Consider the following 57,671-nt stretch of genomic DNA (forward strand, 5'->3'; position numbering starts at 1 on the left):
CGCTTTTATAGGCTTTTCTAGTCATAGCCGCAGTTTTAGGCAACATCCACTTATGGTATTGGCGGCATTGCTATCCACTCCCTGTCTTCAGATTTACTTTATAAATCAGCTCTAAGTCCAGAAGCTGCTAGAACGAAAAAGAAAACTAAAAGTGTGCCTAGAGTGGTGCCCATATTTGGCAAAAGGAAATCGTTACTAAGCCCATTCTAGACTCGCTGACAGAGTTATAGCAGGATACCGATTACCAGCCGGATCTGGCAAACCAAAGCAGCAGTATGGATGCCACGCACAAAGTAATAAATTGCAAAACAATTATTTGAACTAACCACCGAATTGTTAAGATAATTTTCATAGCCTTCTCCTCACTTATATCTGACTGAAAAATTGCAGATGTCTCCAATATTAGCGATTGGTTAATCCGGTCTTGTGATGAAAGAGGTGCCTAAATGTGACAATCGCTGTCCAGGTTTGTGATAATCGTCACTTCCACCTCATCTTAGGCACTAAATTTGGCTGTATCGACAACTGGAATAACCAAAAACAGAATCATTGTGGCTTTCCCCTTCAGGCGAACAGCCCTTTTCGTACACTATTGGTGAATCATAACAATACTCTTTTTTAACACGATGCTGGAGGTTTCCCCTAACCCCCCAATCATCTCGGATTTATGAGGAATTCTAAGTATAATAAAGCCCGATGAACCGGATTCGTCTTGCCTGGTTGCAGCTAAAGTATTACCAATTCGTCAACTTTCCTAGTATAGATTGCGAGTTTTTCCAGAGAATTCCATACTTTTTTAAGAAATAGACTCATTTTACAGATCTATGCAATTAACATTCGCAATGAGAAAGCCTCCAGTCCGCCGCCACCGCTGGTTTGAAAGATTGATGGCAATCATTGCCACGATCAACTTTGTTTTAGTGTTGTTTGACCTCAGTTATATACCCTGGCGTGATTTCTACCTTCGGGAAATTCCCAGTCTGATTCAGGTGTACGATCCAATTAAAGGAATTGAACCGCATCGAGAAACACAGGCTTATCTCAATCGGGTGAACGAACTGGAACAGCAAGTGATGCAGACTGGGCTAGAGTCAGCAGAGGTAGAAAGCTTGGTACAGGACTTGCGTAGCCGCAGTAATGAAATGATTGAGGATAATCCATTTGCGCTGGCGAAGAAAAGCGGTGCTTTAGAAAAAATTAAGAATCAAGTGCGCGATCGCGTGGGTAAGGAATCTGCACATCAAGCCTTTAATGAATTTTGGAGTCAAGCTTATCTTTCCCAAGCCGGTTGGCAGCAAGAACTCAACTTCTTTAATACAGAAACTCGCCCCCTGATTCAGACTAACTACTATCGCAGTTTGGGAATCAATGGGAAATTTTTTGATGAATTTTGGTTGCTTGACTTACCGTTTACAATTTTATTCGCTCTCGAATTTTTGGTTCGCACTTTCTATATCAGACGCCAATATCCTAACTTTAGCTGGCTACAGGGAATGCTGCGGCGATGGTATGACCTGTTTTTGCTGCTACCCTTGTGGCGGTGGCTGCGAGTCATTCCGGTAATGGTTCGCCTCTATCAATCTGAATTACTAAATTTTGAGCCTGTACGGCAGCAAATTAACCATGATTTTGTAGCTAACTTCGCTGAAGAATTGACTGAAATTATGGGGATACAGGTAATTAACCAAATGCAAGGAGCGATTCAACGCGGCGATCTCGCACGCAGGCTGTTTCATCCGGGGAATAGCCGCCCCTATATTAATATCAATAACACTAATGAGGTGCAAGCGATCGCAACCCGCCTGATTAACCTCAGTGTCCATAATGTTCTCCCCAAAATTCAGCCTGATTTAGAAGCTTTAGTACATCACAGTCTAGAAAGTAGTCTCAATCAATTTCCGGTTTTTCAGCAATTCCAAAATATTCCGGGTTTGAGCCGTTTACCTAGCCAGATTAGTGAAAATCTCGCTAAAAATTTATCTCAAACTGCTTACAGCAACGCCCTGAAAGCAGTTGAAGATCCAGTCGGGACAGAATTAACGACTCGGTTAATTGATAACTTTGGAAAAGCTTTAGAGGTGGAATTACAGAAAAAAGACAACTTTAAGGAAATCGAATCTTTACTGGTAGATATGTTAGAAGAAATCAAAATTAACTACGTTAAAGGCATTGCCGAAGCCGGAATGGATAAAATCTTAGATGAAGTGGAACAATTGCACCAAATTGTTCGGCGATAGATTAAGAATTTACCAGTTTTTTTTCAAACTTAGCCTGGAATGAGCTAGGGATACGGTATTGCCGTGTCCCGGAGAGTGGCATCTACGCAACTCAGATGTTGCTATATTTCTTATCTTCTCTCCGGAAAACGAGGGAATAGAGAGATAAGGGAAGGGAGAAATCCTATTTGCGATGCTTAAAGAGAGGATAGAACCCCTTCTATGTAAATTTTTACAATTGAAATGCTCCCAAATAGTAGAACTTTGGCTGTCTTTGCTGTTACTCGAAAAAATATGCGCTAACACTATCTATATCCACTCGTGAAGTGCATCGCTTAAGCTTAATCTTCCAGTCATCTCAAAATTAGCGAGGCCGCTATGAAATCAATCGTGAGTAGTGTTAGCTTGTTGCTAGCAGTACTACACCTGGTGGGAATCAGCACAGAACGGGTACAGGCACAAGCAATCATTCCAGCACCCAATACTACTGCCACCGTATCTGGTGCGGAAGGGAAGATTCTTCTGGCACAAGCTGCTACCCCCACCAAATTAGACAATGCTTTCGACCGAGAAAATTTAACGGATATAGTGCCGCAAATTGAGCAAACGTGGGAAAAACAATATGAAGATTACTTTCGGCTCAATTTCTCCGACGAGTCAATTACAGCAAAGGATGTCGCCGATACTCTAGGCAAAATCGCGGTTCAAACGGGTCAAAAGCCTGCTCTAATTTATGTAGTGCCTAGAGCAAAACAACTAGAACTGGTGTTGATTACTCCGGGGAATCAACCGATTCACAAGCGCATCTCGGAAGCGAAGAGTGAAGTCCTGCTCAAAGAAGCGGCAAAGTTTAGAGAAAATATCGTAGATCCCAGACATCGGAATAGTACCCGCTACCTGCCAGCAGCGCAGCAGTTATATCAGTGGATCGTTGCGCCACTGGAGGCAGATTTAAAAACAAATAAGATAGACACGCTAATCTTTTGTGTGGGTGCTGGTTTGCGGACTATACCGCTGGCAGCATTCCATGATGGGCAAAAGTTTCTGGTGGAAAAGTATAGTATTGGGCGCATTCCTGCCTTCAAACTGACAGATACTCTCTATGTCTCTCTGAAGAATTCGCAAGTTCTAGCAATGGGTGCGTCAAAATTTAAGGAGCAAACTCCCTTGCCTGCGGTGCCAGTGGAGTTATCTGCGATCGCGCAAAAGCTATGGCAGGGTAAATTCTTCTTAAACCAACAATTCACCCTGGCGAATCTGCAATCGCAACGCGCCTCAGAACCTTATAAAATTATTCACTTGGCGACTCATGCTTTCTTCGAGCCGGGAGACCCGAGCAACTCCTACGTTCAGTTATGGGACGCGAAACTAACACTGGATAAGATGCGGCAATTACGGTGGAACTCTCCACCCGTGGAACTGTTAGTCCTGAGTGCTTGTAGAACTGCTCTCGGCGATAAACAAGCAGAATTAGGCTTTGCGGGGTTAGCCGTTAACTCTGGAGCGAAGTCTGCTGTCGCCAGTTTGTGGTCTGTTAGCGATGAAGGAACCTTAGCGCTGATGACAGAGTTTTATCGGCAACTGAAAGCTGCGCCGATTAAAGCAGAGGCGCTCAGGCAAGCTCAGATAGGGATGTTGCAAGGGAAAGTACGCTGGCAAGATGGTCAGTTGCACAGTTCTAGAGGGGAGATATCCCTGCCGCCAGAACTGGCAGGAATTCAGAACGTGAATCTATCGCATCCCTACTATTGGGCTGCCTTCACCTTAGTCGGCAGCCCCTGGTAATTTTTAATTGAATTAAAGAGGTCGATAGACGCGATAGTTGATTTCGGGGAAGATGTTGTCAATTTCCTCCACTTTTTCTAGCCAACCGCTGTCGATTTTGCCATCTTTGATTTCGTCGTAGAGTTTGTGGAAACGCATCAAGTGCGATCGCGTTCTTCTCACCGCATAAGGCACCATCGTTCCGGTTCGCATAATAAACGCCCAGTCAGAAGATTGTGCTAGCAGCACTTCCCGCGCCGCTTGATTAAGCGCTTTCCACTCCAGCTCATCCGCTGGTTCCCGCCGCGCCAGCTCGATCATCCGCTCTGCTGCCTTATGCAAGTGCGGGTAAATCCATGCGTTCGTTTCATTCAGCCAATACTCGTGGAAGCCTTTATAACCCCAACTCGACTGAGAAGGACGGCAGACTTGCTGCGTAGGATTCTCTTGTAAATAATCAGCCAAATGCGTCATCCGATACGTGCCTTGGTCATACCAAGACTTGCGGAACAGATAATCGATAAACCAAGGACCTTCGTACCACCAGTGACCAAACAATTCCGCATCGTAAGGCGAAACAATGATTGGCGGACGCTGCATAATGTGGTGCAAATGCTCAACTTGCCGCTCTCGGTTATAGGTAAAGTTAGCAGCGTGTTCAGCAGCCTTTTCCCGCGCCCAATAAGGGTCATAAAGTTGCTTATCGCCCAACCCTAAACCGCGCCCAGTAATCTTGTGATATTTGATGCCCGTATTCTTCCGCTGACCGTTGGGCATGATGTAGGGCTTAATGTATTCGTATTCCGCTTCCCAGCCCAAATCTTTGTAAAATTCCCGATATTCCGCCGCACCGGGATAGCCTACTTCCGAAGACCACACCTGTTGGGAAGACTCGTGATCTCGACCAAAGGCAGCAACTCCGGTTTCTGTAAAGATGGGTGCATAAGAGCCAAAGCGGGGACGGGGACGGGCGTAGAGAATACCATGTCCATCCGTCAGGAAGTAGCGCAATCCCGCATCAGCGAGCATCCGCTCTAACCCTTCATAATAGGCGCATTCCGGCAACCAAATCCCTTTAGGAGGACGCCCAAAGTTTTGCTCGTAGTGTTCTACTGCGACCTGAATTTGTGCCCAGACTGCCTGAGGATACATCTTCATCAGCGGCAGGTAGCCGTGCGTTGCGCCGCAGGTGATGATCTCCAGGTTATTACTATCTAAAAATTGCTTAAACGCCGTTACCAAGTCGCCGTCATAGCGTTCCCAGGTTTGACGAATCTCGCTAAATTCATGAACGTAATGTTCGGCAAGATAGCGAATATGACCGTTATTCGCATTATGCTCAACTTCTAGTTCAACGAGTTCTTCCAGTTTCGCTAAGTGGTCATCGTAGCGCTCTTGCAGTAGCGGATCGCGCAGCATCGACACCAAAGGCGGTGTCATGCTCATGGTGATCTTGAAGTCAATGCCGTCCCGCTTTAAGCCTTCAAATACGTGCAGCAGAGGAATGTAGGTTTCGGTGATGGCTTCAAACAGCCACTCTTCTTCCAGAACGTAGTCACTTTCAGGATGCCGCACGAAGGGCAGGTGGGCATGGAGAACAAGAGCAAGATAGCCGATGGGCATAGTAATTCTGGGGTCTTAGATGGACATGAAATTGAAGCAGGCTGGGCAAAATTGAATTTATTTTAAGATTTTACGGCGAAAGCGAGTCAGCATTCGGCGGGGATTCCCAATAAGTTCCGGTGGTGGTTCGCCTATCCTGGTAATTGACGATCGATTTGCCTGCTCTGTTTTGAAATCAGCGTAAAGTTCAACCTGTGCTAAAAAAAGTAACTTTGACACTTAGCCTGTTAACCGGCGCTCTTTGCGTTGGTGGCTCTTTTCAATCTACGTTCGCCACTCCCCTTATTGTTGCCCAAGAAGCACCTGTCCAAACACCCGCCCCAGAACCAAAAGTCGCTCCATCCGCACCAGCTTCAGAAGCCTCCCCGGCAGCCTCCCCAGCACCGACCACTCAACCAGCGTCGTCTGAGGTAAAGCTGACTTTAGAAGATTTGCCTGCTGGGTTTCAGGAACTCCCACCGGATGTAGCCGTTGAGATTGCCTCCAAATTGGATGTTCTCAGACAACAACTAACGCAAGCGAACATGAAGCCGGAGAACTTCTTTGCTTTCGTTAATCCGGAGAACTACCAAATCGTTTTGGGCTTCACTGGAAATATGCCAAATCAGCCCGAACAAGCTAATTTTGATGCGGGTCTGCAAGAAATGCAGAACCCTCAGAAGCAACAACAGATGTTGAGCCTACTGCGGGAGAGACTCAAAGCATACCAGGGACTAGAAGTTGTAGAATACAAACCCCTGCCGGAACTGAATAACTTGGGGAATGCTTCTAGTGGGATGACGCTGGCTCTGAAGATACAACAGCAACCTGTGCGGATGGATATCGCTGCTTTTCGCCGAAATTCGACAGGAGCGCTAACAGCGGTGATGTACGTCAATGGGAAAAAGCCTGCGGTGCAGGTAGGAGATGTGGTTCGCAAGCTAGATAGCCGGATTTTGCAGGTGTCTCCTGCTGCCAATCTGCCTCGCGCCCGCTAAAGATCGATAGAAAGCGCTAGCAATCTCTCTTATGCGATAGAAGGCGATAGAAGGCAATCGCGTTTCCCAACCAGATTTAAATCCCTTTCGGGGACTTAAATCTGGTTGAAAGTTCGCGGTTTTTCTTTCCCCCGATACAGGCGGAATCGAATTTGAGTGAGATATGCTCGCAGATAAACCCACCGGGCAATAGGAATTAAACGATGGATGACAAGCCGGGAATCGTGTCTGAAGAGACAGAAGCAAACTCCTCAACTTCTGTCTCAAAAACAGACCATGCGGAATCTTTAACGCAATCCACGGATGTCAAGAAGCCATCGTTCTTCGATTCAGTTGCGACTGCTGGGCAAGCAGTGGCGAAAACAGTAGCCGGAGTCGGCATGGCAGTTGGTAACACTGCCTTCCAGACAGGGAAAGCTGTGGCGACAACGACGACTGGGGTAGCCCAAGCGGCGGGAAAACAAGCGCAAAAATTGCTCGAACAAACCACACAAGGCGCAGGGCGTGCAGTGACTTTTGTGGGCGACAACTCATTTTTGCGGCACGTCACGAAGGCGTTACCCACGAATTGGTTGCTGGGAATTATCAATCAAGTTGATGTCGTAAAAGCTGAAGCGGATGTTCAAAAGCTACAGCAAAAGTATCCCGACGAAAAACCGAATCAGATTGCCCATCGTCTGATGATGGAGAAAGCGGTTTATGGAGGCGGGATGGGACTGGCGACTAGCTTGTTGCCGGGAGCAGCATTGGCGTTGCTGACGGTTGATTTGGCAGCAACGACGCTATTGCAGTCGGAGATGGTTTATCAGATTGCGGCGGCTTATGGATTAGATTTGAAAGATCCCGCGCGTAAGGGTGAAGTGCTGGGAATCTTTGGTTTGTCTTTGGGCGGTTCTCGTGCAATTAAGGCGGGTTTGGGTTTGTTAAAAGCGACGCCAGTAGCAGGTGCGGCAATCGGTGCTAGCGCGAATGCGACGATGATCTATGCGCTGGGGTATGCGGCTTGTCGCTTTTATGAGGCACAGATGCATTCTGAGGCATCGACGGAAAAGCTGGTAGAGTCTCAGGCAGCAAGTGAGAAGTATTTAGAAACTGCGATCGCGCAACAAGCGATTATGGATCGGATTCTGGTTCATATCATCGTGGCGAGTCATCCGGGCAAATCTTGGGAAGATATCTTACCGTCGTTACAAGCTGCCAAACTTAGCCCTGCTTCTCTAGAAGCGATCGCCAATAACATCAATCAACAACAGCCTTTAGATACGCTTCTAGATCAACTCAATCGGGACTATGCGTTGCCGCTGTTAGCTCAGTGCCATACAATCTCCCAACTAGATAGCGCAGTAACGCCAGCAGAATCCCAAGTCATTGAAAAAATTACCCAAAAATTTGATGTTGACGTAGAAGCAATTAAAAAAATTGCCAGTTCGATACAAGGCTGACAGACTCTACTAACGCTTGTGCGCGATCGCTCTAATCACTCCAGTCTGCTTCAAAAAGCGAAGATTGGGGAACGAATCTAGTGCGTTTTTGTCTTTTGAGTGTTAGTCAAGCTTTTGATCTGGGAATCCTAGGAGGGAGACGAACTAAATTTCTCTCCTGCGATCGCTGCTAGCCATGACGAAACAGTGGAATTTTCGACAACGAACCAGCGCCGGGGAAGAAGCACGCACTAGCGTTGCAGCTTTGATGAACAACAAAGTGTGCAACCAGGGGTACGACTTCTCTGCCCGGACTATATTCTGTAGCGCTACGTCAGCATCAATAAGTTTAAGTTTGATTGCCTCATCGCTTGCCTCTGAAAAACTCACCCCTCAGCTTCTTTCTCTTGTAATCAAAGCGGAGAATTACTTCTCTTTCCTAGCAGGATAAACGTTGCAGGAAACGTTTCCTGGTACAAGAGACGAGATTCATAAAAATTAGGAACTCCAAGTAACTAAATAGGCAGGTAAAAATAAATTTAAAAAATTAATTTTTAACTCAACTTAAGAATTGTTCGGTTGTTTGAATTTCTTGATGATTAGGTTTGTATACTTACTGATAACTCTTTCTGGTTATGACTGAACAAATCTCTCAAATAGCGGCGATGTTTGAACTTGGAGAATCAGAAAGTATTCTTGATAAACTCCCGCCCGAAGCCAAAAAATGGGCCGAAAGCTTGCCTTGGAGCCAGCGCCGTTATGTGCTGTCATTGTGTCATCTAATGTGTGCGGCTACTCCAGAAATGCAAGCCGAATTTCTGGATGATTATACGGCTACTGGCTTAGTTGCCAAAAGACTTCAAGACAAAAATACTCAGCAACGGGTCCAAGACTATTTAACACAATTTCACCTTAAGTTAGACTTAAATGAATCAGTTTTAAGAAGTTATATTAGACAGTTTTATATTCATTCAGCTCAAGATGTAAGTAGGCAGCCCGAATTGTACTTAGAATCAGCTCTGCGGCTAGTTCTAAGTTCAGAAGAACGCAACAACGTATTTAACTACATCTTGGGGTTTGAACTGATTAAAATGATGTTTAAAATGAGCTGGTTGCAGCATGAAAGACTATACCAGCTACAAATTAATCAAGAAGAGTTTTTAAATACTTATATAAAACCCATTCAACATGCTCATCGAATTAATGCAATCGTTGTTCCTAGTCCTAAAAGTCGATTTTTTGACAAACGTAATTATTTCGTACAAAAACCTGTAATTAGTGAGAAAAAGTTAATACAGCTAGTCATCGCTACTTTTAATACGGATTTAGTTACTCATTTTGGTTTTACAATTATTCGACATCTCAACTCTTTAGTTTTTGACTATGAATATATCTTTGAGGATGAACAAGAAGGTGTATTTAAATAATCCTAATTTGCTTTGGGCTTAAAACTTTATTAGGTTGATCGCGTTAGCCAAGCACAGGGTATGCAGTGCTATAGCCTGGGATGACTGAAACCTCCCTACTCCATAAAGTTGCAAAGGTAGAGGAGGCTTGCAAGTACGTTATTTTTGAGCGCAAAAAAAGACAGGCAAAATGCCTGTCTCATAATGATTCAGTACAACGCCAAACTTAGAAATTCATCTCAGCAGCTTGCACTCTTTCAACTTGCTTCTTCTTCAAGACTAGCAAGACTTGACACAACATGATTGCAGCAATAAATGCCATCAACCACTTGATCCGGGTGGGGCTTTGCAAAACGATTTCGGCGTCCATTTGACCAAATCCACCGACGTTCGGATTGGAGGTCAGCGCTTCGCCAGCTTTAACTTCCTGTCCTTCGGAGACAACTAGCTCTGGACCTGCGGGAATTGTATCAACAACTGCATTGCCTTCTGCTGGTTGAATGGTGACTTCAGAGCCACCTTCTTCAGCTTGGGTAATGGAAGTGATGCGACCCGCTACGGAAGCGCTATAGACGGAATTGTTGCTCTTTTCACCTGTGGGGTAAACCTGACCGCGACCCCGGTTGCCACCCACGTGAATCGCGTATTTACCGAAGAAAACTTTCTTATCGGTCTGTGGATTGGGAGACAGAACGGGGAAGATAATTTCCTGATATTGATCGCCTGGAATGGGACCAACGATGACAATATTTTCTTTGTCTTCGCTGTAGGGTTGGTAGTAGAGTTCCCCAATTTTTTCCTTCATTTCTTCAGGAATTCTATCTTCGGGGGCAATTTTGAAGCCTTCTGGCAACATTAACACGGCACCCACGTTCAAGGGACCTTTGCTACCATCCGCTTGCACTTGCTGCGTGTTGGTGTCGTAAGGAACTTTTACGACGGCTTCAAAGACGGTGTCTGGGAGAACCGATTGGGGAACTTCTATTTGTGTGGGTTTGGCACCGAGGTGACAGTTAGCACACACAATCCGCCCCGTTGCTTCGCGAGGGGTTTCAGGATAGGTTTGCTGCGCCCAGAAGGGATAGGCACTCGCTGAGTGGGGAAGGGCTAGATCGCTGGCGAGGAGTAGTGACACGGTGGCGATCGCAACCAGGACGGTTTTGCAAATCGCCTGTTTGCCTATTTTGGATATCGCCGATAAAGAAACTTTTCTCATCTCTCAAGAAGGGATTCTGGGTCGAATTTCAAACAATATCTATCAGTTCTTTGTCCTTAGGTTTCGTTCTTAGTTTTTTGTCCTTTTCATCCTTCGTTTTTGGTCGGTTACAAACAACCGATGACCCATGACGACTAACTGATGACTGATAACTAAGTACCGATGACTAATGACCTTATGTCCACCAAGGATTTTCGCCGGTACGGAAGTCGGTTTCCGTCCAAGGCGTTAATGTAACCTTGTCCTCCGCCACAGTAGCGTGAACCAGTGCCAGAGACAGCGGTGCGGGTCCCCGTACCACCTTGCCGGTGCTGTCATACTGGGAACCGTGGCAGGGACACATAAACTTGTTCTCACCAGAATTCCAAGGAACAACGCAACCCAAGTGGGTGCAGACGGCGTTTAAGCCGTAATTGTCAATGGTTTTCTCCTCGGTCACGACAATGTAGGTGGGGTCGCCTCTGAAGCCTTGAACCAAGGTGCGATCGCCTGGATTATGATTAGCTAAAAAATCACTCACAATGACATCGTTGCCGATGGCATCTTTGGCAGTTAGACCACCACCCGTTCCACCACTCGAAGGGGGGACAAAATACTTAATAACGGGATACAGTGCCCCCAGAGCTGTTCCTGTAATGGTCCCAAAAGTGAGCAAATTCATAAATTGACGACGCCCCATATCGGGAACGTCTGACGAGCTAGAAAGTTGAGCCATGAGTAACGTCTGAGTGTATAGCTATGTGAACAACCCTGGGCTAAGTCCCAGATTTTGTTAAAACTTGCCCAATAAATATATACCAAGCAAGTCGCAAGCCTGTTCGCCACAAACCCTTTTGTAGAAAGGTTTACAGCCTTGCTAAGGGTATTATTACATTCTTTTGCACCGTATCATTAATTTAAGAAGCGCTCCATTTATGACGAAATGTAAAGAAAAGTAATTGCGATAAAACTATGACAGGACAAGACCTTCGCCAACTCCTGATCGACAAGTGGGGACGCTCATACGATATCCAGATCAGGCGGACTCAGGGCAAAATTTTCCTCCAGGTAATGTGGAAATACTTAGAACAGGCGTCTTTTCCGCTGTCGGAGGCAGACTACATAGCGCACTTGGAGACTGTCGCCGAGTATCTTCATGCTTGGGGTGGAGCTGACCAAGTACAACATTATATTGAACAAACGCGCGATCGCCCTCGACTCGGTAAAGCAGTCAGCATCCCCCTAGACCTGGGCGAGCGAGCCTCGGAGTGGATGCTCGAACAGTTTTAGGAGCCGTGCGTGCGATTCTCACTCAATAGAACGACAGCTTCCTGTTGGCACTATTGTCGCATTCACTGCATACCTAAACTATCTTTTGATTCGCAATAGCGACACCTGTTGTCAAGTGCTTAGTCAATTATTTTTTAAAAGATTTTGATGTATGAGGGTTTTTGGGTTGGGAAGCTCCTACTTCTCAAATCAACGTTGACGAACTCATTGCAGAATGGGTAAATTTCTGAATGGAAATTTACCGCAGCACCACAATTACCAACGGGAAAGTTGTAAGGCGAACCCTCTTGCAAGCTCGCTTCAGCCAAGACAAGGGAAAGCCAAGGGTTTCAATTCGCCCTCGGCTTTGTAAGGTATTTTCATCTGAAAATGTTTCTGAAGACAAGATTGAAAATGTTCAGCTCAGCCATTTCACCCTTGAGGTTCGTCGAGTGCAGCTATTCAGGGCGATTCCCAATACAGCAGCACTCCAGAGAGCCGAAGATGAGGCAGTTCAAAAATTAACTCGTCCAGGTTGCATCGTATTTTGCCGATCTCAGCGCCCTACGAGCTTAACCAAGCCAATCCCGCTGTAGTAGAGTCCCAAGACGGCACCCGCGAGGAGGCTTTGGGTGAGGGGGTCGGTGGAAGGCGTCAGGATGGCACCCAAAATTGCTGCTCCCAGGATCACAAACCGCCAGCCAGATAGCATTTGCCCAGAAGAGACAATTCCCAAAAAGCCGAGTAGCAGCTGAACGATCGGAATTTGAAATGCCAATCCGGTGCTAAACATCAGCAACAACACGAATTCAAAATATCGGTCAATTGACCACAGCTGCTCGACGACATCTGCCCCGTAACTGATGAAGAAATTCAGAGCGGCTGGAATTAATGCTACATAGGCAAATGCCAGTCCCCCCACAAACAAGACACCCGACCCTAAAACAACGGGTCCCACTAAGCGGCGTTCGCGGCGAGTGAGTCCTGGGAGAACAAACAGGATGAGCTGGTACAGGATAAAGGGGCTGGCTACGAGCAAGCCACTGTAACCAGCAACTTTAATGGAGACAAAGAAGTATTCTCCCGGTGCCAGCTGGAGGAACTTGACGCCCTGCGCCGGTACTTCCAGCAGTTGGACAATTGGCTTGACAAAAAGGAAGCAGCCAATAACACCTAAGGCAACTGCAATCAGCGCATAGAAAATCCGCCGCCGCAACTCCTCCAGATGGTCGAATAGAGACATCTCGATCTCAGCGGGCAGCTCATCAAGGTATTCATCTTCTAGATTGCGGTTCGCTGATTCCGGCTCCAGGCCTGGATTTAGCTGGGATGCGGTATCGACTTCTGAAGGAAGCGTCATCGGTCAAGTTTGATTTGAAGATTTCTTGACTATTGTATCCGGGTCATCCGTACCGTGCGATCGCGCATGGCTCACCGACCCTTAAAAATTGAACAAAGCACAGAAATGGAAATCAACGCCACTCTTAAAAGCTGGTAATGGGGAATCGGTCATCGAAAATGGGTTTTTACCAATTTCCAATTCCCAATTCCCGATTCCCTAAAGAGCGATCTTTAATCGCGCCTAAGTGCAAATTCCAATTTTTAATTTTTGAATGCGGTTGGCTGACCTTCGGAGTATTTTGCTACCTGTTGGGAGATTTTCGGATTGTACAGGCGTAAGTAATTCCAGTAGTTGCCAAACACATTTTTGACATAACCCTGCGTTTCATCAAAGGGAATGGCTTCGACGAATTCATCTGGATCGCTGACTTTTTTGCCTTGGAGCCACTTTGACAGATTACCAGAACCGGCATTGTAACTTGCGATCGCTAACATGGAGTTATTTTTGTAGCGATCGTGAATTTCATCCAGATACCAGGTGCCTAATTTAACGTTGTCGTTAGGATTTTCCAGGCTATATTTCTTGAGGCCAATGTTTTCGGCAACCCATTTACTGGTTTCCGGCATCACCTGCATTAAGCCAACCGCACCGGCAGTGGAACGGATTTTTGGCTCAAAGCGGGATTCCTGTCGGATGACAGAGATCACGAGCAAGGGATTGAGTTGACGTTGTTGAGACCAGTTTTCAATTGCTTCGACATAGAGAGTCGGATACAAAGCCTGCCAGTAAGCAATTTGTTGTGTTAGAGCTTTGTACTGTGCTTGCTCCTCCGGGTTCTCACGGTCTTCTAAGCTGGAGATTTTAGCAATTCCTTGCAAGTGGTCTCCCATATTGAGCCGAAGCAAACCATCGGTAAATTGTTCTGCCACCGTTGGGTTGACCCGGTTTTCAAACTCCGCTTGCCAGAGCCTCCAGGCATCTTTGCCTTGACCCATTTGGTAAAGTTCTTGTAAAGCAGCAGAACCCACGGGCAATGACGGTCGCTTGGCAGGCCATTCTACTTTCGGATCTCGCTGACGCACGCTGTTAAAGTCTCCCACATCCCAGCCCAGCATGACGGCAGACCGCCAAGCATAGTAAGACTGGGGATACTTCGCCACGACGTTCTCAAAAGCAGCTTTCGCCTCCTGCTTGCGTCCCAGCTTGTTTGACCATTTACCCACCCAAAAAGCCGCCCGACGAGCTAATTCGCTATCAGGATTCTGAGTGGCGATCGGCTTGGCGATTTGCAGCGCCTCTTGGTAATTTCCACCACGCGCCTTCGATTGAGCCAATTTCCACCGATATTCTGCCGCGGCATCGGTATTGCCATATTTGGTGAGTAATGATTGACGCGCAGCAGCTGCGGATTCGGAACTTTTGAGACTATCGAGAATTTTCGCTTCTAATAGGATGGCTTCGCCAGCTCGGTCGGGGAATTGACTGATAACTTGGTCGAGATAAGGAACCGCCTCGATAGCGGGACCGATTTTGGCGATCTGGATGAGCGCGGTTGCACTTTCGTCAGCATTTGGGAAGTCTTGCACCACCTCTTTATAAGCGCGGAGGGCTTTAACTTTCTTCTCGGCGAGATCGAGTCCCCTAGCGACCCGGTAGGCGTTGTGGGGGGTGCGGGGGGCTTTGGCATAAGCGGTACTGGCTTGACCGTATTTCCGGTTTCCCCAGTAGCCTAAAGCGATCGCTTCCCATACTTCTGGCTTGAGTTGCTCTGCTGGCAAACCTATCAACTTATCTAGCACTGAAGTAATTCCTGGAGTGTCAAAGGCATACTTTGCCAGCGACACCATCAATTTTGCTTGGTTGGGATTGTCTTTGAGTAAGGCGTGGGCGATTTCCAGACTACGGGGATGACTGGGAAATTTCTCAACGGCTTCTTCCCAATATTTCGGTTCCGTCTTCCCCAACACATATAAAGCTTCGACTGACACGGGATCTTGAGAATGGTATTTTAACAAACCTTCCCAAGCTGCCTTGGCTTTTCGGGTGTTGCCGGTGAGTTCGTAAGCTTGCGCTCTCCGAAGAGCAATGTGTCCGTCTAGGACGCGATATTCAAACTCTAATCCTTTTAACCATTCCAGTGCTTTTTCTCCCTGTTTGGAGGCAATCAGATCGCTTGCTAGGAGATAACGGGCGCGGCTGCGGTCGAGGGATCTTGGCCCTGTGGCGATCGCTTCTAGTTGTGATGCCCGCTTTTGTGGGGGTAGCGAGATTAAAGACACAATCGCAGAGTTGTCGATCTGATTTCCCGACATCAAGAAACTGCCGTACCCATGCATCGGCACCCAGCCAACTACTTTTTCCAGCCAGACGCCATACTTAGTTGGCAAAAAGGTGGCTCCCAAAAGGATTGCGCTTAGTCCCACACCCGCAGCGATCGCGACTTTGTTTCTCCGTCTAGATTGATAGGGGCGAGAAAAACTAAACTGTGACTTTCTCCGAGCAAAAATCGAGCGTGACTTCCTCATGTAACCTCCTGGCGGCGGACATTGCTCTCTCCATCTGGCATTTCAGTAACGTCGATTTCGTTATTTGCTTTTTCCAGATGGAAGACCAAACTGGTCGTATTATTGACAAGCCATCCTTCTAATAACTGGCGGCTCGTTGACTCTTTATCGCTAATAGGTAAAAATCCTTTAGAGAAAAAAGAATGGAAGGAAAGCGTGACTGACACGCCGCGTTTGCACTTGAGGGAGATCCCCTGGCATTTGGATGATTTAAGGAAGCGATGGAATTGACCAGCATTCTAAATTTGAGCGATGAGAAGATCGCGAGTATTTTGCAGCCCCTGATTTGAGAGCCTAATTTTAAAGTTGGTAGCCGTGCCATCATACGCTTGGGTTCCGGTAGCCTGATTCGCGGTCATCATGCTTATGGAACTAAACAATAAACGTTGAAATTAGACAGCTCTTACAAAGCAGCCGCGGCTTGTGCCCGATTAATGAATGAAGCACAAGCGCAAAACTCTTTGAATTCGCTGGTTATTGGGTGATACAAGCTCCCGCGCTGACTGCTTTACTCAGCAGCCATTGACATGGAACTCTATCTAAACCAGGATAATCGATTTAAGCGAACAGCCGAAGATTAGTGATCCCCGTCAGTGGGCGCGAGGAAATTTTAGGCAGCAAGCGATCGCTTCTATGAGAACAACGGTGTTCAAAATTGATTAACACAAATTCATGAAAAATTTATATTATCCCCTCACATCTGGGAGAAAATCCCCCAACAGAGAGTAGACACGCGGATGTTTCAGCAATCACTGGATAGCCGCAGATATTACCTGCTAGAAGCTGCCCAGAAATGCTTAAAAATTCTTCAAGTTTTCAGGATATATGAAACTTCTTGCAAAAATGACAAAGCCAGACGAGAGCAGGCTAAATAAAATTGTGCTTTTACACGATTTAAAAGATTTTTGCAAGAAGTCTTTGATTAATTTTTGAGTGCAGTTGGCTGACCATCCGAATATTTGGCGACCAACTGGGCAACCTGTGGATTGTACAATCTAAGGTAATTCCAGTAGTTCCCAAACACCTGTCTGACGTAGCCTTTAGTTTCCTCAAAGGGAATTTCTTCGACAAATTCATCAGGATCGATAGATGGCCCTTTCTCTTTTAGCCATTTCGATACATTACCGGGACCCGCATTGTAACTGGCAACCGCTAACAAGGAATTATTGTTGTATTCCTTGTGGGTAAAATCTAAAAACCAGGTACCCAGCTTCACGTTATCGTTGGGATTTTCGGTGTTAAATTGCTTGACGCCAATTTTATCCGCCACCCATTTGCCGGTTCCGGGCATGACCTGCATTAAGCCAACTGCACCCGCAACCGAACGAATTTTTGGCTCAAATCGGGACTCTTGCCGAATCAGGGCGGTGACAAGCAGGGGATTGAGCTGGCGCTGTTGCGACCAGTTTTCGATAATTTCCAAGAACGGGAACGGATACAAGGTGTGCCAGTAAACTGGTTGTTTGCGGATTGCTTTGTATTCAGCTTGCTCTTCGGGTGTTTCTCGGTCTTCTAGAGTCGAGACCAGGTTCATTCCTTTCAGGTGGTTGCCCAATCCCACCTGCATGATGCCGTTAGTAAATTGTTCGGCAACGGTTGGCTGCATCCGGTTCTGAAATTCTGCCTGCCAGAGCGTCCAAGCATCCCATTTTTGACCGAGCTGGTACAATTCCTTCAACGTTTCAGACCCAGAGGGTAAGATGGGATGCTCGTCAGGTCGCACCACCTGCGGGGACAATTGACGCACGGTGGTAAAGTCACCAACGTCCCAGCCCAACAAGACGGCAGATCGCCACGCATAGTAAGACTGGGGGTATTTTGCCAGGACGTGTTCGTAAGCGGCTTTTGCATCCTGCTGACGCCCTAGTTTGGCGGCCCATTTGCCGACCCAAAAGCCAGCTCTGGGAGCCAATATATGATTGGGGTTTTGGTTGGCGATTGGTTGCGCCCATTGCCAAGCCCCTAAGAAATCCCCTAGAGTCGCCTTGGCTTGGGCGACTTTCCAGCGGTATTCTGCCGCGACATCGGAACTGCCATGTTTAGTCAGGAGCAATTGACGAGCTTCTGCGGCTGATTTGTCGCTGTTGAGACGATCGAGGATTTCGGCTTTGGCGAGGAGTGCCTCACCGGCTTCGTCGGGAAATTTGCGGATGACGATGTCGAGATAGGCGATCGCTTCCGGTGGCTGGGATGATAAAGAAGCCAGACGCCTCAAAGCGAGTCCGGTTTCTTTGGCATCGGGAAATTGCTGAATCATCTGTTGATAAGCAATTTTCGCTTCGGTTCGTTTCTCGCCCAGATGGAGTCCGCGCCCAATGCGGTAGGCGTGGAGGGAGGTGCGGGGGGCTTTGGCGTAGGCTTGTCCGGCTTTGCGGTACTGACCGTTTTCCCAATAGCTATAAGCGATCGCTTGCCAATCTTCTGGCTTGAGTAGCCCTGTACCTTGCTGTTTGAGCGCCGCTTCCTGCAAAGTCACCAGCCGATCCAGAATCGGGAGAATGCCGGGGTCGCCTGGAGCATTTTTGGCTAAATGTAAGAGTAATCTGGGTTGATTGGGATTCTTACTCAGGGAAGAACGCACAATTTCCAGGGTGCGCGGATGGCTTTTGAACTGAGCGATCGCTTGTTCTCGATACTTCGGATTCGTTTGCCCCAACACAAACAACGCTTCTGCGGCGACCGGATTATCGGGATAACTTTCGAGTAAATTCTGCCAAGCTGCGGTAGCTTTTGCTTTGTCCCCGGCAAGTTGGTAAGCTTGGGCGCGTTTCAGGGCGATGTAAGGGGCAAGAACCGGATAGTCTGCCTCCAATCCTTCCAAAGACGCGATCGCTTTTTTAGGCTGCTGTTGTTGGAGCGAATCGTTCGCCAACAGATAGCGGGCGCGATTGCGTTCTGGGGATGGGGTGCCATTGGCGATCGCTTCGAGTTGTGCGCCCCGCTGTGCCGCCGGTAGTGACGCCAATGGCAAAACATTCTTGGATTGGCTCCCCGGATTCAAAAGGGTTTTATCGGGGGACTGACCGTTCGGGGTTAATTTCTCCAGCCAACTGGTTAATTGCGGGACTGACAGCGTTGCTCCAGCGACTAGCGCTAGTAGTCCGGCTCCAACACTTAGCAAAATTTTATTTTTCTGTGCAAGCTTTAGCATCGATCCTTATCCTTACCAACCCAAAAAGGGCAACAACCTTGTATTCCGTTAGTACCGTCTACAGAGAATCCAACGCAGCTCCATCGGAGGGGTTTCTTGGATGGGAAACACGTCACGTCCGCTCGTCCAGGATACAAACCAATTAGTTGGGGGCCATGCCTCTTGCGGAAGGTGAGCGCGCTCATAATCAAGCACAGACTCATCTGACAGCATTTCCAGAGGTAAGTCCTCCATCGCTCGCTTCAGCTCCGATCGCGTCATGATATACGATGCCGCTACCTGTGACATTTCCCGCACCCGATCGTTTGGCTCATATCCATCCACAGCTAAGAAGAGGTTGAACAGCAACAGACCGCTACCTTGGATAACATCGCACATTTTCGCCAAGAGTAAGCGGACTTGATCGTTATCCCGGAAGTGAGACACCACTTCCGCCACAATTGCAAATTTGTAATAAGCGGGTCGCATTCTCACCAGGGGGTCGAGGATATCACCCTGGATGACTCGAATCGGTAAATTTTCCGCCACTGCCGCATTTAACACTTGTTCCGCCAAACCAGGAGTCAATTCTAAAGCATCAACCGGATGGCCTTTTCGCGCCAAGGGAAGGCTATTGCGACCTGTTCCTGCTCCCACATCAAGAATTGGGTTCCGAGCCGGATCTCTAAATTGGGCAGCCGTTGCCATGACTTTCGCGTCTGGGTGACTACCAAATAGGGGCGGCTCTCGGTTCTGAATCCACTGCTGGTACTCCTGGGCAACCGATAAAATCCTGGTTGAGACGTTACAGGTGAGGCTATTTAAGGAAGTAGGATCGGGTTGGTACTGAATGACTAATCGAGCATGAGGAGAAGCCAGAAAACCTTCTTGAATATTAGATGCAATCAAATCGCGCAATTTTTGCAGTTCTTCAGGAGAGAGTTGGCGACCAATCGCCTCAAACAGCCGCACTAGCCGATTGAGTGCATAATCTAGCATTGATGGCACGCAGGGCATCGTCAGTTCACCGCGGGCAGAGGAATGATGATTAAACTGTCTCTGGAGATCTTGCTGTAGCACGCTCGGATCGGGGCGGGCTACCGACTGGTTGCTAGGAACTGGCGCATTGGATGGCGACGAAAGAGGTTGGGGTTCTCCCCTAGCTTTTGAAACCATCAATCCGCTCCTAAGTCCAATCGGAAAAACTGTATTCCTATAAAGTGTATCTACAGGGGACAAGTTACGCGGGTGGGCAGACGAGTCTTGTTGATGATTTTTAAGCAATACTGTTACAGGTAGTGCTTTAAGGTAAGAGCCGGGGATGGATATTCGAGCGATTGATACGCCGCGTTTGGACTGGGCTGGGGACGCTCTCGCCCTTGGTTTTTTTGAGGATGCGGTAGAGGTGACAGACGATTTAGCGGTGCTGGATGAGAAGTTTGCCGGTACGCTGAACGAACTGATTGCAGAAACAGAATTTAAGGGAAAAGAAGGGAGTAGTGCCGTCACCCGCGTGGGTGCGGGTAGCCCGGTTCGGAAAATTATTCTGGTAGGACTGGGGAAAGCAGAGGCTTTTCAACCGGATACTCTGCGGCGACTTGGTGCGGCGATCGCGCGGTTAGCGAAGAAGGAAAAGAGTAAAATCCTGGGGATTAGCCTGCCGGTGTGGAATCAGGCACCCGATGCAACGGCTGGCGCGATCGCTGAAGGGATACTGCTAGCTCTTCATCAGGATAATCGCTTTAAGTCAGAACCGGAGGATAAGGAGCCGCAGCTAGAGCGGGTGGATTTACTCGGATTGGCAGGTCAGGAAGAAGCCATTAATCGCGCTCAATTCCTATCTTCGGGGGTGATTCTGGCGCGGGAACTGGTTGCTGCACCGCCGAATGAATGCACTCCCATAACGATGGCTCAAACCGCACAAGCGATCGCGTCTAACCACAACCTCCAGTTGGAAATTCTGGAACAAGAAGAGTGCGAAAAATTGGGCATGGGGGCGTTCCTCGGTGTTGCCAAAGCTTCCGATATGCCCCCTAAATTCATCCATCTCACTTACAAGCCAGAAGGAACACCCCGCCGGAAAGTGGCTATCATCGGCAAGGGTCTCACTTTCGATTCGGGTGGTCTAAACATTAAGGGCGCGGGTAGTGGCATCGAAACCATGAAAATGGACATGGGAGGTGCTGCGGCTACCCTCGGCGCGGCGAAGGCGATTGGTCAACTCAAACCAGATGTTGAAGTTCACTTTATCTCAGCCGTCACTGAGAATATGATCAGCGGTCACGCCATGCACCCAGGCGACATCCTCAAGGCATCCAATGGCAAAACGATTGAAGTGAACAACACGGATGCGGAAGGTCGATTGACTTTAGCCGATGCGCTGGTATTTGCGGAAAAGCTCGGCGTTGATGCCATTGTCGATTTAGCCACCCTGACGGGTGCTTGCGTCATTGCCCTAGGCGATGATATTGCTGGGTTGTTTACCCCCGATGACACAGTTGCTCAAGAGTTGCTGCAAGCATCGGAAAAGGCAGGGGAAAAGCTGTGGCGGATGCCGATGGAAGAGAAATACTTTGAAGGCATCAAGTCTCCGATTGCCGATCTGAAAAATACCGGCCCTCGTCCGGGTGGTTCGATTACGGCTGCCCTCTTTTTGAAGCAGTTCGTCCAAGAGACACCTTGGGCGCACCTTGACATCGCCGGTCCCGTCTGGGCAGATAAAGAGAACGGTGTCAACAATTCCGGTGCTACGGGTTACGGTGTCCGCACCCTCGTCAACTGGGTCCTGAGCCACTGATATCTCCGAGACATCCCGATTATCCAGGGATTGGTAATCGGGAATGGTGAGTTGTCGTAGGGACACGGCATTGCCTGTGTCCCTACGACAACTCCATCACTCATTCGTTCCCGTCTTTTGTTTTTTGCTTTTCACCCTCAACAGCTTGTTGAACAGCAGGGCTATCGAGAATCTCTTTTGCCATATTCATAAATTTCAGGCTGTCTGGATGAACGGTGCGCTTGAGCTGCGGCACTGGTTCTGGCTGTGACTGAGATTGTTCCGGTGTAAATTTGCGGTTTTCTGAATTCATCAAATACTTGCGCGACCTACACCCCAGTTTGTTCGGGATTGAGAACTGAGCCAAGCAAGAGAATGCTCAATACTCAGCACATTTTGAGGGGAGAAGCCGCACCCTCCAACTCAAAGACATTAAAGATTTACTTTTCCAAATATTTTAACGGAACGAGCCTAATTAGGTCGTGTCTCCCGCCAGGGTGAAGTAGACGGCTTGCCGTGTCCCACGTCCAGGGATTCGCTAATTTCTGCTGTACCCTTGGAGTCGGTCACTGCTGAACCCGGACTCACTGCCAGAGGATGCCTGCGGGCTACCCCCAACACCACGAGAATTTAGGCAATTTATCTGCTCGCTCGCCACGGTGAAGTATATGGGTATACCCAAAGGCTCGATTGCCGAATCCCATTTATGTCTTATTACAGATGATATTACGTGCGCATCTCTTTAAGATATGGACTGACGATAAAAGTCGTTTTTGGCGAGCCTTTTAATCTAACTTTATCTAAACTTCACAAGAGTCCCCACAAAACCCGGAAATTTAAAGCTTGAGTAAAGATACTTAACCCATGTGTAGATGAGTTCGTAAGTATTGGGTAAAATCTTATGAAGCTTTAAGAAAGTTTTCCGTAAAAACCCCGATCCAATGGTGTAGATTTAACCAAGATAACTGAGGTTGACTGCAACGAGAGAGCGATCGCTTAACCCAGCAACCGCTCCGCTGTCAGTCTACTTAAGTATTATCGCGGGGAAGATTTAGTAGGCCTCCTACAAAGCTTGACGTACCCCACGCCATTCAGGGGACAGTGCAAGAGCAGTAGGTACTACTAATCTGCATCGTTTTGAAGTTGGTGTTCTCACCCAAGCTCTACTAACACAACATCGGCATCTATCTACTCAAAAAACCGGTCAAAACTTATGGTTGACGTTACAGTAGCCATTCCCACCTTTAATAGTGAAAAGCGTTTACCCGAAGTTCTCGATCGACTCAGAGAGCAGATCAACACCGAACACTTTTCGTGGGAAATTATTGTTGTTGATAACAACAGCACCGACAAAACCGCAAAAATTGTTCAAGAATATCAAGCCAACTGGTCAGAAGTTGCTCCGCTACACTACACGTTGGAAGTTGAGCAAGGAGCTGCATTTGCTCGCCAACGGGCTGTTGAAGAAGCCAGAGGCACTTTAATTGGCTTTTTAGATGATGACAATCTGCCTGACTCTAACTGGGTTGCTGCTGCTTATGCCTTCGGTCAAGCGCATCCAGAAGCGGGTGCCTACGGTAGCCAAATCCAAGGAAATTTTGAAATCGAGCCACCTGAAAATTTTAAAAAAATCGCTTGTTTCTTGGCATTAGTGGATCGAGGTGCGGAAGCCAGCCTTTACGAACCACGCAAGAAGATCCTGCCTCCAGGGGCAGGATTAGTGGTTCGCAAGCAAGCTTGGCTTGCGAACGTGCCTAAGCGCCTCGTCCTCAATCACAAGGGGAGAGAAGCTAAGTTAGCCAGCGAAGATTTGGAAGCCACATTGCATATTCAGCGCGCGGGTTGGGAAATCTGGTACAATCCCGAAATGCGTGTTTACCATCAAATTCCCCGCTGGCGATTGGAAAAAGATTACCTAATTTCTCTCATCCGTTGCGTGGGTTTAAGTCGGTATCACATACGGATGCTCGGTCTGAAGAACTGGCAAAGACCTGTAGCTTTTCCAGCTTACCTGCTCAACGATCTCCGCAGACTAATGCTCCATCTGATTAAATATCGAGGAGATCAAAGAGATTTGATTGCGGCTTGCGAGCGGGAACTACTGTTATCTAGCTTGATTAGTCCCTTTTTCCTTTTCAAAAATAAATACTTAGAACTTGGACAAGCTAAAATATTTGGCTTGAGAGAAGACATTAATTCTTTACCGGGACTGGTAGATCGCAAAGTATCTACTGCCCCATAAGAAAGGTTGGTTAAATTTAAAATTGGACTGGAGACAACAATTAGCCGTGGGGGTTGACGCTAGCTCAATCCACGGCTACTCTGAAGGCAACTTCTGAACCCCAATCAGGGCTGGGCTTGTAGATATGTCTAAGGTAGACTTTACTGTAGCAATTCGCACTTACAACGGGGAAAAGCTTCTACCAGCCGTTTTGGAGCGATTGCGATCGCAGGTAGGCACCGAGCAGATTTCTTGGGAAATTGTTGTCGTCGATAACAATAGTACTGACAACACCGCCAAAATCATTCAAGAATATCAATCTAACTGGCCTCAAGCATATCCGCTCATGTATTACTTTGAGCCACAGCAAGGCGCAGTGTTTGCAAGACTACGCGCCATTAAGGAAGCAAGAGGTACTTTTATTGGTTTTTTGGATGATGATAATTTTCCGAACCCAAATTGGGTAGCAGCAGCCTACTCCTTCGGGAAATCTCATCCAAAAGCGGGTGCTTTTGGAGGCCAGATAAAAGGGGAATTTGAAGTTTATCCGCCAGAAAACTTTGAAAGAATTCAATCTTTTTTGGCACTGAAAGAAAGAGGTTCAAAACCTAATCTATACGACCCGGAGAATTTAAGCCTTCCTCCAGGAGCCGGATTAGTTGTCCAAAAGCAAGTGTGGCTAGACAACGTTCCCGCTCAACTTGTTCTTCAGGGACCAGTTGGGTCATCCTTGGCAGCCAAAGGAGAAGATTTTGAAGCGCTACTCTACATCGGACGCGCTGGTTGGGAAATTTGGTACAACCCCGAAATGTGTATTTATCATCAAATTCCCAAGTGGCGGCTAGAGAAAGATTACTTAATCACCCTGATTCGGGGGGTAGGCTTAAGTATTTGTCAGCTACGCATGATTAATGCTAATAATTGGCAAAAGCCAATTATTATTACCAGAATCCTTTTAGGAAACCTGCGTAGAGCCATTCTTCAACTAATTAAATATAGAGGTAAGTTGAAAACTGACCTGGTTGCTGCTTGCGAAATGGAATTCTTCTTAAGCAGTTTAGTGAGTCCATTTTATTTTTTGAAAAAAAGTATGCAAATGAAATTTCTAACAGGGAAAAATTAGTAAAAATACAAGAATTACAACTAAGTAGTTCGAGGAATTTTGTTAATTGATTTTATTAAGCTCATAACCGTTGACTTTTAATAAGGTTCAATTAATCAAACGAACGTCTATTGAACTAAACTTGACATAGACGTGCTAAGTTTCGCCTGGTTGAACTGGATTTTTTAAAGGGTAGCTGCATCAACCATGTCAATTTTCAAGAAAAAAATCAAGGTTTTGCTCTATGGAAATGTACATGGAGCTTATCGTTGCGAAAATTTGATCAAGTTTTTGTTGGATTCTGGATACTATGTTTCCTTCGTCTATCCAGACTTTTACCTCCGAGGAAGAGGAAGACAAACCTTTTTTGCTCAGTTTATCCGCAAAGTTTTCTCTAAATTTTATCTCATAGAGCTTTTTGTAAAAGCAGCTTTGACAGACGTAATCTACGTATTGCCAATGAGCGCTAATTTTATTCAAAGTGCTTTGTGGGTGTCAAAAATATTTAAAAATAAAGTCGTCATAGAACCATATATATCGATGTATGACACTTATGTAAGAAATAAAGATGACATCCAAGAAGGAAGTAAAGCAGCCAAAGAAATATTGAAAAAAGATATCCTAGCGTTTACAAAAACAGATTATATCATTCACCTGTCCGCTTATGAACTTGCTTACTGGGCAAAAGTTTTAGACGTTGAACTCGCTCAAAATAAAGTTTTTATTGCTCCTTTATTTACCGAATCTAGACTAAGCCTTAAAAGACAATTTATGGGGGATGGTATCCTAAATATCTGCTGGTGGGGAACAATTCTTCCTCTACACGGAGTAGATAATATATTACAAGCTATGAAAATTCTAAAGGAAAAAGAGATACCGTTTACTTGCAATTTATTTGGTGCTTATGGATCTGGATATGCAGAACGGTTTCATGCCTACGAAAAGAAAATCAAGGAAGAGGAACTAAGCGATCGCGTTTTTCTTAGAAAAGATTTAAAGTTTTCTGATGGCTCTCTACCTAAATATTTAGTAGAAAATTGCGACCTAGCCTTAGGTGTATTTGGTAATAACGAAAGGGCGCGTAATAGTGCAACCCCCAATAAATTAGTCGAATCCCTTGCAATGGGAATACCAACCTTGAATATGAACTTTCCTGGTTTAAAAGAATTCTTCGACCCAGAAGTAGACTTTTGGACTTGCGAACCGACAGGTGAATCAATCGCTCAAACAATTCTTACGATCGTCAATGGTACAGCCCCTCCTGTGGACTGGGAACAGACTCGCCTGAAAGCGTTGAATACTTTTAGCCTAACTCGATATCAGGAGGTTGTGACTAAAGTCTTAGATAAAGTTGAAGATGACTTGCAAAGAGAATAGGTGTCAAATATATTAAGTAGCCAGTACATAAAATTACTTAATATAGATACGGGTGCGAAGCGGAAGATTGATTTATGAAGTTAAGTATTATTATTCCCTGTTTTAATGCAGCAGATACCCTTGCGATTCAACTTGAAGCATTGGCAAACCAAGACTACTTTGACTCATGGGAATTAATTATCTCCGATAACGGCTCCACTGACGATTCACTAGCAATTGTGGAACAATATAAAGAACGGTTACCCAATCTCCGCATCGTTGATTCATCTAAACAGCAAGGGCGTTCCTTTGCACGTAATACGGCTGCAAAAGCGGCGACTGGCGACGCACTGGTGTTCTGCGATGCTGACGACGAAGTGGCTCCTGGATGGGTTGCTGCTATGGGGGACGCGCTCTCGAAGTATGAATTCGTAGCAGGTCGCCTTGAATATCAAAAGCTTAACGATCCTTGGGTACAAAAAGTTTATACACTTAAGCAGCGAAATGAGCTTCTTGAATACAAATATCCTCCTTATCTGCCCTTTGCAGGTAGCTGCAATCTTGGTGTTAAACGCTCTCTGCATGAATCTATCGGCGGTTTTGATGAAAACATGATCCGACTGCAAGATGTAGACTATTGTTGGCGGCTCCAACTTGCCGGGATAAAACTTCACTTTGTAAAAGACGCAGTCGTTCATTACCGGCTCCGCAGCACTCTGAACGGTATGTACAAGCAGGCACGCCTGTGGGGAGAGTATGATGTTTTTCTATATAAAAAGTATCAACCCTTGGGTATGCCCCAGCTTTCATGGAAGACCAGTGGAAAAGCTTGGTTGCACTTGTTAAAGCGCCTTCCAAAAGAGGTATTCATTAAGGAAACCCGTAGTAAATGGGTAAAAGATTTGGCTTGGCGCATAGGACGTTTACAAGGTTGCGTTAAGTACCGAATTTTAGCCTTCTAAGAATTGCAATTATCGTCTGAGATACAGGACAGAATCTTAAATGTTTTCAAGAATTAGAGTTGGAACATTTCTAACCTTTTGGATACTTTACCTTTTCTCCAGTTTGTCTCTTTTTTTTACCGGAGTACTTGGAGTCAAGCGTTCCGACTTACTATTTCATTCAGATTATCATCGAGTTATTACTCAACTAACCACGTATAAAATTAATTTTTGGCGCACTCATACTCATCCTTTATTTATTCTTGTCTTTAATCCTCTAGGATTTTTACTCAAAAAAATAATTGGTTCTGGGGAAATTGTTGGCATACTATTTAGTACCTTTTTTGGAGCTGTGTGCGTTGTTTTAACCTTAGTTTTTTTCCAGAAACTGGGGTTTAAGCCTTTTCACGCCATTCTCTACTCAGCTATATTAGGATTATCTACCTCTCATATATTTTTCAGCTCGGTTCCCGATACGTTTATTTTTGCTGCCTGTAGTCTAATTATTATTTATTTGCTGGCAGTTGCTTACCCAGGCAGCTTAATCTACATGGTTCCAGCAACTATTTTTGCGCTCGGCATGGTAATAAGTAACGTAGTGCAGGGGATTATTGCCTATTTTTTCAGCATCTATCAGGATAGGTTTAATAAAAAAGTTTTTACAAAACTGATTATTTTCATCGGGTTAGTTTTGTCTGGTGCTATTGCTTTGAACCTCTTGCAGAAGTTGATATATCCAAGTGCCGATCTATTTTTTATTCCAGGAAGTTATTACTCTAAAGAGGGAGATTATGTAAATTTGCCCGATCAATCTAGCAGTATTTTTTCGAGAATCCTAAAATTGCTAGGATATATTTTTATATTCAATTTTATTGCCATTAAGCCGCATATATGGAGAACTATTGAAGATAACCCACCTTCGTGGGTAAAACTTAATTCTGCACCTGCACCTTGGGTGAACTTCGATCCTCCATCTATTACAGCACTTTATATACCAGGCATTATCGCTTTTTTGCTGTGGACAGTTTTACTCCTTTGGAGTCTTTATGCCTTTATTAAGTTTCGCGCCGATAAAATGCCGATAATGAGGAGTTTAATTTTTTGTATTTTATTTAATTTTTTACTACATAATATTTATGGAAAAGACTATGAGCTGTTCTTGTTTACTCCGAATTGGACTTTTTTAGTATTGAGTTGGATGGCTCTTTCTCTAAAATTCTATAGTCATGCAGAAGGGATTAGCTCAAAAGTATTAAATGCCTTGTTATTACTGTTTGTAATCACCCAACTTTTAAACAATGCACAATTCGTTGACACGTTAGTTTCCTTGTATCAACAATCAAATTTAAGCTTGAACAAAGTATAACGAGTTTCGTAGTCAAGATAGGGCATGTTTAAGTATTGCGAATTTGCCGTAAGCTAGCTTGAACTGATTAAAGGAGTTGATAGGGCTAAAAAAGCGAACTAACAAAAATCTCAAATTCAAATCTAATCAAGGAGTATAGAAGAAGCATATGTATTTTTCGCTTATTTTAGTCAATTTACTGAACTATTGGCGAAGATTAAATCCTTTAACTCGAAACCTCTTGCTCTTTACGTTTGCTAATGTTGTCGTCGTTAATTTTATATTAATAACCCTGTTTTCTACAGAGTGGAAAGACCTAGGATTATCTAGAACTGAAATCTTCTTGCGGTACGGGCGAACCATCAATGATTCATGGGAACCCATGCTAGAAGCGGTCAACTATATTCAATCCGAGCATCAGCAATTATTATACTCTAAGGTTTTTTTTGAAGAACAAACAAAATTTCAGTATCCCCCTAGCTCTCTGCTAGTCTTCTCTTTTCTAAAAATAAATGTAGTTGAGGAATTTCTAGGAAATATTGGATTATCCATATTTAATACTTTAAAATTTATTTCATGGAATTTTATTATTCTAACAATTTTTTTTGTTATTCAAATATTTAATTTAAGTTTAAAAAAATACAAATGGAAAGAAAACGTAGCCATATCCAGATTCGAGCGAATTGCTATCAATTTTTTCCTAGTTTGTTTAAGTTTGAGTTTTTACCCGGTAATGAAAGCCTATACATTAGGGCAGATTCAGTGTTGGCTTAATGCTTTGTTTGCTGTGCTTTTTTGGTGTTGGATGACAGATAGGAAAAAAATCGCAGGCATTTTAGGAGGAATAATGTGCCTGATTAAGCCCCAGTATGCTCTGATTTTGATATGGGGAGTTTTGCGTAAGCAATGGAGCTTTACTCTGGGATTTATCGCCACAAGCTTGCTTGGATTGATAGTTTCAATATCCTTAATCGGCTTTGCAGATCATGTTAACTACTTAAGCGTATTATCATTTATTTCCAAGCACGGCGAAACTTTTTTTACAAACCAATCAATTAATGGTGTTTTAAATAGATTGCTATTTAACGATCCCATTCTTAACTTTAATCATAATTCTTTCCCGCCCTATAACCCTTGGGTTTACTTGGGAACAGTACTAAGTTCAATCGCTTTAATTTCAGCGGCTCTATTCTTGCCAATGCTAACGAGTGAGAAAGGAAGTATCACGGATTTCTCTATTATTGCATTAACCTCTACAATTGCTTCTCCAATTGCTTGGGAACATCATTATGGGATTCTTTTGCCAATTTATGCTTTTTTACTTCCTTATTTATTAACCAAAAAAGTATTAGGAAAGTTTACGATTTATTTTCTGGCTATAAGTTATTTTTTGACCAGTAATTATTTTGCGATTGCTAAGGATTTAGCGTACAAAAAAATAGCTTTTCTCCCCTTAAACATTTTTCTGTCTTATCTCCTTGCTGGTGGTTTGATGGTTTTAGTATGTCTATACATTTTAAGAGGTACGAAATATGAGATAAATGAGAGTAACGATAACCTTGAAAATAACGTATTTATTGAGTAGTAACAATTAGTGGCGATCTGCTGCAAATAAACTTTAAAACTATCAGAGTCTACTTAACATACTGGTTATCAACGATTGTGCAACTTACCTGCGTATTTTTCTCAAATGCTCTTACCAAATTAGGAAGCTAGGTGAGAAATTGCCTTCTTTGCTAAATCTTTATATAAAAGAATGCATATTTAGGGAGTCTTGATAGTTTATTAACGATTTTTCGACTAAAATCATTACGGAATAAGCGATTAAATTTTATCTTACTTAATCTCGGCTTAAACGGGTACATCTAGATAAAAAAGCTACTATCGGTAAAAATTACGAGGTTATTGCATGAAAGCAGCACTGCTTACTGGAGGACTTGGTACTTAGGAGAGTAAAGTGGGGATTGAGTTCTAAAGTCGGAAATCATTGACTACATACAGATGCATCCACAGCTTGGGAATAAAAAAAAGTTATTTAAACCGTGGTGTTGTTGACTGTAGTATTTACTACAAGCTGGGGTATTTTAAAACGAAGTTTTGCAGTAAATCTGCCTAAAAAAATTATTTTTATCAGAAAAGAGGTTTAAAAGCAAATGAAAATTCCCAGATTTCCCAGTGATAAACAAACTTCAACTAAGCTAGCTGATAATTTTATAAGATTTCCTTATATTAAAGCTTTAAGACCACGCCAGTGGACTAAAAATCTGATTGTTTTTGCAGCACCCTTATTTGCTTTCAGTATTAATCTGGAATCTTTGCTAGGCTCTTTACTGGCGTTTGCTTTGTTCTGTTTGACTTCGAGTAGCTTCTATCTACTCAATGACATTGCAGATGTAGAAGCTGACCGTCTACATCCAGTCAAGAGTAAGCGACCCATTGCCGCAGGCTTAGTTAGCGTGCCAGTGGCGATGGTAATGGCAGTCTGTTTGCTGGGCACTGGTTTAATTGTCGGCTGGTTGCGATCGCCCTACTTGGGAGCAACCATCACCGCATACGCACTGCTGCAAATTGCCTATAACCTGCGGCTGAAGCGGACTGTGATTTTGGATATTATTGCGATCGCAATGGGTTTTGTCTTACGAGCCTATGCAGGTGCTGCTGCAACAAACATTGTTTTATCCCCCTGGTTTCTCCTGTGTACTGCTATGCTGGCTTTGTTTCTGGGTGTGGAAAAGCGCAAAGCAGAACTGCGGCTATTGTCAATTAGAGGTGGCAAGACCCGGTCTGTATTGAAGCGCTACTCGTTGCCTTTACTCAGCCGCATGGAAAATACAGTGACAACCGGCGCAGTCATGACCTACGCGATCTGGAGTTCCGGACCTCAAGTTCGTGGAGCATCAACACCTTGGATGTTACTTACATTACCCTTTGTTTTATACGGGGTTTTCCGTTATCAGCTACTGAGCGATCCGCAAGAAATCGCTCGGAGAAGCGATATCGATGACGAAGGAGGACAGACTGAGCGTCCGGAGGAAATTTTATTAAAAGACGTGCCGATTCTCCTGACGGTACTCTCTTGGATCGTTACCAGCTTTGTCATTCTATTCCTGAAACGTCAAGGGCTAATCGAGTAATTTTTGAGTTGTTAGTCTCTGAACTTGTTGTGGCTGTGAGTGAAATGACCAAATGTTAAACCGAGTGTCTCTGTTCTTTTCCCGCTCTGTTAAACAAAAATCTAAAAAACCGGCTGTCAACCAGGGGCCTTACAGTTTTCCGAGAGAGGCGTACAGCTTGGCAGCCATAGAGCTTGACTGGCTAAAGCTTTGCGGAATTCAAGGGATTATTATCGATTTAGACAACACCATTGTTTCTGAAGACGATCGCTACGTGTCTCCTGGTGCCGAAGTTTGGATCGAACAGGCAAAATTACAAGGATTTCAATTTTTCATTCTCTCGAATGGCAAGCGCCGGTATCGGGTAAAGGCTTGGTCCCATCGTTTAGAGATTCCAGCAATCAACCCAGCCAAGAAACCCTTTCCTTTTGCCTTCCGTAAAGCCATCAAATATATGCGGCTTAAACCAAAACAAGTTGTCGTTATTGGTGATAGCCGTCATACAGATGTGTTAGGGGCATGGCTAAGCGGCTGTGCGAGCATCCAAGTTGCTACGCTTCCTCATCCCTTTCGATGGTGGGAAAAACTCCTGGGAAAACGAGTCCAAACACCGTGGCCTAACGACCGCGAGCTTTGGGATTTTGATTCTTTTTATTAAGCGATGGCTTAAGCAAGCTGAATATCCAAGAAAGTGTCGTTGTTTATGTTAGCTAATCTTTTGTTTCCTTTTTTAATCTTGCTGACCGTTGGCTTAAATACTCTCGCACAAACATTGTTAAAATTGGGAGCCGGTCAAAATCCCTTAAATCTTTACTTGCTGGGTGGGATTTTAGTTTATGGTCTCAGTACAGTTTTCTATATTTTAGTTTTGGGGAAGTTTAATTTATCAGTTGCTTATCCAGTGGTGATTGGCTTAACGGTGGTAGCAACGACGATTGCCGGAGCAGTTATTCTCAGGGAGAAAGTTTCTCCGGTTGATTGGGTGGGAGTGGGATTGATGATCAGTGGAATTTGCGCGATCGCTTTTGGCAGATTGTCTTCAATAACATAGTTAGTATTCTATCGGCAACCTTCTAGGCTACTGCTCTAGCCTACAAGCTTGAATCGCAAAATTAGTCGATTTTGCGATTTTTTTGCTGTTTTTATGAGTTAAAAATTTAAAACTACTAGAGGCTCAACTTTTTAAAGTTTTAATAAAGACCCTCTATTTGTTTACTGTATCTTTACAGATATCTCAGTATTTTCCGCTTAGAATATTTAATTAGAGAAAATTGATTTTTTCGACTAAGAATACATTTCTATTATACATGAATCTATCTAAAGGTATAGATTCATTTTCATGAAAAAAGAGGCGATCGCATGAAAGCAGTGATACTAGCTGGAGGGCTTGGAACTCGACTCACGGAAGAAACCACAATCAAACCAAAGCCGATGGTGGAAATTGGTGGACGACCTGTGCTGTGGCATATTATGAAAATTTACGCAGCTTATGGAATCAACGATTTCATTATCTGCTGTGGTTATAAAGGCTACGTAATTAAGGAGTATTTTGCCAACTACTTCCTACATATGTCCGATGTCACGTTTGATATGCGGTTTAACCAAATGAATGTGCATTGTGGCTATGCCGAACCCTGGCGAGTCACGTTGGTAGATACCGGAGATCAAACGATGACCGGAGGACGCTTAAAGCGAGTTAGAGAGCATATTGGGAATCAAACCTTTTGCTTTACTTATGGAGATGGCGTAGCGAATGTCAATATTCAAGAGCTAATAGACTTTCATCGAGAGCAAAAGTGTTTGGCAACCTTGACTGCAACTCAGCCACCGGGACGTTTTGGAGCGATTTCTTTAGAACCCGATCAACATAAAATTACCACTTTTCGGGAGAAGCCTGAAGGGGATGGTGCTTGGATTAATGGGGGTTACTTTGTTCTAGAGCCGGAAGTCATTGATTATATTGAAGATGACTCCACAATTTGGGAGCAAGAACCCCTGAAAAAATTATCTCAAGATGGACATCTGGCTGCTTACAGACATCCTGGTTTTTGGCAACCAATGGATACTTTACGAGATAAGAACTACCTAGAAGAACTTTGGAAGAGTGGGAATGCTCCTTGGAAAGTTTGGTAACAAATTTTTAGGATAAACACTCATCCATTTCAGTTGCAGGGGCAAGAATTCTTATGTATGATTTTGCAATTATTGGCGGCGGGATTGTTGGACTTTCTACAGCAATGGCTTTAGGCAAACGCTATCCCTCTGCCCGTATAGTGGTGCTGGAAAAAGAGAGCCAGTGGGCTTATCATCAAACCGGCAATAATAGTGGCGTGATTCACGCTGGCATTTATTACAAACCAGGAAGTTTCAAAGCTAAATTTTGCCGAGAAGGAAGCCGCTCAATGGTAGAATTCTGCCGAGAGCATGGCATTGCACACGAAGTCTGCGGCAAAGTAATTGTGGCAACGGAGGAAAAAGAGCTGCCACGGTTAGAAAGCCTCTATCAACGCGGCTTGGAAAATGGGTTAAAAATTAGCAAGATTAGTGCAGAGGAAGTCAAAGAAATTGAACCTCATGTCGCCTGTATCGCGGGAATTCGGGTGTACGCAACCGGGATTGCCGATTACAAGCAGGTGGCTCGGAAATATGCTGAGCTAGTTGAAGCCCAAGGTGGAGAACTTCGCCTCAATACCAAAGTTGAGAAAATTGTTGGAACGGGCGAGAATCAGGTACTTGAGACAAATAACGGCACGTTTGAAACGCACTTTGTCATCAATTGTGCCGGACTGCATAGCGATCGCGTTGCCAAATTAGGAAACGTCGATCCACAAGCGAAAATTGTCCCTTTCCGGGGAGAATACTACGAACTCACACCAGAAAAACGCTATCTCGTCAAAACCCTGATTTATCCGGTTCCTAACCCAGATTTTCCCTTCCTAGGCGTTCATTTCACCCGGATGATTGATGGAAGCGTCCACGCAGGACCCAATGCCGTTCTCAGCCTCAAGCGTGAAGGCTACAAAAAGACAGACTTTAATCTGCGTGATTTTGCTGAAGTGATGACCTATCCAGGTTTTTGGAAACTAGCGGCAAAACACGCCGACGAAGGCATTCAGGAAATTATTCGTTCCTTCAGTAAAGCCGCCTTTGTGCGGAGCTTGCAAAGGCTGATTCCGGAAGTGCAATCGGATGACCTAATTCCCACCCACGCTGGGGTTCGCGCTCAAGCTTTGATGAACGATGGCAAGTTAGTAGACGACTTTTTAATTGTTAAAGGCGATCGCTCCGTCCACGTTTGCAATGCGCCTTCCCCCGCGGCTACCTCTTCCCTGGAAATTGGCAAAGCAATCGTAGAGCAAATTCCGGAACCCCAACCCCTACAAACAACTGTTAGCGTTTAGGAATTGAACGAATGAAAGTATTAGTAACAGGAACAGAAGGCTATCTCGGCTCGTTACTCGCGCCCCTTTTGATGAAACGCGGACACGAAGTGATTGGGGTAGACACCGGCTTCTACAAAGTAGGTTGGCTGTATAACGCCACCGATTTAACTGCCAAAACCCTTAACAAAGATTTGCGGCACATCACACCAGAAGACTTAGAGGGGGTCGAGGCAATTGTTCACATGGCAGAACTTTCCAACGATCCCGCCGGACAACTCTCACCCAATATCACCTACGACATTAACCATAAAGGTTCAGTTCGCCTTGCCAATCTCGCGAAGGCAGCGGGTGTGCGGCGCTTCGTTTATATGTCTTCTTGCAGCGTCTACGGCGTCGCCACAAAAGATGATGTGACTGAAGAATCTCCCGTCAATCCCCAAACTGCTTATGCAGAATGTAAAACCTTCGTAGAAAGAGATGTCAAACCACTCGCCGATGACAATTTTTCTCCGACCTTTCTGCGAAATGCCACCGCTTTTGGGGCATCCCCCAGAATGCGTTTTGATATTGTTTTAAACAACTTGGCGGGCTTAGCTTGGACAACGAAAGAAATCAAAATGACCAGCGACGGAACTCCCTGGCGTCCGTTGGTTCACGCCCTTGATATCTGTAAGGCAATTATCTGCACCCTAGAAGCACCCCGTGACATTGTTCACAACCAAATTTTCAACGTCGGAGACACCGCTCATAACTATCGAGTTAAAGAAATTGCGGAAATTATTGCCTCAGTCTTCCAAGGATGCCAGTTAACCTTTGGAGAAAATGGCTCGGACAACCGCAGCTATCGAGTTTCTTTCGAGAAGATTAACAAAACCCTACCGGGATTTAAGTGTGAATGGGATGCCCAACGGGGTGCCCAGCAGTTATTCGATTTGTTCAAGCAGATTGATCTGACTGAAGACATCTTCTTGTTCAGAGGGTTCACTCGCTTGAAGCAGCTAGAGTACCTAATTCGCACCCAACAAATTGATCGAGATTTTTTCTGGAGTAAGGAGTTATTAAATCATGGCGATCGCTAAGTGTCGTTTTTGCAGCAAATCCCTTGAGCACACCTTTGCCGATCTAGGGATGTCACCCATTGCCAATGACTACCTAACACCAGAACAGCTGCGTCGGGCAGAAAAAAGCTACCCACTTCATGCCTATGTTTGCGAAAGTTGCCTTTTGGTGCAGCTAGAAGAGTTTGAATCTCCCGATCATATCTTTGGGGATGGAGACTACGCTTACTTTTCTTCTTACTCAGACAGTTGGTTGCGTCATGCCAAAGCTTACACGGACTTGATGGTAGAAAGGTTTGGGTTTGACAAACATCATCAAGTCATTGAAATTGCTAGTAATGACGGCTACCTGTTGCAGTATTTCCATGAAAAGGGAATCCCGGTTTTAGGAATCGAACCAGCGGCAAATGTAGCAAAAGTTGCAGAGGAAAAAGGAATTCCCAGCTTAGTCAAGTTCTTTGGGGTGGAAACAGCTAAGGAACTGGCAGCAGAGGGGAAGCAAGCCAATCTGTTGTTGGGCAACAACGTCCTCGCCCACGTTCCGGATGTGAATGATTTTGTAGCGGGAATGAAGATAGCCTTGAAGCCAGATGGCATCTTGACAATGGAATTTCCCCATTTGTTACAGCTGATGCAGCAAAATCAGTTTGACACAATTTATCATGAGCATTTTTCCTACTTCTCCTTCTTAACCGTCGAAAAAATCTTTGCAGCTCACGGTTTGACCTTATTTGATGTCGAAGAAATCCCGACTCACGGCGGTTCGCTGCGAATTTACGGCAAGCATGACAATGCGGCTGAGCCAGCCATGAGCGATCGCGTCAATCAATTAAAATCCAAGGAAACCCAGGCAGGCTTAGATAAGATAGACACCTATCTGACCTTTGGAGAAAAAGTCAAAGAAACCAAGCGCAAGCTACTGACTTTTTTGATTGAAGCGAAACAACAAGGGAAAGCGATCGCAGGGTATGGTGCCCCAGCCAAAGGCAATACCCTCCTAAATTATTGTGGAGTTCGCACAGACTTTGTTGATTTTACGGTAGATCGCAGCCCTCACAAGCAAGGAACCTTTCTACCCGGCACTCATATCCCCGTCCTCAACCCCGACGAAATCCGCGAAAGACAGCCTGACTACCTGCTAATTTTGCCTTGGAACCTCAAAGAGGAAATTATGCAGCAGATGGCATTTATTCGAGAGTGGGGAGGCAAGTTTGTAGTCCCAATTCCAGAAGTGCAAGTTTATCTATGATATTCACCGAAACCAAACTCAAGGGTGCCTTTATTATTGACATAGAGCAACGAGAAGATAATCGCGGATTATTTGCTCGGACTTTTTGTGCCAATGAATTTGCAGATCGTGGATTAAAGCCAAACGTTGCCCAATGCAACCTATCCGTGAACTACAAAAAAGGGACGTTGCGGGGTATGCATTATCAAGCAGCCCCCGCCAGCGAAACAAAATTAGTTCGCTGTACCCGTGGTGCCATATATGATGCAATCGTCGATATGCGTCCAGAATCGCCCACGTATTTGTGTCATGTTGGCGTCGAACTAACCGCTGAAAACCGACGTGCCCTGTATATTCCTGAAATGTTTGCCCACGGTTTCCAAACTCTAACCGATGACGCCGAAGTGGTATATCAGATGAGCGAGTTCTATACACCAGGGTATGAGTGTGGGCTGCACTATGACGACCCCATCCTGGGGATTGAATGGCCCTTACCCGTCAGTGAAATTTCCGAAAAAGATTTATCCTGGCCTTTGTTCAGCTCTTATGTTCTTGTCGGGGCATAATTTTCATCTGAGATTGAGCGAGTTGTTCGATACAGAACTACCCGCTCAATGTTTGGATAATGTAGAGTGAATTGAGCGCTACAACCCTTAAGGAAATAGCAAAGTGAACACAATCTTTTTCGATTCTGATGTTAACGATGAGGTGAGGCGAAAACATCTTTTCAACGGACAGATTTTCGTCTTCTCACCCCGTCCAAGTGCGATCGCGCTGTGCGAATTAGCTCGCGAACTTACCCAAGAAGCGTTTGGTTCTCTAGATCCACGAGAAGCACAATTTAGCCTCCCCGTCGAAAAGTTTGTGGAGATTGTCGCTCCGCTCAAGCCCAGATTTATCCATCACCCCAAGTCAAAGCAGCTGATTCGGGAACTGCTAGAGGATCTTGGCTGCGAAATGAACAAAACCTATTTCGACGTTCCGCGCATGAGGGTTGTGTGTGATGGCACCTACCTCAACGCAGGGGTTGCTTATCCGCTGCACCCGCATCGTGACACCTGGTACGCCGCTCCCCTCTGCCAGATGAACTGGTGGCTTCCCATCTACGACTATGAATCCGAGAGTTCGATGGCATTTCAGCCCCGCTACTGGAGCCAGCCAGTAAAAAATGGCTCTAGCGAGTACAACCACTATGAGTGGAACCGGGAGGGGCGGAAAAACGCCGCCCAGCATATCAAGAAAGATACCCGGAAGCAACCCCGCCCATTAGAACACGTCGATCTCGATCCGCAGATCCGAGTCGTTACCAAACCAGGCGGAATCATCCTCTTCTCTGGCGCACAGCTGCATTGGACAGTGCCTAACACCTCCGGACGCACGCGCTTTAGCATCGACTTCAGAACTGTACACCTCGACGATGTCATCACTAAGGGCGGCGCACCGAATCTCGACTCCGCACCTCAGGGCACTACGCTCAGAGAACTCATGCGGGGTAGCGATCTCGCTCGCATTCCTGATGACATCATTGCGCTCTACGAGAACGAGCCACCACCCAGTGAGGAGGGGCTTGTGTTCCAACCTCCAGCGGAAGTCCTAAACTCTGTTCGTTAGAAGTTAACGAGCATTCAGCGAACACTTCCAGATCCAGATGATGCCCTCTTCGGTTTAGGATCTCCCCCAATCCCTTTTTAAAAGGCAATTGGGGGGATCTCCGAGAGCTGAAATGACCGACTCAGATGCACTGCCATCTGATGCAGCAACTAACAATCCTGTAAAGGTCGCTAAAATCAGTGCTAACTTTACGGATGCTGAAGCTAGTATTAAGGACGTTCGAGTTGCCCTTGATTTTTTGCAAAAGAGGCTTAAAGCTGTGAACCTCACCGATCTAAAGAGAGTTCTTAACCCTGATGAGATTGGCAACGAGATGTACCAGGTGATCTCAAAGCTATATCCGATTTGCCGCAGTATTACAGGAAATGGCTTTCGAGAAACTCTCAAGATTATTCAAGAACTCATTCCTTTAGAAATTCACGAGGTTCCGACGGGAACGGAAGTGTTCGACTGGACGGTTCCGAAGGAGTGGAATATTAAAGATGCCTACATCAAAAATTCCCAAGGTGAGCGAGTTGTAGACTTCCAAAAATCCAACTTGCACGTTGTCAATTACAGCGTGCCGGTTCGGAAAAAAATGCCGCTCCAGGAACTGAAAGAACACCTATTCACCCTACCAGATACTCCTGAGTGGATTCCTTATCGAACTTCTTATTATAAAGAAACTTGGGGCTTTTGTTTGAGCCACAAGCAATTTTTAGAACTAAAAGATGAAGAGTATGAAGTCTGCATTGATTCCTCTTTAGAACCAGGGAGCCTGACTTATGGCGAGTATTACATTAAAGGAGAAAGCCCAGACGAAGTTTTAATCTCCTGCCATGCTTGTCATCCATCTCTCTGCGACGATAATCTATCGGGTATCGCTCTGAGTACCTATTTGGCAAAACATCTCAGCTCGATTTCTCTGAGATACTCTTACCGATTTCTGTTTATTCCGGGAACGATAGGTTCCATTACTTGGCTATGTTTAAATGAAGCCCAAGCCCAAAAAATTAAACACGGATTGGTTCTAACGTGTGTGGGAGATCCAGGGAAAGTTACTTATAAGAGAAGTCGCCAAGGTGATGCCCAAATCGATAGAGCCAGCCTTCACGTTTTAAAGCATTCGGGGCAAGAACATGAAATTATTGATTTCTTCCCCTATGGCTACGATGAGCGGCAGTATTGCTCTCCGGGCTTCAATCTGGCTGTGGGTTGTTTTATGCGATCGCAGCACGGTGAGTTTCCCGAATACCACACATCGGCAGATAATCTAGATTTTGTGCAACCGCAATATCTGGCTGACTCTTTCTCTAAATGTTTGTCAATTTTCCACGTTTTGGAAGGCAATGGGACTTACTTAAATCAAAATCCTAAATGCGAGCCGAGACTGGGAAAAAGGGGTCTATATAAAGGAATTGGCGGGCAGAAAGAGGGGGCACTGAATGAAATGGCAATTTTGTGGGTTTTGAATTTAGCCGATGGCAATCATACCTTGCTAGACATAGCAGACAGGTCGGGTTTAGCATTTGATGAGATTAAAAGAGCAGCAGATGCTTTACTAGAACATGATTTATTGAAAGAGTGTTTGAAATCAGCAGCCGTCAGCTGAGATTAATCTAAATCCTTGCATCCAAAATTGAATGTCAGCCTTAAAAGACCAAATTGCAGTTGTAACGGGAGCGAGTAGCGGAATTGGCAAAGCGATCGCTCTCGGTTTGGCAGCACAAGGAGCAACGCTTTGCTTGGTGGGACGTAATTTAGAAGCGCTAGAGGCAGTTGCCGAAACTGCTAAAGCAACTGCATCCAAAGTTCTCCTGTATCAAGTTGACCTGACACTAGACGAAGACATTCAGCAGCTAAAAACTCGTCTTGAGCAAGATGTAGGAGAGGTTGATATGCTCGTTCATAGTGCTGGCGTTATCACCTTAGGACACATGAAAACCGCCTCTCTGGAAGACTTTGACTGGCAGTACCGCGTTAATGTTCGCGCTCCTTATGCGCTGACACAAGCTTTGCTCAGTGCGATCGCACTTCGTCAGGGTCAGATCGCGTTCATCAACTCGACCGTGGGTTTGAATGCTAGAGGCGGTGTGGGACAATATGCTGCAACCAAGCACGCACTGAAAGCGATCGCTGACAGTCTGCGAGAAGAAGTCAACGCAGATGGCGTGCGCGTTCTCAGCATCTACCCCGGACGCACTGCTAGTCCCATGCAAGCATCGGTTCAAGAGATAGAAGGTAGAGAATATCATCCAGAACGTCTTCTGCAACCAGAAGACGTAGCCGCCGTGGTACTCAATGCCCTCAGTTTGCCCCGCACCGCCGAAGTAACTGACATCAACATTCGACCTTTGAGAAAAGCTTAAATTTCCTTCAAGTTCATAGAATCAAAGACACATTTGGGTAATAACCAAAGGCTTAATAGGCGTTATAATCCTCAACTTTATGTTTTCACGAGCTGAGATATCATTTGTCTGACCTTATCTTCAGAACTTTTTATAGCATTTATAGGAGTTAAATCAGGTTTTCTATGAAAAATTACTTGATTTTCATTCTTTTAATCTTAGGGGCAGTTGGGCTAAATAACCTTGCTGATAAATACTTAAAAAAGCGATGGAATTTATGGTTAGGCTATGGATTCCCTGTCTTACTTATGATGCTATTTTTATGGAATATTTCTAATCCACCTGCACAAAATTTATTTGCTGACTTCGACAAAGCTTATTACCCGGCAGGTCGTCTGATACTAGAAAATCCTGCTGATTTATACCTACCGGATAAAAATTGCTTAGGACAACCAGGTTGTCCGGCTGGAACTTTTGTAAATATTCCAATAATCGCCTATTTATTTACTCCTTTTTCATTATTGAGTCAGCAAAACGCCCACGTTCTGCTGATGTTTTTAAGTTGCATTGCGATTCTCTTCACTTACTATTTACTAATCAAGCTCGGCGAACTAACAACAGGAAAACAAAAAATCGCCCTACTCGGACTATTTGCGATTAATGGTCCTCTCTATTACAACTTGCGAGAAGGAAATTCGACTCATTTTGTCTTGTTGTTGCTAATCGCAGCTTTTTTTTGCATCCAGGCTAAACGCGAAATTTGGACGGGTGCGCTCTTAGCGATCGCTGCTTTGATTAAAATTCCCTTGTTCCTTTTTGGTGTTTACTTTGTAATGAGAAGTCGATGGCGAGTAGTGGCGGGGTTTAGTGCAGCGCTACTGGCAATTGTCGGAGCATCAATCCTTTTGTTCGGTTTCGATTTACATCAGACTTGGTTTGAGATGTGCATTCAGCCTTACGCTGGAAAGCCAATCGCCGCCTACAACAGTCAGTCACTTGATAGCTTCTTAGCTCGTTTGCTAACTGACGGTGGTCTTACTAAGTGGCTGCCTCTAGAGGTAGGATTGGGGTTCAAACTGGTGCGGTACGCATTGCTCTCACTGCTGTTTGGTGCGACTATTTGGATTTGCTGGCGCTCAAAAAAACCTGTCACATTAGAAGAAGAAAATTTAGAGCTTTCTGTTGTCCTTTGTTTAGCACTGCTTACAAGTCCTATCTCTTGGACTCACTACTATCTCTTGTTGCTACTACCTTTATCTCTCTATCTAGGCAACAAATTAGCAGTCCCTAATAAACAGCTTTGGTCTAGCCTAATAATATTAGGCATTTTATTGATATCGTTGCCTGTTACCTATACTCTGGCTTACTTCAAACCAGGAAATGCTCAATTTCTGAGTTATTTAGTATCCAGGGTGTTTATCTCTCATTACTTCTTCGGCGACATCTTACTACTGGGAGTCTTGTTGGCTGCTCGATGGCAGAATTCAAAACGCTTTCAGCAATCTCAAAGTAGTCTTGGTTCTCTGTAACCCTGCTTTGTGACCATGCTTTATGGCATTAATTCTTAAGGTGTCAGTATGATTGTTTTTGTTATACCGCTCAGAAGTCAGCAATCTTCAAATTCTTGGGAGCGCGTTCTTAAGTTATTTCAAAGATGTATCAAGTCAATCTCAATCAAACTTCACCAGATTTTAGGGTGATTTTTGTTTGTCACAAAAACCAAAATATTGAGTTGAATCATCCTCACATTACCTACATTGAAGTAGATTTACTACCGCCAGATCCAGCTTTAAAAACTGCGGCTATGGAGAAATAGACAGCTCCTGATTTGGCTGATAAGTGTTTAGAAAAGTTGCAAAAAGTGATGGCAGGTTTCATCTATGCTCAACAGCTAAAATCCTCTCATATAATGCTCGTTGATGCCGATGACTGTGTAAGTAAGCATTTGGCAGAATTTGTCAATCAGCATCCACAATCTAAGGGATGGTTTGTAGATAAGGGCTATGTATGTTAGGAGGATAGCCAACTCATATATTACAAAAAATATGCCTTCAATAGATCGTGTGGAAGCGGCCGGATTGTCCGCTATGATTTGTATAATTTGCCTGAAAAGGTGGAAGATGCCAATCTAGCTTTCCTTATCCATATTGATTCTCATAAATCAATTGAACTCAAGAAAGGAGTAAGACTCAAGCAATTGCCTTTTGAAGGTGCTGTTTATATTATTGGAAATGGAGAAAATCTCTATCCAACAGGTTTCGACACTTTATTTGGTGCTAAGGCGGGAATCACGTTAAGCCTCCGATCTCGGATAAGAGAAGCCTTCAATTATCGATTTATAACGAAATCAATTCGTAGCGAATTTGGCTTGTATAAACTGAATTAGAAATTATAAATAAGCCTTACAAGGAAAAATAGTTATAAAGCAATTTATTCATTTGACAGGTTGCGCGATCGCATCACTTCTTTTTCGCAGACGTCCCAAAAATAGAGAATAATATTCACTAAGCCTAATATTTTGCTTCCATCTTCTAAAATAACTGGAGTTCCTTCACCCTTAATAGGCAATAAGTCTGCCATACCTGAGATTATAAATAAACTAAAACCGACTAGCAACAGAATATAGGGTGTTGATAATATTCTGCGCCAAAATGCAACGATATAGCTCACTAAACCAAGACCGTATAGGGAATACATAATCACCTTTGGGATACCCACTAATAAATCCAGCGTCAAAGTGAGCCGAAATATATCATCCAATAGAAAAATAGTCAGCGCGATCGCAGAGAAGAGGATAAAGGGATCGCCTTTGTGACTATGACGAATTCTTTTTAGTAAGGTAAAGCTAAATAAACAGATCGTTAAAGAGATGCACCAGAGGATTTCTGAAAAGTGAGTGAAAAGAGCCAGGTAAGGGATGTCTTTACGAAAAGGTTCAGCAAATAGAAGTTTTATGAAATTAACTCTGGCATAGTAGTCTGAACCGTAGTAGGTGCCTGCCATTTTGACATAGACTGTCATTCCCAGAAACAGTAACAGGACTAGACCATTAAAAACGAGAACGGAGCGGTCTTCTATGATTTGCTTTCTGAGGTCTTGCCAGATTTTTTTTATTTGATGATTCCGCATTTTTATTCAAGCTAGTTATGATTATTTTATAATAGAAAAACACAACGGATTTAAATAGTTAAGTTTTTGTACATCTTTATGTATTTGAGTATAAATAAATTTTAGCAAACGAGTCCAGGGAACCGGGAAATATGTTTGATTTATCTTTGGACTGAAGCTTTCTGTACTTCAAGGAATACAGCAGACGAATAGATAGCTTGAGCAGTTAAAAAGAGTTGGAGCCACAAAGGGTTGGGGAGACAATCAAGCGAAATTCTGTAATCTAGTCATTAGGTCAGCTTAAGTTATGTTCGTTTTATCGTTACTGTTTATTTTTGCATTAGGCTTAGTATGCCTCAACCTAAAATATTTAAAGGATCGTTAGGTTATTGTCTTTAGATCGGGCTTGGGAACCGCGTTAAGAAAGTCGGTGTAGTAATTGACAGCTTCTCGCATGACTGCTGTTATATGTCTGAGCTTTTAGGGAACGCTAAAATATAACCTCAATGAGGTAAGTCTTTCAGTTTGGTTTCGGTACAGTTTTTGTCTTGCATTAAGGGAATAAAGAGAAGGAGTAACTACCTATGGCAACGAGCATCATGCAGCGTAATAATGTCCAGATGCTGGGTGATGGCAGCCAGACAATCATCTTTGCCCACGGTTTTGGCTCGGATCAGACGGCTTGGCGACATCAGGTAGCAGCCTTCGCACCTAATTTTCGCATTGTACTATTCGACCATGTAGGGGGAGGTAAGTCAGATTTTTCTGCCTATAGTCCGCGCCGCTACAGCAGCTTATACAGCTATGCTGAGGATTTGCTGGATTTATGTGCCGAGTTAAAGTTAACCAAGAGCATCTTGGTGGGGCACTCGGTCAGTGGGATGGTTAGTTTACTGGCAGCATTAGTCGAGCCTGATTGCTTTAGCCAACTGATCTTTCTAGATGCGTCCCCCCGTTATCTCAACGATGACGGATATGTTGGTGGCTTCGAGCAGTCTGACTTAGATACACTCTATGCAGCCATGTCAACCAACTACTATGCTTGGGCTAGCGGTTTTGCGCCGATCGCAATGGCTACTCAGGATAAACCTGAATTGGCAGCGGAGTTTGCTAATACGCTAGCCGCTATCCGTCCAGATATCGCGCAAGCGGTCGCTAAAGTGATTTTCCAGTCTGACCACCGAGATGATTTACCACGATTGAATGTACCGACTGTGATTTTACAGGCAAGCGATGATATTGCGGTACCGCCTGAAGTTGGTCAGTACATGGCAGATAAAATTCCTCAAGGTAAGCTGATGAATATCGCTGCTAGAGGACACTTACCGCATATCAGCGCTCCCGACGTGGTAACGAGTGCAATTGCCCAATGTATCGCCGCTTAAACTTAAATCTTCTTCGATCGCGGTTGCTGCTTTGTCCTCCTGACCGACTACCGACCTTTAGAGCCGTCCTAATCTGGCTAACCCTCTTTTTCGTAGGACTGGGCGTGCTGGATGGATGGAAGCCTATGCAGATGGTCGCCCCAGTCATCTTGACAATATGCACGCTACTGCCCCTACCAGCGGTGCAAGTCGCACCCGCCGCAGGGCTTTGTATTCTGTTGTTGGGACTGCTACATGGCGATTGGCGGCTAACCCGCCAGTCACTTGAGCTGGGCAGTGTGGCTGTGTTCGGAACATTTGTAGGCTCTTTTCTGCGGGGAATCGAGTGGCGGTTGGCGTCCCAATCGGTGCTGACTACTCTTACTAATACCGATACCAGAAATTCTCCCGATATACCGATCCGGCAAGCCCTGATCTTACTGCGGGAGTTTGTTTGTGCCGACGCAGCGATCGCGCTACGCCAACTTGATGATGTCACCGCTGAAGCCTTGGTGTGTATTCCCCAGCAGGCGCTGCCAGATCAACTGACAACGCCCACCTTGTTTGAGAAAGCGATCGCTCAAAATCGCTGTCTCTACTATCCAAACTACCCCGCTACTCCCGGTGCTTCTCATGTCTTGGTCGCTAAAGGGACTCAATCCCTCGCCATCCTTCCATTTCAGTATCCCGGTAGGGGCACGACTTTATCAGCGCCCCATAGCGGTGCAATTTTGCTGATCTGGCATCGCCAGACCAGTATCTCCCCACGTCTGCGCCAATTTATTGAGTCGCTACTTGGCGAGTTACGCACCCTTCTACAGTTCAGCGATACCACCTTGCGGCTGGAGAATCTACAAGCCCGCTTCGGTGCCATGTTAGAGACAATCCATCAGGGAGTGGTATTTGTAGATGAAAGTGGGGAGCAAGGGTGGATCAATCAAGCCGCTGCCGAGCAACTGGGACTCACCCCAGGGGCTGTAGAACCCCCCGTGCTAGCTCAGGCGATGGCATTGCTACGCACGAGCGCTGATAATCAACAGGAAATCGTGGCGCAGGCAGCAAAGTTTTTTTCCCAACCTCAAGCAGTCATTCGCAACTGGATCTGGGTGTTCAAAGGCGACACGCCAAAAACCCTAAGTATCTCTAGCACGGCGACGCGGATACACGACGTGCCCGGTCGCCTCTGGATATTCGATGATATTACCGAGCGATATTTCGCGCAACTGGCACTCGTCGAGCGTACTCAGGAATTATCCCAGGCGAATTTGGAACTGGAAAAGGCAAAAGCAGCAGCTGAAGCAGCAACTCGCATTAAGAGCCAATTCCTCGCCAATATGAGCCACGAAATCCGCACCCCGATGAATGCAATTATCGGCATGACGGGACTGCTACTCAACACTGAGTTAACTCCTCAGCAGCGAGATTTTGTGGAAACCACCCAAAGCAGTGGCGATGCATTGCTAACGCTAATCAACGACATTCTTGACCTTTCTAAAATTGAGTCAGGCAAGCTGGAATTAGAAAAGCATTCTTTTAATTTGCGAGTTTGTGTTGAAGAAGCCCTCGATTTATTAGCTTTCAAAGCAGCCGAAAAAAATCTGGAATTAGCATATTTAATTCATCCGGGAACCCCGCTCTCGATTGTGGGAGATGCCAGCCGGTTGCGCCAAATTTTAGTAAATTTGCTTAGTAATGCGGTCAAGTTTACTCAAACTGGAGAGGTAATTGTATCGGTCAGTGCAAAAGAGGCGATCGCTCAGGAAGAATCGGAAATCAGTCACGAGCCAACCCACGCATTGCCCGATTACCAAATCCAATTTGCGGTTAAAGACACCGGCATTGGGATTCCCGCAAACCGGATAGACCGCCTGTTCAAATCTTTCAGTCAAGTCGATGCTTCCACAACTCGCCAATATGGGGGAACCGGGTTGGGACTCGCGATTAGCAATCATCTGAGCGAAATGATGGGCGGTCAGATGTGGGTCGAGAGTATGGGAGCGATCGCGGGAAATCCTCCTTCTAACTGGCAACCTACAATAAAAAAAGCTCCGGGTGCAAAGAGCAACCCTGAATTTCATTCTCCCCTTCAAGAAGGCGAAAGCGTTGCGGCAAAACCGCTAGGGCCTACATCCCCTGCTACGCTCTCGGTCGCTAACAGCCCTCATCCAGACGTAGGCTCTACTTTTTATTTCACCATTGTTGCGGCATCAGCTCTCAATGTCTCTGCGATCGCTTCTCAAAATCCTCAACCTCAGTTAGATGAAAAGCGGCTCCTAATCGTGGATGATAACGCTACAAATCGCCAAATATTGACGCTACAAGCCCAATCTTGGGGAATGCTGACTTGGGCGGCTGAATCTGGTTTTGAAGCCCTCGACTGGTTGAACTTAGGGGAACCGTTTGATATCGCCATTCTGGATATGCAAATGCCACACATGGATGGTCTGACTTTAGCGGCTAAAATCCGTCAGCTGCCTAACTATGAAAAATTACCCTTAATTGTGTTGACCTCCATCGACAGGCCAGAAAGGAGTCATGATGTCCAAGCCGTCGATTTCGCGGCATTCCTCACCAAACCCGTTAAACAATCCCATCTCTATAATGTCTTGAGCCATATCTTGGGGGAACAGCCGATCCAGGTAAAGCCCTCGCGCTCAAATATACCGGCAATCAATCCCCAACGAGGGGTACAATTTCCCCTGCGGATTCTGTTAGCAGAAGACAATATTGTGAATCAAAAGGTAGCCTTGTATTTACTATCCCAGATGGGCTATCGAGCAGATATTGCGAGTAATGGATTAGAAGTGCTAGAAGCTCTACATCGCCAATCCTATGACGTGGTACTGATGGATGTGCAGATGCCAGAAATGGATGGATTGACAGCGACTCGCCGCATCATTGGGGAATGGTTGCCTGCTGCTCGTCCCCGCATCGTTGCCATGACAGCGAATGCGATGCAAGGAGATCGAGAAGAATGTCTCAAGGCAGGCATGGATGACTACCTGAGCAAACCGATCCGAACCGAGGAACTCATCCAAGCTTTGAGCAAGTGTCAGCCTTTAAGCGAGGCTGAGGAACCAGGATTGTTAGCGAAGCAGCACGTTAGCGAATCCAAGAGCGATCGCGCCTTAGTCCAGACTGAGGAAGAAATAGACAGTAGAAGAATTCCCCCCGTCATCCCGTCACCCCCGCACCCCTCTCTTCCGACTCCCCAACTCAGTCCTCAGCCCTCAGTCCTCAGTCCTTCTATCGACAGTAGAAGAATTCCTCCCGTCATCCCGTCACCCCCTCAGCCCTCTCTTCCGACTCCCCAACTCAGTCCTCAGTCCTCAGCCCTCAGCACTTCCATTGATGCCAAAGTATTGCAATCATTTCGCAAAATGGTCGGTGAAGAAGATGCCGAGGCGATTTTAGGAGAGATGATCGATTGCTACCTCGACGATGCGCCAAAACTCTTGGAAGCGATCGCGATCGCAGTTGCCCAAGCAAATGCACCCCAGTTGCAACGCACCGCTCACACCCTCAAGTCAAGCAGTGCCACCCTAGGTGCCACAACCCTCGCCCAACTCTGTAAAGAGTTAGAAATCATGGCTCGGACTGGAAATCTTCAAAATGCATTAGACAAATTGCCGCAGCTTGAAGCTGAGTATGAACAAGTTAAGGCGGATTTGCACTCTCAACGCCAGCCAAATTAGCTATGAACACCACCGACGCTAATCAACATACTCCCCTCATCCTCGTCGTAGATGACGACAAATTCATGCGGCTTCAACTTCGCCGAGCGATGGAACAAGCCGGATACGAGGTAGCAGAAGCAAGCGACGGAGAGGAAGGTTTAGCCGCCTACACGCGCCTACACCCAGATATTGTGCTGCTGGATGCCATGATGCCAGTGATGGATGGTTTTACCTGCTGTCATCTATTGCGTACCCTTCCAGAGGGCGATTCTCGTGGAGAGAAGTTTGGCGATTCTCCTACAGCGACGGGAACCGCTGAAAAAAGTCGCCCCCCTGGAGGATCGCGGAACACACCCGTATTGATGATTACAGCTCTTGAAGATCAAGAATCGGTCGATCAAGCATTTGAGGCAGGTGCCATTGATTACATTACCAAGCCGATTCACTGGGCAGTTCTGCGCCAGCGCGTGCGTCGTGTCCTCCAAGCTAGCCAAGCAACAGAGGAATTGCGACAGCAAACTGAGCGGGCACAAATGAGCGAGGAGCGACTAAGGTTAGCCCTAGAAGCTGCCCACATGGGCACCTGGGACTGGAATATCCATAACGGCAAAGTTGTTTTCTCCGCAACCGCAGAAGCGAATTTTGGTCTTCCCCCAGGTTCCTTTGACGGCACCTATCAAAGCTTCCTCACCAAAATCCATCCTCAAGACCTAGAATTAGTCACTCAAGCTTTAGTACGCCCCGTGGAAGAAGGAGCGGACTATGACATCGAATACCGGATTATTTGGTCGGATGGTAGCGTTCATTGGATAGCCAGCAAAGGTCAAGTTTATTACGACCAAACCGGCAAACCCATCCGTGTGAACGGCATCAACATGGACATCACCGAGCGCAAGCACTCGGAACAAAAAATTTGCGAACAAGCGGCTCTACTGGATATCGCCACAGATGCAATTCTGGTTCAAAATCTAGACAACCAAATCTTATTTTGGAACCAAGGTGCGGAACGTCTCTATGGCTGGAAGCAAGAAGAAGCCCTCGGCAATAACACTGCTGAGCTGTTGCATAAGCAAATTTCACTAAAACTTCGAGCCGCCCAAAAAACTCTCATCGAGGAAGGAGAGTGGTATGGGGAGTTGTATCAAATGACCAAATCTGGTCGAGAAATCATTGTTGAAAGTCGCTGGACGCTCGTGCGCGATGAGGCGGAAAACCCAAAAGCAATTCTGATTGTCAACACCAATATAACCGAAAAAAAACAACTAGAAAGGCAGTTTCTCCGCGCTCAGCGTATGGAAAGCTTAGGAACGCTGGCTAGCGGCATTGCCCACGATTTAAACAATGTGCTAGCGCCTATTTTGATGTCAGTTCAACTTCTGCAAATCAAGATCCAGGATCGCCAGAGTCAACAGCTGCTTTCCATCCTCGAAACGAATGCCAAACGCGGAGCTGATTTAGTTAAACAGGTGCTTTCTTTTGCGCGAGGCATGGAAGGCGAACGGACAAATCTCCAAGTCGGGCACCTAATTTACGAGATTGCGAAGATCGCAAATGAAACTTTCCCTAAATCAATCGAGATTCATACGCATATCCAGACAAGAGAGCTGTGGCCTGTTTCTGGCGATGCTACTCAACTACATCAGGTACTGATCAATCTTTGCGTCAATGCTCGTGATGCCATGCCAGATGGCGGGACGTTGAAGATTTCCGCCGACAATACAGTAATTGATGAAAACTATGCCAGGATGAACTCAGGTGCAAAAGTGGGTGCCCATATTGTGATTAGTGTCTCTGATAGTGGAGTGGGAATGCCTACTGAGATGCTTGATAGAATCTTTGAGCCATTTTTCACAACTAAAGAAATTGGCAAAGGTACGGGTCTGGGTCTTTCAACTGTTCTTGGCATCATCAAAAGCCACGGTGGTTTTTTGAATGTATATAGCGAAGTGGGAAAAGGCACAGAATTTAAGATCTACTTGCCAGCAATCGAGGGAGAATTAACATCGCAAGCTCTAAAAAAACCATCTAATCTGTTAACTGGAAACGGCGAGTGTATTCTGGTTGTTGATGACGAAGCTTCAATTTCTCAAGTGACTCAAGCATCTCTAGAAACTTATGGCTATAAAGTTTTAACTGCGAGCGATGGGATTGAGGCAGTCGTACTGTATGCCCAGCATAAAACGGAAATTAGTGTTGTACTCCTCGATATGATGATGCCGTCTATGGACGGGCCAACAACGATTCGCACGCTACAAAAAATTAACCCGCAAGTTAAAATTATTGCGGTTAGCGGACTCTTATCTAACGATAGGGTGAGTGAGCTGGCTCGCGCTGGGGTCACAACCGTTTTGTCAAAACCCTACACTACAGAAGAGTTGTTGAAAGCCTTACATGAGGTAATCATCTAATGCAAGACTTAACAGCAACTGCTCAACTGATGCCATACTTTCTCTGCATGATTTCCTGACGACAAACGTACCAAAAGTAAAATGCGATATTGAGGATTCCCAGTAACTTCGTGCCATCTTCTAGCATTGCCGGAGTACCATTTCCTTTGATGTGCAAGATGTCCACTAAGCCAGAAATGCCAAATAAGATACCCGCAATTATCAGCAATACATAAGGCGTTGATAAAAGTTTGCGCCAGAAGCATAAACCATAAGCGATCGCGCCAGTACCGTATACTAAGTACATCACCCCTTTGGGCACCTTAGCTACATCTCTCAAAATTAAGGTAATCCGAAATAAATCGTCGGCTAATAAAACAAAAATCCCAATCGCAGAACATAAGATAAATAGATTTGCTTTGCGATTGGGAGAAATTATGTTTAGCAAGCTAAAGCTAAACAAACAAACTGTACCTGAAAGGCACCATAACACTTCAGAGACACTCGTTAATAAGCCGTAGTAGGGTCGTCGGATTGAGAAGGGATCTGCAAAAAGAAATTCAATCCCTTGACCTTTTCCCAGAAATTTTGCGTAAACTGACAGCGCCAAAAATACTAATACAGTTCCGCCATTCAAGAAGAGGATCGGGCGATCGGCTTCTATTTGCTTTTTACTTTCTTGCAAGATTTTATTAAATACGTGAAGCTGCATTCTTATTCAAATCAGTTATCACCTATTTAACATAGCTGATAACTGATTGTACCGGCTACAGTTTAAATAGAAGCCGTTCTGTAGGTTACAACTTCTTGAGGCACGGTAGGAGCCTGAGAATTGATTTTTCTGGAATAAGTAACTCTCGCTAAAGAAATCCAGGCGGCAAGCGAAAACATGGCTGGATATGCCATCTTGAGTGCCATTAAGATTTTTCCTTGCTTGAGTCCTACCAAACTCCAATGCAGTTTGAGAAACGCCTTAATTTCCTCAAGTTTCGGAATAGATGAGCGATATTTTTCATGCACTAACGGGTAGATTCTTTCCTTGATTAAGATATTGGTTTCTAACCGTTTTTGCAGTGAAAACTTCTGATTGCATCCACCCGGCCATAATGTCCGGAAGGTAAGATACTGATTAACAAATGCGGCATCCCCATATTGGGCAATTTTCACCCAAGAGTCGATGTCATCGCAGTTACCATCTAAAGCCGAATCCCAACCGCCTGACTTGAGAAAGGCATCTTTTTTGAAAGCAACTTGAACGGGTGTCCCAAAAGGAACCACTTCCATCAACATCCCATAGTGGATATCCTCTTGTTTCACGTAAAATAGTTTGCCAGGACCGCTCGGCTTGGTGCGGGTAACTTCTTCACCGTTGACATCAACTTGAACGGCTTGACACGAGCAAATCGCTGCTTGAGGACGTTGAGCGATCGCTTTTACCATTTCCCAGACACAATTGGGTGCCAGATAGTCATCATCATCCAGCGGTTTGATCCAGTCTCCCGTTGCCACGGCAACCCCAGCGTTTACGGTAGCGGAGTGACCGCTATTGACTGGGTTGCGGTAGTAAACCACGCGATCGCCCAAGCTGCGGACATATTCTTCGGTACCGTCCGTGGAACAGTCATCTGCTACTACCACTTCGCAGGGCATCGTTTGTGCCAGCGCTGATTCAATCGCCCGTCGTAGCAGCGGTAAACGATTATAGGTTGTAATTACGATGCTAAATTTCAGCATATAGAGCAGCTCCTGAGCCGTTATAAAGTTATTTGTTATCAGCGCAGCTTTCTACTTAAGCCACAAAAGTCAGGTACTTTTTCAATCCGTTCGTTTACTTTTTCAGCCCTTAGGGGGATGAATTAGCCGATTTTACTTACGTAAGTACACTAACATCTACCCGTAGATAGAGAATAGACTTGCAAAATTTATCCGTATAAACACTTATCTTAAGCAATTTTTTTGAAGAAAGCATCAAGATAAGGTGAAGAAAATGTATATCCCGGATAATCTTCTTAAAGTTTTCGTAAAGATATCGGCAACTCGCTATCAATTCATCGGTTTGTATCATTAAATACAAACAAATTTCACAAAAGACGCGATCGCTCGGAAACCCGATTCTACAGTATCAACCATGAACTCACCGTGCTTTTAGGGATGATAACTTCGGCAGGTTTTGGGGAACTCAGTTAAGGAAAGAAGTTTCTATTGCTGTTAGAGACGCTGCCGCCAGTGAGTCGGAGCGATGTCCCATCATCTGCTTTTACAGGCAGCTATAGTGGGAAAAGTGCCAAAGCCTACAGCACGCTGCGCTTACCGCGTAGCGATACTTGTAGGGGTTATCGTCGCCTAACCATCATGAGCGAATTCCCAGATTTTTCCGATTTAGGCTATCAAATCGAAAGAGAGCTAGGGCACAACCCTTGCGGGGGTCGAGTTACTTACCTGGCAAGCCGTACCAATACACAGCAGCGCGTCGTTATCAAGCAATTTCAGTTTGCCCAGTCGGGTGCCCGCTGGTCAGACTATCAAGCTTACGAGCAAGAAATTAAGGTGCTACAGCAGCTGAACTCACCCAGCATTCCCCAGTACCTCGATTCCTTTGAAACTCCCACTGGCTTTTGCCTGGTTCAAGAATATAAACCGGCTCCCTGTGTCTCTACATCGCGTCACTTTACCCCAGAGGAAGTCAAGCAAATTGCCATTGCCCTGTTAGAAGTTTTAGTCTACTTACAACAGCAAAATCCCCCGATTATTCATCGAGATATTAAGCCGGAAAATATCTTAGTGGATGAACAACTGAAGGTTTACCTGGTAGATTTTGGCTTGGCTCGCATCGGAGGTGGGGAAGTCGCCGCCAGCAGTACCGTCAAAGGCACGTTGGGATTTATGCCGCCAGAACAGGTGTTCAATCGCCAACTCACCCAAGCATCTGACTTATATAGTCTCGGCGCGACGCTGATTTGCTTGCTCACCCAAACCAAATCTACGGAAATTGGCAATTTAGTTGATGAAGCTTATCGGATCGATTTTAAGCAGATGGTGCCGCATCTGAGTCGGCAATTTGTAGACTGGCTCTCAAAAATGACGGCACCCAGCCTCAAAAATCGCTTCGAGCGTGCAGTGGATGCCCTAGAAGCTCTGAGGTCGATTGGTGTTCGCCGCCGCGTACTCAAGCCAAGTGATATTGTCCACTATGCCAAGGCATTCGGAACTCTAGACCGTCCCACAAAAACTAAGATTCTTGCCGCTGGATTAGTGTTAACATCCCTGGGGTTTGCCACGGTCAAAGACAGACCCAGTTTAGTTAAAGCGGATCTCGTCAGGCAGTTGTTGGAAACTAACCACTGTGACAGATGCGACTTAAGCTATGTTCATCTGAGTCGAGCCGATTTGAGTAACGCCTATCTAACGGGTGCCAACCTTCGAGATGCCTATCTCAGGGGTGCTAACCTCATCGGTGCCGACTTGACGGGTGCCGACCTCAGGAATGCTTACTTGGCAGTTGCCGATTTAACCATTGTTAAGTTCAGGGGTGCCAACCTCGAAGGTGCCGACCTCCAGGATGCTTACTTGGGGAGTGCCGACCTGAGAGGAGTCAAACTCAGGGATGCCAATCTGGAAGCGGCTGACCTTGAGGGTGCCGACTTGACGGGTGCTGACCTCAGGGGAGCGAACCTCAAAGATGCCAACTTAGAGGGTGTCACGATAACCGGAGCCAAGCTGACAGCCACCATCATGCCCGATGGCTCGGTTCATCGATAGCTTAATGCAAGTGGTTCCAACGAGCAATCTGGATGATAGCAAAAACAGAGCGATCGCATCCGTTACTTTTGCAGCCATCTGTTATAAAAGACTCACCACCTACATCTATCGATAGGTAGGCTCATGGGTAATTTAGCAGACTTTTCTAGCCAAGGCTATCAAGTAGAACGAGAGCTAGGACAAAATCGCGCCGGGGGTCGAGTCACTTATCTGGCAACGAGTCTGGCAACGAGGGAAAAAACCCATCAGCACGTTGTGATTAAGCAGTTTCAGTTTGCCCAATCCGGTGCCAGCTGGTCAGATTATGATGCTTACGAGCAAGAAATTCAACTACTGCGCTGTCTGAATCATCCCAACATTCCCCAGTACCTTGATTCCTTTGAAACTCCCACTGGCTTTTGCCTGGTTCAAGAATATAAACCCGCTTCCTCCCTGTCTGCGTCACGTCACTTTACCCCACAGGAAGTCAAGCTAATTGCCGTTGCCCTGTTAGAAGTTTTAGTCTACTTACAACAGCAAAATCCCTCAATTATCCATCGAGATATTAAGCCGGAAAATATCTTAGTGGATGAACAATTGAAGGTTTACCTGGTAGATTTTGGCTTGGCTCGCATTGGAGGTGGGGAAGTCGCCGCCAGCAGCACCGTCAAAGGCACGTTGGGATTTATGCCGCCAGAACAGGTGTTCAATCGTCAACTCACCCAAGCATCTGACTTATATAGTCTCGGTGCAACGCTGGTTTGCTTGCTTACCCAAACCAAATCCACTGAAATTGGCAATTTAGTTGATGAAGCTTATCGGATCGATTTTAAGCAGATGGTGCCAAAACTGAATCCACAGTTTATCCGCTGGTTGGAAAAAATGACGGCACCCAACTGTAAAAATCGCTATCCCAATGCGGTCACTGCTCTGGAAGCACTCAAGCCGATTGATGTAGTCCGCCGTACCACAATTCCCAAGATTCTCCTGCGTCCTACAAAACAAGGGGTGCTGGCAGCTGTAGCATTGCTAACCCTAAGTTTTGTCACTCTCAACACCGTGACTCGTCTATTCCAAGAACATCAAATCACGCAGTTGAGAAAACAGCACCTTCGGCAGTTGCTCAAAACAAAACAGTGTCGAGGATGCGATTTAAGCGGTGCCAACTTAGCTGGAGCAAGTCTGAATGGTGCCGACTTAAGCGAAGCCAAGTTGATAAAAGCGAACCTGAAGGGTGCTGAACTCAGAAATGCGACGTTGAATCAGGCAAACCTCGCGGGTGTATCCCTAAGCAGTGCTGACCTGAGGGGAGCCAGTTTAGTTGAAGTGCAGTCAAGTTCGGGTCAATCAAGCCGAAGTGATTGTGCCGATTTTAAAGATGCCAACTTGAGCCAAGCTAACTTAAGTGAAGCTAATCTGGGATGTGCCTCCCTATACAATGCCAACCTGAGCAGTGCCGAACTCAGCGGTGCTGACTTAACAGGCGTTGACCTGAGGTATGGCAATTTGAGAGGAGCAACTCTGAAACTGGTGCGCCTCCAGACTGCTAATCTAGGCAGCGCCAGCCTCACAGATGCTAACTTAAGCGGTGCTGACTTAGGGGGTGCTAACTTAAGGAACGCTAACTTAAGTAGTGCCAATCTTAATGATGCAGCTTTAGTGGGTGCCAGCTTATACGGTGCCGACCTCAGTGGTGCCAACCTTGCTCATGCCAACCTCAGCAATGCCAATCTCAAAGAGGTCAACCTCAGCGGTGCCAACCTCAGCGGTGCCAATCTCAAAGATGCAAACTTAAGCTTGAGTCAGCTATTCGGTGCCAATTTAATCGGTGTAAACCTAGAGTCGGCTGATTTGAGTTTTGCTAAGCTGACTGGGTCCAACCTCAGCCGCGCCAACCTAAAGTTTGCTAATTTGAGTTATGCCACTCTAACGCAGTCTAATCTGAGAGGTGCCAATCTCAACCAAGTGAATCTGAGTCAGGCGAACCTGAGCCAAGCAAACCTGGAGTATGCTGACCTGAGTTACGCTA

The 57,671-nt window shown here is 45.5% G+C and carries 47 protein-coding genes (1 of these 47 running past the window's edge); 34 read left to right on the forward strand and 13 right to left on the reverse strand.

Translation table 11 applies throughout. The annotated features are described in order from the left end of the window. Positions 1–842 precede the first annotated feature (842 nt). Together NC996_RS20790 and NC996_RS20795 are read left to right on the forward strand one after the other, a co-directional pair. On the forward strand, positions 843–2,237 hold the full coding sequence (locus tag NC996_RS20790) for a hypothetical protein (protein WP_199302996.1): 1,395 nt from the start codon (positions 843–845) through the stop codon (positions 2,235–2,237). A gap of 357 nt (positions 2,238–2,594) precedes the next feature. After that, positions 2,595–4,001, forward strand: coding sequence for a CHAT domain-containing protein (locus NC996_RS20795; protein ID WP_190684275.1), 1,407 nt, complete (start codon positions 2,595–2,597; stop codon positions 3,999–4,001). A gap of 12 nt (positions 4,002–4,013) precedes the next feature. On the opposite strand, the gene NC996_RS20800 is transcribed toward NC996_RS20795, so the two are convergent. Next, positions 4,014–5,603, reverse strand: a complete 1,590-nt coding sequence (locus NC996_RS20800) for a glycoside hydrolase family 57 protein (protein ID WP_190412177.1) — start codon at positions 5,601–5,603, stop codon at positions 4,014–4,016. Between the two features lie 212 nt (positions 5,604–5,815). Between NC996_RS20800 and NC996_RS20805 the strand changes: the two genes are divergently transcribed. Next, on the forward strand, positions 5,816–6,580 hold the full coding sequence (locus NC996_RS20805) for a hypothetical protein (RefSeq protein ID WP_190412178.1): 765 nt from the start codon (positions 5,816–5,818) through the stop codon (positions 6,578–6,580). 203 nt (positions 6,581–6,783) lie between these two features. After that, on the forward strand, positions 6,784–8,022 hold the full coding sequence (locus NC996_RS20810; RefSeq protein ID WP_199302991.1) for an EcsC family protein: 1,239 nt from the start codon (positions 6,784–6,786) through the stop codon (positions 8,020–8,022). 144 nt (positions 8,023–8,166) lie between these two features. Here the strand turns inward: NC996_RS20810 and NC996_RS20815 are convergent, their stop codons facing one another. Then, a complete protein-coding gene (locus NC996_RS20815; RefSeq protein WP_190684279.1) occupies positions 8,167–8,391 on the reverse strand; it encodes a hypothetical protein in 225 nt (74 codons plus the stop codon). 245 nt (positions 8,392–8,636) lie between these two features. On the opposite strand from NC996_RS20815, the gene NC996_RS20820 reads away from it, so the two are divergent. Then, positions 8,637–9,428 (forward strand): cobyrinic acid a,c-diamide synthase, encoded by a 792-nt coding sequence (locus NC996_RS20820; RefSeq protein ID WP_190524891.1) that lies wholly within the window; start codon positions 8,637–8,639, stop codon positions 9,426–9,428. Between the two features lie 205 nt (positions 9,429–9,633). Here the strand turns inward: NC996_RS20820 and petA are convergent, their stop codons facing one another. Further along, the gene (gene petA / locus NC996_RS20825) at positions 9,634–10,623 is read right to left on the reverse strand and encodes a cytochrome f (protein WP_190684282.1); all 990 of its coding nucleotides are present in this window, start codon (positions 10,621–10,623) and stop codon (positions 9,634–9,636) included. Positions 10,624–10,798: 175 nt separating this feature from the next. Then, positions 10,799–11,338, reverse strand: coding sequence for a cytochrome b6-f complex iron-sulfur subunit (gene petC, locus NC996_RS20830; RefSeq protein WP_190412182.1), 540 nt, complete (start codon positions 11,336–11,338; stop codon positions 10,799–10,801). A 236-nt stretch (positions 11,339–11,574) separates the two neighbouring features. On the opposite strand from petC, the gene NC996_RS20835 reads away from it, so the two are divergent. Both NC996_RS20835 and NC996_RS20840 read left to right on the forward strand, forming a co-directional pair. Then, complete coding sequence (locus NC996_RS20835) at positions 11,575–11,892, forward strand: DUF3067 family protein (protein ID WP_190412183.1); 318 nt, start codon at positions 11,575–11,577, stop codon at positions 11,890–11,892. Positions 11,893–12,122: 230 nt separating this feature from the next. Continuing rightward, positions 12,123–12,467 (forward strand): hypothetical protein, encoded by a 345-nt coding sequence (locus tag NC996_RS20840; RefSeq protein ID WP_190684285.1) that lies wholly within the window; start codon positions 12,123–12,125, stop codon positions 12,465–12,467. Here NC996_RS20840 and tatC read toward each other — a convergent pair. The 5 genes from tatC to NC996_RS20865 all read right to left on the reverse strand — a co-directional run bounded on the left by tatC (position 12,428) and on the right by NC996_RS20865 (position 20,083). Further along, positions 12,428–13,231, reverse strand: a complete 804-nt coding sequence (gene tatC / locus NC996_RS20845) for a twin-arginine translocase subunit TatC (protein ID WP_190412185.1) — start codon at positions 13,229–13,231, stop codon at positions 12,428–12,430. The two genes, NC996_RS20840 and tatC, sit on opposite strands and share 40 nt — an antisense overlap. A gap of 242 nt (positions 13,232–13,473) precedes the next feature. Next, a complete protein-coding gene (locus NC996_RS20850; protein WP_190684288.1) occupies positions 13,474–15,738 on the reverse strand; it encodes a transglycosylase SLT domain-containing protein in 2,265 nt (754 codons plus the stop codon). After that, a complete protein-coding gene (locus NC996_RS20855; RefSeq protein WP_190436084.1) occupies positions 15,735–15,944 on the reverse strand; it encodes a hypothetical protein in 210 nt (69 codons plus the stop codon). Before NC996_RS20855 ends, NC996_RS20850 begins: the two co-directional genes overlap by 4 nt. A gap of 755 nt (positions 15,945–16,699) precedes the next feature. Next, complete coding sequence (locus NC996_RS20860) at positions 16,700–18,928, reverse strand: transglycosylase SLT domain-containing protein (RefSeq protein ID WP_190684292.1); 2,229 nt, start codon at positions 18,926–18,928, stop codon at positions 16,700–16,702. Positions 18,929–18,976: 48 nt separating this feature from the next. Next, positions 18,977–20,083: a class I SAM-dependent methyltransferase gene (locus tag NC996_RS20865; protein ID WP_190668189.1), complete on the reverse strand. Its 1,107-nt coding sequence runs from the start codon at positions 20,081–20,083 to the stop codon at positions 18,977–18,979. A 145-nt stretch (positions 20,084–20,228) separates the two neighbouring features. Between NC996_RS20865 and NC996_RS20870 the strand changes: the two genes are divergently transcribed. Continuing rightward, positions 20,229–21,704 (forward strand): leucyl aminopeptidase, encoded by a 1,476-nt coding sequence (locus tag NC996_RS20870; protein WP_190684295.1) that lies wholly within the window; start codon positions 20,229–20,231, stop codon positions 21,702–21,704. A 100-nt stretch (positions 21,705–21,804) separates the two neighbouring features. On the opposite strand, the gene NC996_RS20875 is transcribed toward NC996_RS20870, so the two are convergent. Beyond that, positions 21,805–21,996, reverse strand: coding sequence for a hypothetical protein (locus NC996_RS20875; RefSeq protein ID WP_190428861.1), 192 nt, complete (start codon positions 21,994–21,996; stop codon positions 21,805–21,807). A 900-nt stretch (positions 21,997–22,896) separates the two neighbouring features. On the opposite strand from NC996_RS20875, the gene hpsE (NC996_RS20880) reads away from it, so the two are divergent. The 21 genes from hpsE (NC996_RS20880) to NC996_RS20980 all read left to right on the forward strand — a co-directional run bounded on the left by hpsE (NC996_RS20880) (position 22,897) and on the right by NC996_RS20980 (position 43,754). Then, positions 22,897–23,925, forward strand: a complete 1,029-nt coding sequence (gene hpsE / locus NC996_RS20880; RefSeq protein ID WP_190412193.1) for a hormogonium polysaccharide biosynthesis glycosyltransferase HpsE — start codon at positions 22,897–22,899, stop codon at positions 23,923–23,925. 124 nt (positions 23,926–24,049) lie between these two features. Continuing rightward, positions 24,050–25,027, forward strand: coding sequence for a hormogonium polysaccharide biosynthesis glycosyltransferase HpsE (hpsE, locus tag NC996_RS20885; protein WP_190436068.1), 978 nt, complete (start codon positions 24,050–24,052; stop codon positions 25,025–25,027). A 186-nt stretch (positions 25,028–25,213) separates the two neighbouring features. After that, positions 25,214–26,383 (forward strand): glycosyltransferase, encoded by a 1,170-nt coding sequence (locus NC996_RS20890; protein ID WP_190684302.1) that lies wholly within the window; start codon positions 25,214–25,216, stop codon positions 26,381–26,383. Between the two features lie 74 nt (positions 26,384–26,457). Then, the gene (locus tag NC996_RS20895) at positions 26,458–27,324 is read left to right on the forward strand and encodes a glycosyltransferase (RefSeq protein WP_190684306.1); all 867 of its coding nucleotides are present in this window, start codon (positions 26,458–26,460) and stop codon (positions 27,322–27,324) included. Between the two features lie 40 nt (positions 27,325–27,364). Beyond that, the gene (locus tag NC996_RS20900; RefSeq protein WP_190684308.1) at positions 27,365–28,669 is read left to right on the forward strand and encodes a hypothetical protein; all 1,305 of its coding nucleotides are present in this window, start codon (positions 27,365–27,367) and stop codon (positions 28,667–28,669) included. A gap of 148 nt (positions 28,670–28,817) precedes the next feature. Then, a complete protein-coding gene (locus NC996_RS20905) occupies positions 28,818–30,233 on the forward strand; it encodes a glycosyltransferase family 87 protein (protein ID WP_348260016.1) in 1,416 nt (471 codons plus the stop codon). A 568-nt stretch (positions 30,234–30,801) separates the two neighbouring features. Continuing rightward, positions 30,802–31,782: a decaprenyl-phosphate phosphoribosyltransferase gene (locus NC996_RS20910; RefSeq protein WP_190684316.1), complete on the forward strand. Its 981-nt coding sequence runs from the start codon at positions 30,802–30,804 to the stop codon at positions 31,780–31,782. A 52-nt stretch (positions 31,783–31,834) separates the two neighbouring features. Then, entirely contained in the window at positions 31,835–32,419 is a 585-nt protein-coding gene (locus NC996_RS20915; RefSeq protein ID WP_190684319.1) for a YqeG family HAD IIIA-type phosphatase, read from the forward strand. A gap of 45 nt (positions 32,420–32,464) precedes the next feature. Then, positions 32,465–32,812, forward strand: coding sequence for an SMR family transporter (locus NC996_RS20920; protein ID WP_190412201.1), 348 nt, complete (start codon positions 32,465–32,467; stop codon positions 32,810–32,812). Positions 32,813–33,120: 308 nt separating this feature from the next. Then, positions 33,121–33,894, forward strand: coding sequence for a glucose-1-phosphate cytidylyltransferase (rfbF, locus tag NC996_RS20925; protein ID WP_190412202.1), 774 nt, complete (start codon positions 33,121–33,123; stop codon positions 33,892–33,894). A 53-nt stretch (positions 33,895–33,947) separates the two neighbouring features. Then, complete coding sequence (lhgO, locus tag NC996_RS20930) at positions 33,948–35,162, forward strand: L-2-hydroxyglutarate oxidase (protein WP_190684323.1); 1,215 nt, start codon at positions 33,948–33,950, stop codon at positions 35,160–35,162. A gap of 11 nt (positions 35,163–35,173) precedes the next feature. Beyond that, on the forward strand, positions 35,174–36,223 hold the full coding sequence (locus tag NC996_RS20935) for an SDR family oxidoreductase (protein ID WP_190684325.1): 1,050 nt from the start codon (positions 35,174–35,176) through the stop codon (positions 36,221–36,223). Continuing rightward, positions 36,210–37,451: a class I SAM-dependent methyltransferase gene (locus NC996_RS20940; RefSeq protein WP_190684328.1), complete on the forward strand. Its 1,242-nt coding sequence runs from the start codon at positions 36,210–36,212 to the stop codon at positions 37,449–37,451. Before NC996_RS20935 ends, NC996_RS20940 begins: the two co-directional genes overlap by 14 nt. Continuing rightward, positions 37,448–37,996, forward strand: a complete 549-nt coding sequence (gene rfbC, locus NC996_RS20945) for a dTDP-4-dehydrorhamnose 3,5-epimerase (protein WP_190684331.1) — start codon at positions 37,448–37,450, stop codon at positions 37,994–37,996. Before NC996_RS20940 ends, rfbC begins: the two co-directional genes overlap by 4 nt. A gap of 103 nt (positions 37,997–38,099) precedes the next feature. Further along, complete coding sequence (locus NC996_RS20950) at positions 38,100–39,041, forward strand: hypothetical protein (RefSeq protein WP_190684334.1); 942 nt, start codon at positions 38,100–38,102, stop codon at positions 39,039–39,041. Between the two features lie 313 nt (positions 39,042–39,354). After that, complete coding sequence (locus NC996_RS20955; protein WP_190436587.1) at positions 39,355–40,632, forward strand: DUF4910 domain-containing protein; 1,278 nt, start codon at positions 39,355–39,357, stop codon at positions 40,630–40,632. A gap of 31 nt (positions 40,633–40,663) precedes the next feature. Further along, positions 40,664–41,389, forward strand: coding sequence for an SDR family oxidoreductase (locus NC996_RS20960; protein WP_190684336.1), 726 nt, complete (start codon positions 40,664–40,666; stop codon positions 41,387–41,389). Positions 41,390–41,676: 287 nt separating this feature from the next. Continuing rightward, complete coding sequence (locus NC996_RS20965; protein WP_339380254.1) at positions 41,677–42,897, forward strand: glycosyltransferase family 87 protein; 1,221 nt, start codon at positions 41,677–41,679, stop codon at positions 42,895–42,897. 125 nt (positions 42,898–43,022) lie between these two features. Further along, on the forward strand, positions 43,023–43,184 hold the full coding sequence (locus tag NC996_RS20970; RefSeq protein WP_199302992.1) for a hypothetical protein: 162 nt from the start codon (positions 43,023–43,025) through the stop codon (positions 43,182–43,184). Between the two features lie 12 nt (positions 43,185–43,196). Further along, entirely contained in the window at positions 43,197–43,382 is a 186-nt protein-coding gene (locus tag NC996_RS20975) for a hypothetical protein (protein ID WP_199302993.1), read from the forward strand. 99 nt (positions 43,383–43,481) lie between these two features. After that, a complete protein-coding gene (locus NC996_RS20980; RefSeq protein WP_199302994.1) occupies positions 43,482–43,754 on the forward strand; it encodes a hypothetical protein in 273 nt (90 codons plus the stop codon). A 44-nt stretch (positions 43,755–43,798) separates the two neighbouring features. Here NC996_RS20980 and NC996_RS20985 read toward each other — a convergent pair whose 3' ends face one another. Further along, entirely contained in the window at positions 43,799–44,497 is a 699-nt protein-coding gene (locus NC996_RS20985; RefSeq protein ID WP_190684341.1) for a hypothetical protein, read from the reverse strand. 563 nt (positions 44,498–45,060) lie between these two features. On the opposite strand from NC996_RS20985, the gene NC996_RS20990 reads away from it, so the two are divergent. Genes NC996_RS20990 through NC996_RS21000 form a run of 3 tightly spaced genes read left to right on the forward strand, consistent with a single transcriptional unit; the run spans position 45,061 to position 51,925 of the window. Beyond that, positions 45,061–45,861, forward strand: coding sequence for an alpha/beta hydrolase (locus tag NC996_RS20990; protein ID WP_190412211.1), 801 nt, complete (start codon positions 45,061–45,063; stop codon positions 45,859–45,861). Further along, a complete protein-coding gene (locus tag NC996_RS20995) occupies positions 45,846–49,535 on the forward strand; it encodes a response regulator (protein WP_242037498.1) in 3,690 nt (1,229 codons plus the stop codon). Before NC996_RS20990 ends, NC996_RS20995 begins: the two co-directional genes overlap by 16 nt. Positions 49,536–49,537: 2 nt before the next feature. Continuing rightward, positions 49,538–51,925, forward strand: coding sequence for a response regulator (locus NC996_RS21000; protein ID WP_190436035.1), 2,388 nt, complete (start codon positions 49,538–49,540; stop codon positions 51,923–51,925). A 22-nt stretch (positions 51,926–51,947) separates the two neighbouring features. Here NC996_RS21000 and NC996_RS21005 read toward each other — a convergent pair whose 3' ends face one another. Continuing rightward, on the reverse strand, positions 51,948–52,616 hold the full coding sequence (locus tag NC996_RS21005; RefSeq protein ID WP_190684344.1) for a hypothetical protein: 669 nt from the start codon (positions 52,614–52,616) through the stop codon (positions 51,948–51,950). A 62-nt stretch (positions 52,617–52,678) separates the two neighbouring features. Further along, positions 52,679–53,635 (reverse strand): glycosyltransferase, encoded by a 957-nt coding sequence (locus NC996_RS21010; RefSeq protein ID WP_190684360.1) that lies wholly within the window; start codon positions 53,633–53,635, stop codon positions 52,679–52,681. Between the two features lie 471 nt (positions 53,636–54,106). On the opposite strand from NC996_RS21010, the gene NC996_RS21015 reads away from it, so the two are divergent. Then, the gene (locus NC996_RS21015; protein WP_242037499.1) at positions 54,107–55,663 is read left to right on the forward strand and encodes a serine/threonine-protein kinase; all 1,557 of its coding nucleotides are present in this window, start codon (positions 54,107–54,109) and stop codon (positions 55,661–55,663) included. A gap of 123 nt (positions 55,664–55,786) precedes the next feature. Then, positions 55,787–57,671, forward strand: the 5' portion of a protein-coding gene (locus tag NC996_RS21020) for a pentapeptide repeat-containing protein (protein WP_190684347.1). The gene runs 104 nt beyond the window's last position; only the first 1,885 of its 1,989 coding nucleotides appear in the window; it begins with the start codon at positions 55,787–55,789; the stop codon falls past the right edge of the window.

The sequence above is a fragment of the Trichocoleus sp. ST-U2 genome (assembly GCF_039961875.1).
GTDB lineage: Bacteria > Cyanobacteriota > Cyanobacteriia > Cyanobacteriales > FACHB-T130 > FACHB-T130.

Excerpts from the sequence above, each read along its gene's own strand:
- NC996_RS20875 (WP_190428861.1), bottom strand. The coding sequence starts at position 21,996 with ATGAATTCAGAAAACCGCAAATTTACACCGGAACAATCTCAGTCACAG.
- NC996_RS20870 (WP_190684295.1), top strand. The coding sequence starts at position 20,229 with ATGGATATTCGAGCGATTGATACGCCGCGTTTGGACTGGGCTGGGGAC.
- rfbF (WP_190412202.1), top strand. The coding sequence starts at position 33,121 with ATGAAAGCAGTGATACTAGCTGGAGGGCTTGGAACTCGACTCACGGAA.
- NC996_RS20900 (WP_190684308.1), top strand. The coding sequence starts at position 27,365 with ATGTTTTCAAGAATTAGAGTTGGAACATTTCTAACCTTTTGGATACTT.
- NC996_RS20860 (WP_190684292.1), bottom strand. The coding sequence starts at position 18,928 with ATGCTAAAGCTTGCACAGAAAAATAAAATTTTGCTAAGTGTTGGAGCC.
- NC996_RS21005 (WP_190684344.1), bottom strand. The coding sequence starts at position 52,616 with ATGCAGCTTCACGTATTTAATAAAATCTTGCAAGAAAGTAAAAAGCAA.
- NC996_RS20795 (WP_190684275.1), top strand. The coding sequence starts at position 2,595 with ATGAAATCAATCGTGAGTAGTGTTAGCTTGTTGCTAGCAGTACTACAC.
- NC996_RS20865 (WP_190668189.1), bottom strand. The coding sequence starts at position 20,083 with ATGGTTTCAAAAGCTAGGGGAGAACCCCAACCTCTTTCGTCGCCATCC.
- NC996_RS21000 (WP_190436035.1), top strand. The coding sequence starts at position 49,538 with ATGAACACCACCGACGCTAATCAACATACTCCCCTCATCCTCGTCGTA.
- NC996_RS20820 (WP_190524891.1), top strand. The coding sequence starts at position 8,637 with ATGACTGAACAAATCTCTCAAATAGCGGCGATGTTTGAACTTGGAGAA.
- NC996_RS20895 (WP_190684306.1), top strand. The coding sequence starts at position 26,458 with ATGAAGTTAAGTATTATTATTCCCTGTTTTAATGCAGCAGATACCCTT.
- NC996_RS20850 (WP_190684288.1), bottom strand. The coding sequence starts at position 15,738 with ATGAGGAAGTCACGCTCGATTTTTGCTCGGAGAAAGTCACAGTTTAGT.
- NC996_RS20835 (WP_190412183.1), top strand. The coding sequence starts at position 11,575 with ATGACAGGACAAGACCTTCGCCAACTCCTGATCGACAAGTGGGGACGC.
- NC996_RS20990 (WP_190412211.1), top strand. The coding sequence starts at position 45,061 with ATGGCAACGAGCATCATGCAGCGTAATAATGTCCAGATGCTGGGTGAT.
- NC996_RS20810 (WP_199302991.1), top strand. The coding sequence starts at position 6,784 with ATGGATGACAAGCCGGGAATCGTGTCTGAAGAGACAGAAGCAAACTCC.
- NC996_RS20790 (WP_199302996.1), top strand. The coding sequence starts at position 843 with ATGAGAAAGCCTCCAGTCCGCCGCCACCGCTGGTTTGAAAGATTGATG.
- rfbC (WP_190684331.1), top strand. The coding sequence starts at position 37,448 with ATGATATTCACCGAAACCAAACTCAAGGGTGCCTTTATTATTGACATA.
- NC996_RS20915 (WP_190684319.1), top strand. The coding sequence starts at position 31,835 with ATGTTAAACCGAGTGTCTCTGTTCTTTTCCCGCTCTGTTAAACAAAAA.
- NC996_RS20890 (WP_190684302.1), top strand. The coding sequence starts at position 25,214 with ATGTCAATTTTCAAGAAAAAAATCAAGGTTTTGCTCTATGGAAATGTA.
- hpsE (WP_190436068.1), top strand. The coding sequence starts at position 24,050 with ATGTCTAAGGTAGACTTTACTGTAGCAATTCGCACTTACAACGGGGAA.
- lhgO (WP_190684323.1), top strand. The coding sequence starts at position 33,948 with ATGTATGATTTTGCAATTATTGGCGGCGGGATTGTTGGACTTTCTACA.
- NC996_RS20955 (WP_190436587.1), top strand. The coding sequence starts at position 39,355 with ATGTACCAGGTGATCTCAAAGCTATATCCGATTTGCCGCAGTATTACA.
- NC996_RS20905 (WP_348260016.1), top strand. The coding sequence starts at position 28,818 with ATGTATTTTTCGCTTATTTTAGTCAATTTACTGAACTATTGGCGAAGA.
- NC996_RS20995 (WP_242037498.1), top strand. The coding sequence starts at position 45,846 with ATGTATCGCCGCTTAAACTTAAATCTTCTTCGATCGCGGTTGCTGCTT.
- NC996_RS20960 (WP_190684336.1), top strand. The coding sequence starts at position 40,664 with ATGTCAGCCTTAAAAGACCAAATTGCAGTTGTAACGGGAGCGAGTAGC.
- tatC (WP_190412185.1), bottom strand. The coding sequence starts at position 13,231 with ATGACGCTTCCTTCAGAAGTCGATACCGCATCCCAGCTAAATCCAGGC.
- NC996_RS20920 (WP_190412201.1), top strand. The coding sequence starts at position 32,465 with ATGTTAGCTAATCTTTTGTTTCCTTTTTTAATCTTGCTGACCGTTGGC.
- hpsE (WP_190412193.1), top strand. The coding sequence starts at position 22,897 with ATGGTTGACGTTACAGTAGCCATTCCCACCTTTAATAGTGAAAAGCGT.
- NC996_RS20800 (WP_190412177.1), bottom strand. The coding sequence starts at position 5,603 with ATGCCCATCGGCTATCTTGCTCTTGTTCTCCATGCCCACCTGCCCTTC.
- NC996_RS20910 (WP_190684316.1), top strand. The coding sequence starts at position 30,802 with ATGAAAATTCCCAGATTTCCCAGTGATAAACAAACTTCAACTAAGCTA.
- NC996_RS20940 (WP_190684328.1), top strand. The coding sequence starts at position 36,210 with ATGGCGATCGCTAAGTGTCGTTTTTGCAGCAAATCCCTTGAGCACACC.
- NC996_RS20935 (WP_190684325.1), top strand. The coding sequence starts at position 35,174 with ATGAAAGTATTAGTAACAGGAACAGAAGGCTATCTCGGCTCGTTACTC.
- NC996_RS20970 (WP_199302992.1), top strand. The coding sequence starts at position 43,023 with ATGTATCAAGTCAATCTCAATCAAACTTCACCAGATTTTAGGGTGATT.
- NC996_RS20985 (WP_190684341.1), bottom strand. The coding sequence starts at position 44,497 with ATGCGGAATCATCAAATAAAAAAAATCTGGCAAGACCTCAGAAAGCAA.
- NC996_RS20840 (WP_190684285.1), top strand. The coding sequence starts at position 12,123 with ATGGAAATTTACCGCAGCACCACAATTACCAACGGGAAAGTTGTAAGG.
- petC (WP_190412182.1), bottom strand. The coding sequence starts at position 11,338 with ATGGCTCAACTTTCTAGCTCGTCAGACGTTCCCGATATGGGGCGTCGT.
- petA (WP_190684282.1), bottom strand. The coding sequence starts at position 10,623 with ATGAGAAAAGTTTCTTTATCGGCGATATCCAAAATAGGCAAACAGGCG.
- NC996_RS20965 (WP_339380254.1), top strand. The coding sequence starts at position 41,677 with ATGATGCTATTTTTATGGAATATTTCTAATCCACCTGCACAAAATTTA.